Annotated in this window: 59 protein-coding genes (2 of these 59 only partly in view); 23 read left to right on the forward strand and 36 right to left on the reverse strand. The window is 66.9% G+C overall.

From position 1 onward, the window contains the following. The 6 genes from OJF58_RS16445 to OJF58_RS16470 form a co-directional block, all read right to left on the reverse strand. On the reverse strand, positions 1-989 hold the 5' portion of the coding sequence (locus OJF58_RS16445; protein WP_300778799.1) for an amidase. The gene continues 433 nt to the left of window position 1, outside the view; the window shows 989 of its 1422 coding nt (coding positions 1-989); it begins with the start codon at positions 987-989; its stop codon lies off the left edge, out of view. Beyond that, complete coding sequence (locus OJF58_RS16450) at positions 986-2398, reverse strand: amidase (protein WP_300778800.1); 1413 nt, start codon at positions 2396-2398, stop codon at positions 986-988. The genes OJF58_RS16445 and OJF58_RS16450 overlap by 4 nt, the downstream gene beginning before the upstream one ends. Beyond that, on the reverse strand, positions 2395-3792 hold the full coding sequence (locus OJF58_RS16455; RefSeq protein WP_300778801.1) for a tetratricopeptide repeat protein: 1398 nt from the start codon (positions 3790-3792) through the stop codon (positions 2395-2397). Before OJF58_RS16455 ends, OJF58_RS16450 begins: the two co-directional genes overlap by 4 nt. Before the next feature lie 111 nt (positions 3793-3903). Beyond that, positions 3904-4272 carry a hypothetical protein gene (locus OJF58_RS16460; RefSeq protein WP_300778802.1) on the reverse strand — a complete coding sequence of 123 codons (369 nt, stop codon included), beginning with the start codon at positions 4270-4272 and terminating at the stop codon, positions 3904-3906. Between the two features lie 129 nt (positions 4273-4401). After that, on the reverse strand, positions 4402-4779 hold the full coding sequence (locus OJF58_RS16465) for a hypothetical protein (protein WP_300778803.1): 378 nt from the start codon (positions 4777-4779) through the stop codon (positions 4402-4404). A 32-nt stretch (positions 4780-4811) separates the two neighbouring features. Continuing rightward, on the reverse strand, positions 4812-5693 hold the full coding sequence (locus OJF58_RS16470) for a DUF4743 domain-containing protein (protein WP_300778804.1): 882 nt from the start codon (positions 5691-5693) through the stop codon (positions 4812-4814). 28 nt (positions 5694-5721) lie between these two features. Between OJF58_RS16470 and OJF58_RS16475 the strand changes: the two genes are divergently transcribed. Continuing rightward, the gene (locus tag OJF58_RS16475) at positions 5722-6093 is read left to right on the forward strand and encodes a hypothetical protein (RefSeq protein ID WP_300778805.1); all 372 of its coding nucleotides are present in this window, start codon (positions 5722-5724) and stop codon (positions 6091-6093) included. A 238-nt stretch (positions 6094-6331) separates the two neighbouring features. Here the strand turns inward: OJF58_RS16475 and lysM are convergent, their stop codons facing one another. Both lysM and OJF58_RS16485 read right to left on the reverse strand, forming a co-directional pair. Further along, positions 6332-6769, reverse strand: coding sequence for a peptidoglycan-binding protein LysM (gene lysM / locus OJF58_RS16480; RefSeq protein WP_300778806.1), 438 nt, complete (start codon positions 6767-6769; stop codon positions 6332-6334). A gap of 79 nt (positions 6770-6848) precedes the next feature. After that, on the reverse strand, positions 6849-8843 hold the full coding sequence (locus OJF58_RS16485; protein ID WP_300778807.1) for a protein meaA: 1995 nt from the start codon (positions 8841-8843) through the stop codon (positions 6849-6851). Positions 8844-8925: 82 nt separating this feature from the next. On the opposite strand from OJF58_RS16485, the gene OJF58_RS16490 reads away from it, so the two are divergent. Genes OJF58_RS16490 through OJF58_RS16500 form a run of 3 tightly spaced genes read left to right on the forward strand, consistent with a single transcriptional unit; the run spans position 8926 to position 11620 of the window. Next, positions 8926-10122 carry a DUF898 family protein gene (locus tag OJF58_RS16490; protein WP_300778808.1) on the forward strand — a complete coding sequence of 399 codons (1197 nt, stop codon included), beginning with the start codon at positions 8926-8928 and terminating at the stop codon, positions 10120-10122. Beyond that, positions 10122-11201, forward strand: a complete 1080-nt coding sequence (locus OJF58_RS16495) for a M48 family metallopeptidase (RefSeq protein WP_300778809.1) — start codon at positions 10122-10124, stop codon at positions 11199-11201. The genes OJF58_RS16490 and OJF58_RS16495 overlap by 1 nt, the downstream gene beginning before the upstream one ends. 44 nt (positions 11202-11245) lie before the next feature. Continuing rightward, positions 11246-11620, forward strand: a complete 375-nt coding sequence (locus OJF58_RS16500; protein ID WP_300778810.1) for a hypothetical protein — start codon at positions 11246-11248, stop codon at positions 11618-11620. Positions 11621-11630: 10 nt separating this feature from the next. On the opposite strand, the gene OJF58_RS16505 is transcribed toward OJF58_RS16500, so the two are convergent. After that, entirely contained in the window at positions 11631-12446 is an 816-nt protein-coding gene (locus OJF58_RS16505; RefSeq protein ID WP_300778811.1) for a cytochrome c, read from the reverse strand. Between the two features lie 118 nt (positions 12447-12564). Continuing rightward, positions 12565-13683, reverse strand: a complete 1119-nt coding sequence (locus tag OJF58_RS16510) for a mandelate racemase/muconate lactonizing enzyme family protein (RefSeq protein WP_300778812.1) — start codon at positions 13681-13683, stop codon at positions 12565-12567. A gap of 42 nt (positions 13684-13725) precedes the next feature. Between OJF58_RS16510 and cimA the strand changes: the two genes are divergently transcribed. From cimA to OJF58_RS16565, 11 genes are all read left to right on the forward strand, one after another. Further along, positions 13726-15339: a citramalate synthase gene (cimA, locus tag OJF58_RS16515; RefSeq protein WP_300778813.1), complete on the forward strand. Its 1614-nt coding sequence runs from the start codon at positions 13726-13728 to the stop codon at positions 15337-15339. A 199-nt stretch (positions 15340-15538) separates the two neighbouring features. Beyond that, the gene (locus tag OJF58_RS16520) at positions 15539-16546 is read left to right on the forward strand and encodes an HlyD family secretion protein (protein WP_300778814.1); all 1008 of its coding nucleotides are present in this window, start codon (positions 15539-15541) and stop codon (positions 16544-16546) included. A gap of 40 nt (positions 16547-16586) precedes the next feature. After that, on the forward strand, positions 16587-18179 hold the full coding sequence (locus tag OJF58_RS16525; protein ID WP_300778815.1) for a DHA2 family efflux MFS transporter permease subunit: 1593 nt from the start codon (positions 16587-16589) through the stop codon (positions 18177-18179). Positions 18180-18212: 33 nt separating this feature from the next. Next, entirely contained in the window at positions 18213-18977 is a 765-nt protein-coding gene (locus OJF58_RS16530) for an RNA methyltransferase (RefSeq protein ID WP_300778816.1), read from the forward strand. A 2-nt stretch (positions 18978-18979) separates the two neighbouring features. Then, positions 18980-19402: an OsmC family protein gene (locus OJF58_RS16535; RefSeq protein WP_300778817.1), complete on the forward strand. Its 423-nt coding sequence runs from the start codon at positions 18980-18982 to the stop codon at positions 19400-19402. Between the two features lie 9 nt (positions 19403-19411). Beyond that, entirely contained in the window at positions 19412-19843 is a 432-nt protein-coding gene (locus tag OJF58_RS16540) for a secondary thiamine-phosphate synthase enzyme YjbQ (protein ID WP_300778818.1), read from the forward strand. A 254-nt stretch (positions 19844-20097) separates the two neighbouring features. After that, positions 20098-20712 carry a 30S ribosomal protein S4 gene (gene rpsD, locus OJF58_RS16545; RefSeq protein WP_300778819.1) on the forward strand — a complete coding sequence of 205 codons (615 nt, stop codon included), beginning with the start codon at positions 20098-20100 and terminating at the stop codon, positions 20710-20712. A gap of 92 nt (positions 20713-20804) precedes the next feature. Continuing rightward, positions 20805-21980: an amidase gene (locus tag OJF58_RS16550; RefSeq protein ID WP_300778820.1), complete on the forward strand. Its 1176-nt coding sequence runs from the start codon at positions 20805-20807 to the stop codon at positions 21978-21980. 13 nt (positions 21981-21993) lie between these two features. Then, positions 21994-22398: an AtzH-like domain-containing protein gene (locus OJF58_RS16555; protein ID WP_300778821.1), complete on the forward strand. Its 405-nt coding sequence runs from the start codon at positions 21994-21996 to the stop codon at positions 22396-22398. Positions 22399-22421: 23 nt separating this feature from the next. Further along, entirely contained in the window at positions 22422-23468 is a 1047-nt protein-coding gene (locus OJF58_RS16560) for an amidohydrolase family protein (RefSeq protein WP_300778822.1), read from the forward strand. Positions 23469-23522: 54 nt separating this feature from the next. Continuing rightward, positions 23523-25091, forward strand: a complete 1569-nt coding sequence (locus OJF58_RS16565; RefSeq protein ID WP_300778823.1) for an ABC transporter substrate-binding protein — start codon at positions 23523-23525, stop codon at positions 25089-25091. Between the two features lie 10 nt (positions 25092-25101). On the opposite strand, the gene OJF58_RS16570 is transcribed toward OJF58_RS16565, so the two are convergent. After that, on the reverse strand, positions 25102-25479 hold the full coding sequence (locus OJF58_RS16570; RefSeq protein ID WP_300778824.1) for a helix-turn-helix domain-containing protein: 378 nt from the start codon (positions 25477-25479) through the stop codon (positions 25102-25104). A gap of 147 nt (positions 25480-25626) precedes the next feature. On the opposite strand from OJF58_RS16570, the gene OJF58_RS16575 reads away from it, so the two are divergent. Further along, positions 25627-26211, forward strand: a complete 585-nt coding sequence (locus tag OJF58_RS16575; protein ID WP_300778825.1) for an NAD(P)H-dependent oxidoreductase — start codon at positions 25627-25629, stop codon at positions 26209-26211. Positions 26212-26256: 45 nt separating this feature from the next. On the opposite strand, the gene OJF58_RS16580 is transcribed toward OJF58_RS16575, so the two are convergent. Next, the gene (locus OJF58_RS16580; RefSeq protein WP_366526776.1) at positions 26257-27807 is read right to left on the reverse strand and encodes an ABC transporter substrate-binding protein; all 1551 of its coding nucleotides are present in this window, start codon (positions 27805-27807) and stop codon (positions 26257-26259) included. 87 nt (positions 27808-27894) lie between these two features. Between OJF58_RS16580 and OJF58_RS16585 the strand changes: the two genes are divergently transcribed. Further along, complete coding sequence (locus OJF58_RS16585) at positions 27895-28653, forward strand: class III extradiol ring-cleavage dioxygenase (protein ID WP_300778827.1); 759 nt, start codon at positions 27895-27897, stop codon at positions 28651-28653. A gap of 8 nt (positions 28654-28661) precedes the next feature. Here the strand turns inward: OJF58_RS16585 and grxD are convergent, their stop codons facing one another. From grxD to purC, 6 genes are all read right to left on the reverse strand, one after another. After that, complete coding sequence (gene grxD / locus OJF58_RS16590) at positions 28662-29003, reverse strand: Grx4 family monothiol glutaredoxin (RefSeq protein WP_300778828.1); 342 nt, start codon at positions 29001-29003, stop codon at positions 28662-28664. A gap of 70 nt (positions 29004-29073) precedes the next feature. Continuing rightward, positions 29074-29310: a BolA family protein gene (locus OJF58_RS16595; protein ID WP_300778829.1), complete on the reverse strand. Its 237-nt coding sequence runs from the start codon at positions 29308-29310 to the stop codon at positions 29074-29076. A gap of 17 nt (positions 29311-29327) precedes the next feature. Next, complete coding sequence (gene purL / locus OJF58_RS16600; RefSeq protein WP_300778830.1) at positions 29328-31568, reverse strand: phosphoribosylformylglycinamidine synthase subunit PurL; 2241 nt, start codon at positions 31566-31568, stop codon at positions 29328-29330. Between the two features lie 10 nt (positions 31569-31578). Continuing rightward, positions 31579-32268 carry a phosphoribosylformylglycinamidine synthase subunit PurQ gene (gene purQ, locus OJF58_RS16605; RefSeq protein ID WP_300778831.1) on the reverse strand — a complete coding sequence of 230 codons (690 nt, stop codon included), beginning with the start codon at positions 32266-32268 and terminating at the stop codon, positions 31579-31581. Between the two features lie 148 nt (positions 32269-32416). Further along, positions 32417-32659 (reverse strand): phosphoribosylformylglycinamidine synthase subunit PurS, encoded by a 243-nt coding sequence (gene purS, locus OJF58_RS16610; RefSeq protein WP_300778832.1) that lies wholly within the window; start codon positions 32657-32659, stop codon positions 32417-32419. A 9-nt stretch (positions 32660-32668) separates the two neighbouring features. Further along, positions 32669-33433 (reverse strand): phosphoribosylaminoimidazolesuccinocarboxamide synthase, encoded by a 765-nt coding sequence (gene purC / locus OJF58_RS16615; RefSeq protein WP_300778833.1) that lies wholly within the window; start codon positions 33431-33433, stop codon positions 32669-32671. A 138-nt stretch (positions 33434-33571) separates the two neighbouring features. Here purC and OJF58_RS16620 point away from each other — a divergent pair, with 138 nt between their 5' ends. Beyond that, positions 33572-34687, forward strand: a complete 1116-nt coding sequence (locus OJF58_RS16620; RefSeq protein WP_300778834.1) for a ferritin-like domain-containing protein — start codon at positions 33572-33574, stop codon at positions 34685-34687. A gap of 197 nt (positions 34688-34884) precedes the next feature. Here OJF58_RS16620 and OJF58_RS16625 read toward each other — a convergent pair whose 3' ends face one another. Genes OJF58_RS16625 through OJF58_RS16640 form a run of 4 tightly spaced genes read right to left on the reverse strand, consistent with a single transcriptional unit; the run spans position 34885 to position 38049 of the window. Next, positions 34885-35589 carry a class I SAM-dependent methyltransferase gene (locus tag OJF58_RS16625; protein ID WP_300778835.1) on the reverse strand — a complete coding sequence of 235 codons (705 nt, stop codon included), beginning with the start codon at positions 35587-35589 and terminating at the stop codon, positions 34885-34887. A 13-nt stretch (positions 35590-35602) separates the two neighbouring features. Then, entirely contained in the window at positions 35603-36640 is a 1038-nt protein-coding gene (locus tag OJF58_RS16630; protein ID WP_300778836.1) for a glycosyltransferase family 2 protein, read from the reverse strand. A gap of 24 nt (positions 36641-36664) precedes the next feature. Beyond that, positions 36665-37204, reverse strand: coding sequence for a hypothetical protein (locus OJF58_RS16635; protein WP_300778837.1), 540 nt, complete (start codon positions 37202-37204; stop codon positions 36665-36667). Continuing rightward, positions 37201-38049 (reverse strand): MaoC family dehydratase N-terminal domain-containing protein, encoded by an 849-nt coding sequence (locus OJF58_RS16640; protein ID WP_300778838.1) that lies wholly within the window; start codon positions 38047-38049, stop codon positions 37201-37203. The genes OJF58_RS16635 and OJF58_RS16640 overlap by 4 nt, the downstream gene beginning before the upstream one ends. A gap of 111 nt (positions 38050-38160) precedes the next feature. Between OJF58_RS16640 and OJF58_RS16645 the strand changes: the two genes are divergently transcribed. Continuing rightward, on the forward strand, positions 38161-38487 hold the full coding sequence (locus tag OJF58_RS16645) for a DUF1476 domain-containing protein (protein WP_300778839.1): 327 nt from the start codon (positions 38161-38163) through the stop codon (positions 38485-38487). A gap of 88 nt (positions 38488-38575) precedes the next feature. Here OJF58_RS16645 and purB read toward each other — a convergent pair whose 3' ends face one another. Then, complete coding sequence (gene purB / locus OJF58_RS16650) at positions 38576-39901, reverse strand: adenylosuccinate lyase (protein ID WP_300778840.1); 1326 nt, start codon at positions 39899-39901, stop codon at positions 38576-38578. A 54-nt stretch (positions 39902-39955) separates the two neighbouring features. Here purB and OJF58_RS16655 point away from each other — a divergent pair, with 54 nt between their 5' ends. Next, on the forward strand, positions 39956-40795 hold the full coding sequence (locus OJF58_RS16655) for an HAD-IIB family hydrolase (RefSeq protein WP_300778841.1): 840 nt from the start codon (positions 39956-39958) through the stop codon (positions 40793-40795). On the opposite strand, the gene OJF58_RS16660 is transcribed toward OJF58_RS16655, so the two are convergent. Next, a complete protein-coding gene (locus tag OJF58_RS16660) occupies positions 40755-41378 on the reverse strand; it encodes a hypothetical protein (RefSeq protein ID WP_300778842.1) in 624 nt (207 codons plus the stop codon). The two genes, OJF58_RS16655 and OJF58_RS16660, sit on opposite strands and share 41 nt — an antisense overlap. Positions 41379-41476: 98 nt before the next feature. Between OJF58_RS16660 and OJF58_RS16665 the strand changes: the two genes are divergently transcribed. After that, complete coding sequence (locus OJF58_RS16665; protein ID WP_300778843.1) at positions 41477-42349, forward strand: fumarylacetoacetate hydrolase family protein; 873 nt, start codon at positions 41477-41479, stop codon at positions 42347-42349. 254 nt (positions 42350-42603) lie between these two features. Here the strand turns inward: OJF58_RS16665 and OJF58_RS16670 are convergent, their stop codons facing one another. Both OJF58_RS16670 and OJF58_RS16675 read right to left on the reverse strand, forming a co-directional pair. Then, positions 42604-43245 carry a TetR/AcrR family transcriptional regulator gene (locus OJF58_RS16670; protein ID WP_300778844.1) on the reverse strand — a complete coding sequence of 214 codons (642 nt, stop codon included), beginning with the start codon at positions 43243-43245 and terminating at the stop codon, positions 42604-42606. A 2-nt stretch (positions 43246-43247) separates the two neighbouring features. After that, the gene (locus tag OJF58_RS16675) at positions 43248-44309 is read right to left on the reverse strand and encodes an alpha/beta hydrolase (protein ID WP_300778845.1); all 1062 of its coding nucleotides are present in this window, start codon (positions 44307-44309) and stop codon (positions 43248-43250) included. 92 nt (positions 44310-44401) lie between these two features. On the opposite strand from OJF58_RS16675, the gene OJF58_RS16680 reads away from it, so the two are divergent. Then, complete coding sequence (locus OJF58_RS16680; protein WP_300778846.1) at positions 44402-45685, forward strand: adenylate/guanylate cyclase domain-containing protein; 1284 nt, start codon at positions 44402-44404, stop codon at positions 45683-45685. A 17-nt stretch (positions 45686-45702) separates the two neighbouring features. Here OJF58_RS16680 and OJF58_RS16685 read toward each other — a convergent pair whose 3' ends face one another. The 6 genes from OJF58_RS16685 to OJF58_RS16710 are packed head-to-tail and all read right to left on the reverse strand — an operon-like array spanning position 45703 to position 49342. Then, on the reverse strand, positions 45703-46155 hold the full coding sequence (locus tag OJF58_RS16685; RefSeq protein ID WP_300778847.1) for a VOC family protein: 453 nt from the start codon (positions 46153-46155) through the stop codon (positions 45703-45705). 43 nt (positions 46156-46198) lie between these two features. Beyond that, entirely contained in the window at positions 46199-46936 is a 738-nt protein-coding gene (locus tag OJF58_RS16690; protein WP_300778848.1) for a thioredoxin family protein, read from the reverse strand. 12 nt (positions 46937-46948) lie between these two features. After that, entirely contained in the window at positions 46949-47803 is an 855-nt protein-coding gene (locus tag OJF58_RS16695; protein ID WP_300778849.1) for a transglutaminase-like domain-containing protein, read from the reverse strand. Further along, positions 47800-48231 (reverse strand): SRPBCC domain-containing protein, encoded by a 432-nt coding sequence (locus tag OJF58_RS16700; RefSeq protein WP_300778850.1) that lies wholly within the window; start codon positions 48229-48231, stop codon positions 47800-47802. Before OJF58_RS16700 ends, OJF58_RS16695 begins: the two co-directional genes overlap by 4 nt. After that, a complete protein-coding gene (locus OJF58_RS16705; protein ID WP_300778851.1) occupies positions 48141-48560 on the reverse strand; it encodes a metalloregulator ArsR/SmtB family transcription factor in 420 nt (139 codons plus the stop codon). Before OJF58_RS16705 ends, OJF58_RS16700 begins: the two co-directional genes overlap by 91 nt. Before the next feature lie 44 nt (positions 48561-48604). After that, positions 48605-49342: a DUF72 domain-containing protein gene (locus tag OJF58_RS16710; protein WP_300778852.1), complete on the reverse strand. Its 738-nt coding sequence runs from the start codon at positions 49340-49342 to the stop codon at positions 48605-48607. A gap of 81 nt (positions 49343-49423) precedes the next feature. Between OJF58_RS16710 and OJF58_RS16715 the strand changes: the two genes are divergently transcribed. Continuing rightward, positions 49424-50365 (forward strand): alpha/beta hydrolase, encoded by a 942-nt coding sequence (locus OJF58_RS16715; protein WP_300778853.1) that lies wholly within the window; start codon positions 49424-49426, stop codon positions 50363-50365. Here OJF58_RS16715 and OJF58_RS16720 read toward each other — a convergent pair. The 4 genes from OJF58_RS16720 to OJF58_RS16735 form a co-directional block, all read right to left on the reverse strand. Beyond that, entirely contained in the window at positions 50289-51515 is a 1227-nt protein-coding gene (locus tag OJF58_RS16720) for an MFS transporter (protein WP_300778854.1), read from the reverse strand. The two genes, OJF58_RS16715 and OJF58_RS16720, sit on opposite strands and share 77 nt — an antisense overlap. Beyond that, positions 51515-51823, reverse strand: coding sequence for a PRC-barrel domain-containing protein (locus OJF58_RS16725; protein WP_366526777.1), 309 nt, complete (start codon positions 51821-51823; stop codon positions 51515-51517). The genes OJF58_RS16720 and OJF58_RS16725 overlap by 1 nt, the downstream gene beginning before the upstream one ends. A 415-nt stretch (positions 51824-52238) precedes the next feature. Then, entirely contained in the window at positions 52239-54443 is a 2205-nt protein-coding gene (locus tag OJF58_RS16730) for an amylo-alpha-1,6-glucosidase (protein ID WP_300778855.1), read from the reverse strand. Positions 54444-54574: 131 nt separating this feature from the next. Beyond that, positions 54575-54894 carry the 3' portion of a glycoside hydrolase family 15 protein gene (locus tag OJF58_RS16735; RefSeq protein ID WP_300778856.1) on the reverse strand. It continues 1531 nt past the right edge of the window, so the window shows 320 of its 1851 coding nt (coding positions 1532-1851); its start codon lies beyond the right edge, outside the window; its stop codon occupies positions 54575-54577.

Raw genomic sequence — 54894 nt, forward strand, 5'->3', positions numbered from 1 at the left:
TTCGTCACCAGCACCGCGACGTTGGATTGCCAGTGCGCATTCAGGATGCGGCGCGGATCGAGGCCGGTCAGATCCGGCGATTCTTCCACGACCTTGGCGCCCAGTGTCTTGAACACCCTGGCCGCCGCCTCGACCGCGACCGCGACGTCGCGGTCGATCTTCTCCTTCTCGACGAAGCCGAGATTGGGCGAGTAGGCGATGCGCAGGCCCTTCACGCCCTTGTCGAGGCCCTTGAGGTAGTCCTCCTCGTCGTCGGGTCGCGCATAGGGGTCCCGTGCATCGTAGCGGGCGATGACGTTCATCATCATGGCGGCGTCCTTCACGGTGCGCGTCATGGGGCCGACATGGGAGAGCGTGCCTTGTGACGAGGCGGGCCACAGCGGCACGCGGCCCTGGGTGGGCTTCAGCCCGAAAAGGCCGCTGAAGGAGCAGGGGATGCGGACGGAGCCCGCGCCGTCGGTACCGATCGCGAGGTTGCCCATGCCGACAGCTTCGGCTGCCGCGGCGCCGCCCGACGAGCCGCCGCTGGTGCGGCCGATCTTCCACGGATTGTGCGTGGCGCCGAACAGCGCCGAATCGGTGACGCCCTTCCAGCCGTACTCGGGCGAAGTCGTCTTGCCGAGGATCACCGTGCCCGCCTCGCGCAGGCGCTGCGCGACCGGCGCGTCGACCGTCCAGGGGCCGTCGGGATCGGTGGCGAGGCTGCCCATGCGGGTGGGCATGCCCTTGGTCAGCACCATGTCCTTGATGGTGATCGGCACGCCGTCGATGTCCGAAAGCCGCTTGCCGCCCTTCTTCCAGCGCTTCTCGGCGGCGCGCGCGGCGCGCAGCGCGGCGTCGGGATCGAGGTGCTGGAACGCGTTGAGCTGCGGATTGAACGCTTCGATGCGGGCGATGGCGGCCTTGGTCGCCTCGACGGGCGAGGCCTTGCGCGCCTTGTAGAGCTTCGCGAGCTGATGGGCCGGCATCAAGGCAAGATCGGCGGTCATTTCATGGTCTCCGGAAGACGGGGGAATTCGAGCGGATCCGCTTCGGCGTAGCGGGCGGCCGCGCGCAGGACCAGCGCATCCTGGTAGTGGGCGGCGACGATCTGCAGGCCGACCGGCAGGCCGTCGCGGCTCAGGCCGCACGGCACGCTGATCGCCGGATGGCGCGACAGGTTGAACTGGAAGGTGTAGGGCGACCACAGGAGGTTCGGCTTGCCGTCCGGTCCCGCCGGTGCGTCCAGCCCGGTCTCGAACGGCTGCACCGCAAGCGTGGGCGTCAGCAGGAGGTCGTACCTGGTGAAAAAAGCGTTCCAGGCGAGCGTTATCTCGCGCCGTACAACCTGCGCGTTGATCAGGTCCTGCAGCGTGAACTTGAGGCCGTTCCGGGCGCCCGCCAGCAGGCTTTCGTCGAACTCGCCGTGCCGCTCCTTGGGATAGAGCTGCAGCAGGCGCTGCAACGCGCCCAGCCAGTGCACGACGAAGGCGCGGCCCGCCTCGCGATAGTTGGTGGGCGGCGCCACTTCCTCGACCATGCAGCCCATCTTCTCGAAGCGCCCGGCCGCCTTGGTCACCAGCGCCGCCACCTCGATATCGAGTGGATGCTCGCCCATCCGCAGGAGGAAGCCGATCCGAAGCTTCTTGAGCTTGCCCTTCAAGGCCCTGACGTAGTCGACGCCGTCCGCCGGCAGGCTCCAACCGTCGAGCGGATCGGGCCTGGCGATGACGTTCATCATCAGCGCGGCATCGAGCGCGGTGCGGCACATCGGACCGGTGTTGGAGAGCTCGCCGGTGAGCGACGGCGGCCAGGCGGCGACACGGCCGAACGTCGCCTTCAGGCCGACCAGCCCGGTGAAGCTCGACGGCAGGCGAACGGACCCGCCGCCGTCGGTGCCAATGGCGATCGGCCCCAGCCCGGCGGCGACGGCCGCTCCCGCCCCGCCCGACGACCCGCCGGGTGTGCGCCCCATGTTCCAGGGATTGCAGGTGATGCCATGCAGCGGCGAGTCGGTCACGCCCTTGTGGCCATATTCGGAGCTGGTGCTTTGCGCGAAGACGATCACGCCGGCCTCGCGCAGCCGTGCCACCGCCGGCGCATCGGCGTCGGCGGGCGTCGCGTCGGTGAGCCGGCTGCCCATCCGCACCGGCCAGCCCTTCACGCGCACCAGCTCCTTGATCGACACCGGCACGCCATCCAGCGGCGACAGCGGCTTGCCCTTCTTCCAGCGCCGCTCCGCGGCGTTCGCTGCGGCAAGAGCCGCTTCCGAATCGACGAGACAGAGAGCATTGAGACGTGGATTGACCGTCTCCACGCGCTTCAGGACGGCCTTCATGGCGTCGACGGGCGAGGCCTTGCCCTTGCCGTAGAGCTTGCCGAGCTCGGCGGCGCTCGCTTGGGTGAGATCGGTCGTCACACGGCAGCTCCTTTGACGTTGCGGTATCGCCGGGCAAGCTCCTCGGCCTGGTACTCGGCGGCCATCGCCTGCTCGGTGCGACCGAGCTTGCGATAGAGATCGGCGAGGCCGCGCTTGGTTGCGGCCACGCCGGGCCGTTCGCGCTCGTCGGCCTGCAGGATCGTGAGCGCGGCATCGTTCCAGCCCGAGCGCACCAGCGCGTCGAGGTGGATCGCGCCGAACAGCGAGCGCTGGGCGATGCTGCCGCCGATCGTCGCCAGGTGCGGTATCGCCTGCCCGAGCAGGCGTGCCGCCTCTGCGTGATCGCCCCTGGCATGGGCGGCAAGGCCGTGCGCGGCCGGCACGGCGCAGTCGGCCCAGGCCTCGCGCTCAAAGGGCTTTGCGCTCTCGGCGCGGTCCTCGAGGCTCGCCAGCATTTCGGTCACCGCGCTCCGTTCGCCGGCGCGGGCGAGCCCATAGAGATATTGCAGATCGAGAAAGGGCACGAAGTGGTCGTGCAGGCGATCCTTGAGGTAGGTGGCAATATCCGCCCAGCGCGCGCCGACATCGACTCCGCGCAATTCCAGGCGGGCCAGCAGCGAGATGGCGTTGATCTGGTCCTCGCAGAACTCCTTCCACACGCCCCAGACGCGCCGGTCGAACAGCGCCAGCGCCTCATCGGTGCGATCGAGATCGATCAGGAACAGCGCCAGGTGCCACCAGTTGTGGGTGTACATGAAGGAGTTGCAGTCTTCCCACGTGTCGGCCATCGAGCCCATGAAGGCCACGCCCTCCACCAGACGCCCGCGCGCCTCGAGGCAGTGGGCGAGCGCGTGGTGGGCCCACGGGTCCTTGCGCTCCATCTCGATCGCGCGCCGGGCGTGCGCTTCGGCCTCGTCGAGGCGATGGCATTCCTCCAGACCGAAGGCGCACATGCCCCAGGCGAAATGGTTCTCGCGGTTGGCGGCGAGCAGCCGCTCGCCGATCCGCAGCAGCGCCTTGGCGTCGCCCTGGTTGAAGGCATGCAACTGGCCGAGCTTGCCCGCCAGCAAATCGCGCGGCCATTCGGCCACGATCCTGTCGTGGATCTCGAGGCTCCTGTCGGTATCGCCGGCCAGCCAGGCCGCGGTCGCGGCGATCCATGCCTTTTCCCGCACGCTCGCATCCTTTTCGAGCGCCCTGGCGTGCCGCAGGTAGCGGGCGCCCAGCGTGCGGCCTTCGACGGAATTCATCGACAGCACAAGGTTGGCCGCCATCACGGGCAACAGGGCACAGCGCTCCTCGCGCTCGGCGGCGGCCATGAAATCCTGGAAGCGCTTGCCGAAGACCAGCCACTCCTCGCGCAGGAAATCCAGAGCCGCGATGGCGCTTTCGTCGGCGCTGCCGATCTCCAAACCCTGACCGTCCCGTGCCACGCTGTCTCCCTCCGCTGCGACTTTTGCATGACTGGGCAGCGAGGGCAAAACGTGAGGAGGCGCACGCCATTCCGCGCGCCGGACCGCAGATTTGGCAGATTGCCGAGCGGCTCAGCTCTTCGGCGTGCCGCCGAGGAAGCAATAGATGATGCCGCTCGGCGAGGCGCAGATATGGCTGTTGCCGTCGGGGGCGAGCTGCTTCAGCACGGCACGCGGCGGCACCTGGACCCAGTGGCCGTCGATCATGGCCCGCCAGGTTCCATCTTCGGTGATGTAGGCGCGCGTCGGCCGGCAGTCGCCGAAGCGGCCGTCGGCAGTGCCGTTGCAGCAGGAGTAGCCGGTGCCCGGCTGCTTCAGGTCCTTGTACCAGTCATGGTTTTCGACATGTCCCTGGCCGTGGAAGCCTTCTTGCGATCGCGCAGCCGCAGGAACAAAAAGGAGGGCGACGGAGAGGGCAACAGACCGAGTGCGAAAGGGCATAGCGCAGCCCCCTTTGCGCAGCACCAGTCGAGCCGGTCACGTATTCCAAGCGACGCGCCATTGCGCTCGACTGAATCCGTTGCCGCGATGTTAGCCCAAGTAGGATGTGGATGTCGTCACCCCTCGTCGTCAGCTCTTGGGCTCACCGCCGATGAAGCAGTAGATCATCCCGCTCTTTCCGGCACAGACATGTGAGTTGCCGTCGGGCGCCAGCATCTTGAGCACGACGCTCGGCGGCACGGGCTGCCAGTGGCCGTCGACCAGCGCCCGCCATGTGCCGTCGCTCGTCTTGTAGGCGCGGGTCGGCCGACAATCGCCGTGCGTACTGTCGCCGTTGCAGCAGGAGTAGCCTGTTCCCGGCTGCTTGAGGTTCTTGTACCAGTCGTGATTCTCGGCGTGACCGTGGCCCCAATGGCCGTCGATCGGGGTGCCGTCCGGCATATCCTGGGCCGTCGCCGGCAAGGCAAACGCCATGCAGAGCGCGAAAGAAAGGGAAAGGACGCGCATGAGGCTCGACCTCCTCAGGCGCGTAAACGTGCCTATCCGGTCGGAAGTTGCAGGAGGCTGGGATTGGTCGGGCGCAGCCCCCCGACAATGGCGAAGAAGTCCGGGTCGTCGGCGGCGAGCAAGCCGTGCCGGACGAAGAAGTCGATCAGCACCAAATTGCAATTGAATTTGAAGCAGTTGGTGTCGCGCACTGTTTCGAGGACGCGCTGCACCGGCCAAAGCTCGAAAGACTCGACCTCGCCGTCATGTGCGGTCGGTGTGAAATCCTCCGGCAGCTCGAGGTCGAAGCAGGTCATGATATCGGGCTTGAGCTGGGCGCCCGATTGGCTCCAGTACGAGATGTAGCCGACGGCCTTCGCCTGGCGGGCGAGTTCGGGCGGGATGGCGGCCTCCTCGCCGCATTCCTTGACGAGGTTGTCGAGCAGGCCGACTCCGGCCGGCTGCCCGCCCGCCACGGTGTTGTCGAGCTCGCCCGGGAAGGTCGGCTTGTCGCGCGACCGTCGCGGCACCCAGACGTGCAGGCCGTCCTGCTTGCGCACATAGCCGGTCATGTGCGGTCCATAGGCGCGCACGCCGAACCACGGCACCGCCGCCCGCTCCATGGTCATGAGGGCGGGCCGGGAGAACTCCCAGGTGACCGGATACGGCTCCTCGCGCCACAGGCCCTTGAAATGACCTTGCGCCCGCAGCTCCAGCAGGAAGGCATGCATTGCCGCCGTGCGCTTCGTCGGTGCATCGAGCGCGCCGGCGAAATACCAGCCCTGGCGGCGATGGGTGAAGAGATCGGGCCTGGCCGCCAGCACGGGCGCGAAATCGCGATGGATGAAGCCCGCGCGCTCGGTGCCGATGAACCACGGCTCGAACTGGCGCAGGTCGGCATTGTTGCAGCGCGCGATATGGTCGAGAAAGGACATGACGGACGACTAGCACAAAGGGGAGTGGATGACCGAAGGCGAACTGCAGGTCTTGCTTGAAGCGGCCATCCCCGCGCGCGAGCGCTATGGCCTGTTCGTCGAGGACTGCCAGGACCAGGATGTGCGGTTGCGCTTCTCACCGGCGGAGGGCGAGGGCTGGTCGGCGCCGGCGTTGCTGGCGTTGGTCGACGCATCGCTGCGGGCGGCGTCAGGGGTCGGCGCCGCCGTGACGCATCTCAATGTGACCGTCCTCCGTCCGGCGCTTCAGAGCGACGTGCTGGCGTTGTCGCGCGTGATCCGCCGTGACCGCGGGATCGCCCATGCCGAGGCCTGGCTCTTCAGCCACGCCGCCGTCGAGCCGATGCTGCACGCGACGGCGACCCTTTCGGTCCGCGCATGAGCGCAACCGAAGTTGCGCGCTCCTCCGAGCGCTCAACGGAGCGCGCCACTAACAGGAGACAAGATCAGGCATCGAACCAGTTTCCTGTCATCCCGAGCGCAGCGAGGGATCTTTGGCTGGCGCCGATCAAGGATCCCCTGCTTCGCTCGGGATGACACCGATCTTGCTGTCGCGCAGTTCATTCCCGAGGGCCGGCGCGGCCAGCGGGCAACTCCAGTGGCGCCGGGACGGCGGATGCCTACAGTGGCGGGATGCGGATTTTCTGTCCGGGGAAGATCAGGTTGGCGTCCTTGATCACCTCGCGGTTGGCCTCGAAGATCCTGGGGTATTTGTTGGCGTCCTTGTAGAAGTGCTGTGCGATGGCCGACAGCGTATCGCCGGACTTGATGATGTAGTACTGCGTCTGGTCCTCGGCGGGCGGCGCCTTCATCCCTTCGACGCTGACATTGGCGACGCCCTTCGTATTGCCGGCGATGAGGATCGCTTTCTGCAGGGCTTCGGTGCTCGCGGCCTGGCCGCCCAGCTTCACGTCGCCGGAGGACGGATCGTAATCGACCGTCAATCCCTCGATTCCCTTCAGGGAAGCCTCGATCTCGGCCTTGATCTTGTCGTTCGCTTCCGAGTCGCTGCTGAAGATCTTGCGGCCGATGTCGCGCACGAAATCGAACAGGCCCATGACTGCCTCCACCGTTGTCGATACGGTGATGCTAGGTGCCGCGCGGCACCGGCGCAACCGACGCGCGATGAGCGTTTTGCTACGCCGCTTCCTTCCAGGCGGAGTCGACGACCGCCGTGATGTCCCGCATGATCTGCGTGAGATCGAAGTCCTTGGGCGTATAGACGCGCGCCACGCCCGCCTCGATCAGGGTCCGGGCGTCGCCGGGCGGGATGATGCCGCCCACCACGACGGGCACGTCGCCGATGCCCGCGTCACGCATGCCTTGCAGGACGTCGTTCGCCAGCGAGACATGCCCACCCGACAGGATCGAGAGCCCGACCACGTGCACGCTCTCCTCGAGCGCGGCATTGACGATGCGCTCCGGCGTGAGCCGGATGCCCTCGTAAACCACCTCCATGCCGCAGTCGCGGGCCCGCACGGCGATCTGCTCCGCGCCGTTGGAATGGCCGTCGAGGCCGGGCTTGCCGACCAGGATCTTGATGCGCCGGCCGAGGCGGCGCGACACCGCGTCGACCTCGCGGCGGGCGGCCTCGAGCCGTGCGTCCCCCACGCCGGCGGCGCGCCCGACGCCGGTGGGGGCGCGATATTCGCCGAATACCTCGCGCAGCGCCTGCGTCCATTCGCCGGTCGTGACGCCGGCCTGCGCACAGGTGATCGACGGCGGCATGATATTGCGGTCTTCCCTCGCTGCCGCTGCCAGCTTGGCGAGTGCACTTTTCACGGCGGTGCCGTCGCGCGCGGCGCGCCAGGCCTTCAGCCGCCCGATCTGGTCTCGCTCGACCGAGGCATCGACGGTGAGGATGGCGCCTGTACCGGTCGAAAGCGGCGAGGGCTCGCCCTCGGTGAAGGCATTGACGCCCACCACCGTCTGCTCGCCCGCCTCGATGGCCGACAGGCGCCGAAGGTTCGATTCCACCAGCCGCTGCTTCATGTAGGCCGCTTCGACCGCCGCCACCGCGCCGCCCATTTCCTCGATGCGCCTCATCTCGGCGAGCGCCTCCTGCTTCAGCGCCTCGACCTTGCGCGCGATCTCGACGCTGCCGTCGAAGATGTCGCCGTATTCCAGAAGATCGGTTTCATGGGCCACGATCTGCTGCAGCCGGAGCGACCATTGCTGGTCCCACGGCCGCGGCAGGCCGAGCGCCTCGTTCCAGGCGGGGAGCTGGACCGAGCGCGCGCGCGCGTTCTTGCTCATCACGACCGCCAGCATCTCGAGCAGGATGCGATAGACGTTGTTCTCCGGCTGCTGCTCGGTGAGCCCGAGCGAGTTCACCTGCACGCCGTAGCGGAACAGCCGCTGCTTGGCATCCTCGACGCCGTAGCGGGTTTGGGTGACCTCGTCCCACAGCTCGGCGAAGGCCCGCATCTTGCACATCTCCGTGATGAAGCGGATGCCGGCGTTCACGAAGAAGGAGATGCGGCCCACGACCTGCGGGAAATCGGCCTGCGGCACCTGGCCGCGCGCCCTCACCGCGTCGAGCACGGCGATCGCATTGGCGAGCGCGAAGGCCAGCTCCTGCACCGGCGTGGCGCCCGCCTCCTGCAGGTGATAGCTGCAGACATTCATGGGGTTCCACTTGGGAACCTCGCGATAGGTGAAGCCGATCGTGTCGGCGGTCAGCCGGAGCGACGGCTCGGGCGGGAAGATGTAGGTGCCGCGCGACAGATACTCCTTGATGATGTCGTTCTGCGTCGTGCCCTGCAGCTTGGCGCGTGCCACGCCCTGCGCCTCGGCGGTGGCGATGTAGAGCGAGAGCAGCCACGCCGCCGGCGCGTTGATGGTCATCGAGGTGTTCATGCGGTCGAGCGGAATGCCGTCGAACAGCGTGCACATGTCGCCGAGATGGCTGATCGGCACGCCGACCTTGCCGACCTCGCCCTTGGCCAGCGGATGGTCGGAGTCGTAGCCTGTCTGGGTCGGCAGATCGAAGGCGACGGAAAGGCCGGTCTGGCCGCGCGCGAGGTTGGTGCGATAGAGCTCGTTGGACTTCGCCGCCGTCGAATGGCCGGCGTAGGTGCGGATCAGCCATGGTCTATCCCGGACGGGCTTGTCGCGCATCGCGGCGGTCATGGTATAAGCTCCGATCCTCCCAATTGATGTTGCGCTGCAGCATAAAGCCTTTTGCGATGCAGCCAAGAGGTAAAAATCCGCCGTGAACGACTCCTTTGGCGGCGCGGCCGATCTGCCCCCGCCCTTCGAGCCGCAGCCTGCGGCACCACCGCCGGCGCCAGCCCTCGTGCCCGCCCGGCCCGTCTATGACGGCAAGCTCGGGGAGCTTTACGGCATTTATTTGCGTCACCTGCTCCTGATGGTGCTGACGCTGGGCTGGTCGCGCTTCTGGGGCCGCACCCGGATCCGCCGCTATCTCTGGAACCATATGTCCGTGCTGGGCGACCGCTTCGAATATCGCGGTCGCGGGATCGAGCTGATGTTGGGCTTCCTGGTGGTGCTCGCGATCCTGGCCGTGCTGGGCGGCGGGGCATGGCTGGTCTGGCACTTCGTGCTGCACGACCGCTCGATCCCCGGCTTCGACCTCGTGAACGTCGTGCTGCTGGCGATCGCCCTGATCGGTGTGCCGCTCGCCTATGTCGGCCACTATTCGGGGCTGCGCTACAAGCTCTCGCGCACACGCTGGCGCGGCATACGCTGCGCCATGGAGGGCTCGGCATGGGCCTATGGCGCGCGCGCGACGTTCCTCAACTTCGCCAACGCCGTGACGGCGCGCCTGCTGACGCCCGTCGTGTCGGTCAACCTGGCGCGCCCGCGCATCGTGCATGCACGGCTGGGAACGCAGGGCTTCGACTTTGCCGGCAGCGCCGGCGACATCTACGGCCGCTACGTCGGCTACTACTTCCTGAACATCCTGGCCTGGGTCGTGGCGTTTGCGGTGGCGGCCTTCGCGCTCGGCGGCTTCATCGAGCAGCTCGGCCTCGAGAAGAAGGACATCGAGACCTTCGCCGATCTCGGTCGCCTGCGCACTCTGCTCGTGATCGTGGGCGTGGCCGTTGGCGCCTATCTGCTGTTCGGCCTGATGATCCTGCCGCTGCGCTGCTGGTGGCGGGCCTATCTCTATCGCTATCTCGTGAGCCATACCCGGGCGGGCAATGTCCTCTTCACCACGGGCATCAGCACGCGCCAGATGTGGGGCTATCTGGTGCTCAACTACCTGATCGTGCTGCTCACCTTCGGCCTCGGCTGGCCGTGGGTGATGCATCGCACGCTGCGCCTGGTCGCCAACGAGCTGTGGCTCTACGGCGCGCCCGACGGCGGCGCGATCGGCCAGCCGCCCGACAGGGGACCGCGCTTCGGCGAGGGACTGCTCGACATGTTCGACGTGAGCGGCATCTGATGGCGCCGTCGCCCTCCGAGATCCGCGGCCGCTACTACGACGGCAAGACCGCCGAAGTGCGCGAGGTCACGGTCGTGGCGACGCCGGGCGAGGTGGTCCTGCGCGACGCGGTGGATGCCGCCCCGGTGGCGCGCTGGCCGATCGTCGAGCTCGGCGTGCTGGGCGACAGCGAGCACGAGGCGGTGCCGCTGCTGGTGCGCCGCAACGGGGAGGCACGGCTCGCGATCGAGGATGCCGGGCAGCGCCGCGCGCTCGGCGCCGCAGTGCCGGAGATCGCCCGTCTCGGGGCGCACCGGCCCGCCGCGGCGGGGCGCATCCTGCAGTTCGGCGCGGGCCTCGTCGCGGCGATCGCGCTCTTCTGGGCCGGACTGCAGGCTGGCAGCGATGCGCTCGCGCCCTTGGTGCCGCAGTCGCTGCAGGCGCGGCTGGGGGAGCGCGTCTATGCCGAACTCGTGGGCAAGCGGCCGCTGTGCGAGGGCGAGCCCGGGCTGGCGGCGGTCAACCGGTTCGCCGGCCGGCTCGCCGCCCAGGCCGGCTACGATCGGCCGGTCAGCGTGCGCGTCGTGAAGGGCGGGCCGGTCAATGCCTTCACCCTGCCGGGCGGCATCGTGATCCTCTATTCGGACCTGATCGATCGGGCGGCGGACGGCAACGAGCTGGGCGGCGTGATCGCGCACGAGATCGGCCATGCCGTGCACTATCACCCGATCAAGGGCCTGGCGCGGCAGTACGGGACCGAGCAGATCCTGAAGGCGATCACCGGCGGCTATTCGGATATCGGCACGCTGGGCTCCGGTGGCTCCCTGCTGCTGGCCTTGCGCAACGGCCGCCAGTTCGAGCGCGAAGCCGATGCGACCGGCGTGGCGCTCCTCGAGGGGCTCGGCCTGCGCGCCGACGGCATGTCGCGCTTCTTCGAGGCGCTGCTGAAGACCGAGCCGCACGACCTCGCCGGCGTTGCCGGTATCTGGTCGGACCATCCGCCCACCGTCGAGCGCGTCGCGGTGACGCGCCGCGCCCCGACCGGCGCGCCTGACTTCACGGACGCCGACTGGCAGGCTATCCGCAGGGTGTGCCACTGAACATCTTGCCGGGACGACGATGGTCGGCAAGCGGAGGAGGACCCATGCCCATCACCTGGACCATTTCGCATGCGGAGCGGCTGGTGACGGTGAAGGCCGACGGGCCTGTCACGCTCCAGAACGCGGAGGAATATCTCGACGCGATCGTCGTCAACGACGCCATGCCCTATCGCAAGCTCGTCGACTGCACCGCCATGCAGCCGATCGCCAGCGATGAGGAGATGATGCAGCTCGGCGGGCGCATGCGGGCCTATGTGGCGACGCTGGAGGGCGGCCCGCTGGCCTTCGTTGCAACCACGCCGGACGTGCTCGACTATGTCAGGCGCTATATCAATCTCGTGATGGGGGCGACGCGCCCGGTCAAGATCTTCAAGACAGCGGACGAGGCGCGCCGGTGGCTGGACGCCCAGAACGGCTGATCGGTTCGCGCTACCGCCGTTGCCTCGCTTTGTAGGACAGCCAGGCGACGATCGCATCGATGTCGGCGTCTGACAGGGAGTCGGCTGAGAAGGCCGGCATCTTCTGGTCGGGCCAATGGCGCACCGAAGCGGGATCGCGCAGGAGCTTCCTCAGCGCCTGCGGCTGGAAGTAGTCGACCGGGTTCATGGGCGTGCCGAGATCGGGGCCCTGCGTGCCTTCGCCCTCGCCGTGGAAGCGATGGCAGGCCATGCAGACGGCGACGAAGCGATCGAGGCCGCGGCGGACAGGGGAGGTGGCGGCCACGCTCGCGTCGACGGCGAGGCCCGGCCAGCGCTTGTAGGGACTGTCCGTCACGGTGAGAGCGGCGAGCTTGTAGGCCCAGTATTCGCTGCTGATCTCCGCCGTGCGGCCGGTCCGCCAGACAATGTAGAAGGGACCCGCGCTTTCCTTGTTCTTGGCCTGCGGCAAGGACGGCCAGCGCGCCGCCGGATCCTCGATGGCGACGAACGCCCCGGTGTCGGCCGACTCGAGCTCGAGCAGCCGCGCCGGGATGGCGATCGAGAAATCGTCGGTCGCCCGCGCCTGCACGTAGTCGTCCACGCCTGTCTTCGTGCGCTTCAGGAGCTTAGCCGCCGGGATCGCGCGGTAGGTCATGGTGCGGTGGTAGACGATGTCGTCGACCGTCACATCGCGCGTCGCCGGATCGGCCAGCAGTTCCTTTGTGGTGTAGGCGTGCGACGACTGCCGGTCGGCGACAGTGAGCGTCTGGGCGTGCGCGACGAGTGCGAGCGACAGACCAACGACGAATGCGATTGCCGTCCGCACCAATGAGCGCAACTGGAGTTGCGCGCTCCGATGAGCGCTCAAGGGAGCGCGCCACTCCAGTGGCGCAATCTTCCTGTTCCGCTCATGAAGGCCGGCCTCGGTAAAAAAATCTCCGCCATCACCCCTTCATCCGCTGGCCGCTGGTACGGTGGTCCTTCAGCACCTCGGGGCGGAAGGCGAGGCCGTGGCCGGGCCGTTCGGGCGGCGTCATGGTGCCGTCCTTGTCGGGCAGGATCGGCTCGATCCAGAGATCGTCGTTCCAGTCCATGTACTCGAGGTAGCTGGAGTTGGGGATCGAGGCCAGCAGATGCACCATCTGCTCATGGAAGAGGTGCGGCGCGATGCGGATGCCCCACGGCTCGGCGGCGGCGGCGATCTTGCGCAGCTCGGTGTAGCCGCCGCGCATCGGGTCGGGCTGCAGGATCGGCACGCACGGCGTCTCGAAGAAGGGCCGCAGGTCCTGGCGCGTGAAGTGGCTCTCGCCACCCACGACGCGGGTCCTGAGCGCGGCCGCGATGCGGCGGTAGCCGGCGAAATCCTCGGCGATCACCGGCTCCTCGAGCCAGTAGGGATCGAACTCGTCGATCCGATGGCCGGCCTGGATGGCCGTGTCGGCGTCCCAGCCCATGTTGACGTCGATCATGATCTCGACGCCGTCGCCCATGGCCTCGCGCATCGCCTTCACGTTCGCGACGTCCTCGCGCCACGGCCGGATATGCGCCACCTGCATCTTGATGGCCTTGAGGCCCATGGCGGTGAATTCCCTGGCGCGAGCGATCATGCCGTCGCGGCCGAGCCCCCGGAAGCAGCCTGAACCGTAGGCCGGCACCCTGGAGCGCGCGGCGCCCCACAGCCTGAACAGCGGCAGGCCGGCGCGCTTGCCGACGAGATCCCACAGCGCCATGTCGACGGCGCTCTGGGCGAACACCGTGACGCCCATGCGGCCGAGCCAGAAATTGCTCCGGTAGAGCTGGGTCCAGATCGCCTCGATCTCGGTGGCGTCGCGGCCGATGACATGGGGCGCCACCAGCTCCTTCATCGCCGCATCGATCGTGTGCAGCCCGCCGCGCAGGGGCTGCAGGTAGCTCATGCCGACGAGACCGCCCTGGGTCTCGATTTCGAGGACGTAGATCTCGCGAAACGGGTCGGAAAGAATGCCGGCCGCCGGCGGCTTGCCTCGCCACGGCACCTGCAGGAGCGTCGAGCGCAGTTCGACAATCGTCGTGGCTGAAGTCATAAGGCTGTCCCCGCTTGTTGGCCCCACTATGATGCCGCCGCCATGACCACGTCCAATCGCCTCTATCTGTTCGACACCACGCTGCGGGACGGCGCCCAGACCCAGGGTGTCGATTTCACGGTCGCCGACAAGATGGCCATTGCGCGCGAGCTCGATCGGCTCGGCATCGACTATATCGAGGGCGGCTGGCCGGGCGCGAATCCGACCGACGACCGCTTCTTCGCCGAGCCACCCGCGTTCGAGAACGCGACCTTCGTGGCCTTCGGCATGACGCGCCGCGCCGGCCGGTCGGCCGCCAACGATCCCGGCCTCAATGCCATCCTGGGCACGAGGGCGCGCACCGTTTGCATGGTCGGCAAGACCTGGGACTTTCATGTCGATGTGGCGTTGGAACTCGACCGCGCAGAATACGTCGAGATGATCGCCGACTCCGTCGCCCATGCGAAGGCGCGCATGGACGAGGTGATGTTCGATGCCGAGCATTTCTTCGACGGCTACAAGGCCAATCCCGCTTACGCTCTGTCCTGCCTGTCCGCGGCCGAGAAGGCCGGCGCGCGCTGGCTGGTGCTGTGCGACACCAACGGCGGAACCCTGCCGCACGAGATCGAGCGCATCGTGGGCGAGGTTTGCCAAGAATTTCCCGGCGAGAAGATCGGCATCCACACCCACAACGACACCGAGAACGCCGTCGCCAACACGCTGGCCGCCGTGCGTGCCGGCGCGCGCCAGGTGCAGGGCACGATCAACGGGCTGGGCGAGCGCTGCGGCAACGCCAACATGATCTCCCTGATCGCCAACCTTGTCGTCAAGATGGGCTACGAGACCGGCCTGAAGGAGGGTGCGCTGCAGCGGCTCACCCATCTCTCGCGGCTGCTCGACGATCGGCTGAACGCGGCACCCAACCGCAGCGCGGCTTACGTCGGCACGCGCGCCTTCGCCCACAAGGGCGGCCTGCACGTCTCGGCGGTGGAGAAGGATCCCAGGACCTACGAGCATGTCGATCCCGAGACGGTGGGCAACCAGCGCATCATCGTGGTGAGCGACCAGGCCGGCCGTTCCAACATCATGGCGCGCTTCCGCCAGATGGGGCTCGAGGTCGATCCGAAGGATCCCGGCGTGGCGCGGCTCCTGGAGATCGTGAAGGAGCGCGAGGCCGAGGGCTATGCCTATGACGGCGCCGACGCCTCGTTCGAGCTCTTGGCGCGGCACGAGCTGCATACCGTGCCCGACTACTTCTCGCTGCACAGCTTCCGCGTGCTGGCCGAGCGCCGGGTCAATGCCCGCGGCCAGCTCATCGCGCTCTCGGAGGCGACCGTGAAGCTCGACGTGGCGGGCCACCGCGCGATGGAGGTGGGCGAGGGCAACGGGCCGGTGAACGCGCTCGATGCCGCGCTGCGGAAGGCGCTGATCCCGGTCTATCCCGAGCTGGCCGACATGCGGCTGGTCGACTTCAAGGTGCGCATCCTCGACTCGGCCGGGGGAACGGCGGCGACGACCCGGGTGATGATCGAAAGTGCGGACGCCAAGGGCCGGCGCTGGTCGACGATCGGCGTCTCGCCCAACATCGTCGACGCCTCCTACAATGCCTTGTACGACGCCATCACCTACAAGCTATTCCGCGACGGCGCCCGGCCGGCGGGGACTGGCGACCGCTAGGTCTGGTACGGCCGGCAGTACCGATGGTGCAAGCTGGCAGCCATGTCGCGGTCCCGGTTGACGGTATTGGCGGCGCGGCAGACCATGTGCCCGAATGGACGGAGAGGGACTCCCGCTACCGGCATCGCCGCCCAAGATCGCTGTCGCGCCGCCACCGCGGATGCCGCGATCACGCCGGCGCGGATGGGCACGCGTTCTCATGTGGTCGGTGCCGTTCCTGGCGATTGCCGGCGCCCTCGCCATCTGGCTGTCGTCCGGTCGCTACGTCGAGACCGACAATGCCTATGTGAAAGGCGACCGCGTCTTCCTCGCCACCGAGCTGAGCGGCCGCATCGTCGAGGTGGCGGTGCACGAGAACCAGCACGTCTCGCGCGGCCAGCTCCTCTACCGGCTCGACGATACGCCCTACCGCATCCAGCTCAGCAAGATCGAGGCCGAGATCGAGACCCAACGCGCCGAGATTCGCGGATTGAAGGCGCAGTGGCGCACCAAGCGCGAGGAGATCAAGGCGGCGCTCAGCCAGGGCGTCTATGCCCAGGCCGACTACGAGCGCCAGAAGGATCTCGCCGAGCGCAAGTTCGCCTCGGCCGCCAAGTTCGAGGAAGCACGCATGTCGCTCGATGTGGCGCGCCAGCGCATCGCGGCGGCCGAGCAGGAGCTCACGCGCATCGAGGCCGCCCTGGCGGGCGATCCCAAGATCGACGTCGACCACCACCCCAAGGTGAAGCAGCTTCTTGCCGCCCGCAACGAGGCGCTGCTCGACTTGCGCCGCACGATGATCCTCGCCCCGATGGACGGCATCGTGCAGAAGGTGCTGGTGCCGGGCAGCTACGCGATCATGGGCGTGCCGTCGATCGCGGTGATGGCCGACAGCGATCTCTGGATCGAGGCCAACTTCAAGGAAACGGAGCTGACGCGCGTCCGTGTCGGCCAGCCGGTGACCATCCGGGTCGATACCTATCCCGACATGCAATGCACGGGCAAGGTCACGTCGTTTTCCCAGGCCACGGGGGCCGAGTTCGCGGTGCTGCCGCCGCAGAACGCCTCGGGCAACTGGGTGAAGGTCGTGCAGCGCATCCCGGTGCGCACCTCCGTCGTCTGCAAGGAGGGCGATCCGCCGCTGCGCATCGGCATGAGCACGATCGTCGAGATCGACACCGGCCATCACCGCACGCTGGGCGATCTGCTGTCGATCTTCGGGCTGTGATGTCGTCCTCCGGCTCGCACGCCGCCAGCCCGCACGCGACATGAGCGTCGACCGCGACACCCTCCGTCACCGGCGCTGGCTCACCGTCGTGGTGATGATGGCGACCATCATGCAGGCGCTCGACGGCACGATCGCCAATGTCGCCCTGCCGAGCATCCAGGGCTCGCTGTCGGCGACCCAGGAGCAGGTCGCCTGGGTGATCACATCCTACATCGTCTCGGCCGCGATCGCGACGCCGCTGGCCGGCTTCTGCGCCGTGCGGTTCGGGGTGCGGCGCATCCTCGTGAGCTCGGTGATCGGCTTCACCATCGCCTCGATGCTGTGCGGCGCGGCGCAGACGCTGGAGCAGCTCGTGATGTTCAGGGCCCTGCAGGGCGTGTGCGGCGCCTCGCTGGTGCCGCTCAGCCAGACGCTGATGATGGAGGCCTATCCGCGCGAGGAGCAGGGCAAGGCGATGGCGATGTGGGGCGTCGGCACGATGCTGGGTCCCATCACCGGACCGACGCTCGGCGGCTGGCTGACGGATCAGTACACCTGGCGCTGGGTGTTCTACATTAACCTGCCGGTCGGCATCATGTGCGCCATGGGCCTGATGATCCTGATCAGGAACAAGGCGAGCGACCATCCGCGGCCGTTCGACCTGCTCGGCTTCACGCTGCTCTCGATCGCGATCGGCTCGTTCCAGCTCATGCTCGACCGCGGCCAGCAGTTCGACTGGTTCAGCTCGCGCGAAATCGTCGTCGAGGCGGTGGTGGCCGGCGTCGCGGTCACGATGTTCGTGATCCACATGCTGTCGGACGATCATCCGTTCCTGCCGCGCGACCTCTTCCTCGACCGCAACCTGATGCTGGGCATCGTCTTCACGGCCGTCACCGGCCTCCTGATGATCGTGACGGCGACCCTCCTGCCGCCCTTCCTGCAGCAGCTCAAGGGCTATCCCGTCTTCACGACCGGCATCGTGATGGCCCCGCGCGGCATCGGCACGATGCTTTCGATGTTCGTGGTGTCGCGTCTGATCGGCCGGATGGATGCACGCTGGCTGATCGCCCTGGGGCTCGGCCTGAACGGTCTCGCATTGTACGACATGGCGCTGTTCACGCTTGATGTCAGCGAGGCGAGGGTGGTGTGGAACGGTTTCCTGCAGGGGATCGGGCTCGGCCTGGTGTTCCCGCCGCTGACGACGCTCGCCTTCGCCACCGTCCCCGCCCGGATCCGCACCGAAGGCGCCGCCATCAACGCCCTGATGCGCAATCTGGGCGCTTCGGTCGGCGTCGCCGCCCTGGTGGCGCTGCTTGCCCGCAACACCCAGGTCAATCGCTCCGAGCTCGCCGAGCACCTGACGCCGTTCAGCCCGCTGTGGCGGCTCGGCGTCACACCGATGGAGAACGGCATGCCGGTCGACCGCTCGAGGCTGATCGAGCACTGGATGCCGTTCGGCGGGACCTGGCCCTTCGGGCCGATCGACGATCCCACGAAGATGATCGCCATGTGGGGCGAGGAGTTGAACCGGCAGGCCGCGACCGTCGCCTACCTCAACGACTTCCGCGTGCTCGCCATATCGGCGGTGATCTGCATTCCGCTGCTGGTCTTCATGCGCCGCCAGGCGATGCTCGCCCGGCCATCGCGCCGCTGAGCCTGTCCGGCCTCTCCGTGATATAGGCTCGGCATGGGACGGGCATCGAAGGGGCGACCGACGGCGGAGGCAGCCCCGGTCATCGTCATGGTGCGGCCGCAGCTCGGCGAGAATATCGGCATGGCCGCGCGCGCCATGCTGAATTGCGGGCTGTCGGCGCTGCGGCTGGTGAGCCCGCGCGACGGCTGGCCCAACGAGCGCGCATGGCGCGCCGCCTCGGGCGCCGACATCGTGCTGGACAAGGCGGGTGTGTTCGAGGCAGTGGGCGAGGCGGTGGCCGATCTCGAGCATGTCGTGGCGACCACCGCGCGCAACCGCGAGCTGGTGCAGCGCATCGTGACGGCGCGCCAGGCTGCTATCGACATGCGCGACTGGATCGCGCGGGGCCGGAAGGTCGGCATCCTGTTTGGGCCCGAGCGCACCGGACTCGAGAACGAGGACATGGTCCATGCCGACACCGCGCTCACCATCCCGCTCAATCCGCAATTCTCCTCGCTCAATGTCGCGCAGGCGGTGCTGCTCGTGGCCTATGAATGGATGACCGCCGGCGATCCGACGCCGGCCGAGCGCATGGCCGATCACGCCGCGCGGCCGGCGACCAAGGAAGAGCTGGAGAACCTCTTCGCCCATCTGGAACGCGCGCTCGACGAATCGGGCTTCCTGCGCCACAAGGCGATGCGGCCCTCGATGGTGCTCAATCTGCGCGCGCTCCTGCAGCGGGCGGCGATGACCGAGCAGGAGGCGCGCACGTTCCACGGCGTCATCAAGTTTCTCAGCAAGCACCAGCACGAGGAGTAGGGATGTCCACCACCGCGAAGGTCTCCTGGGTCGAGGGCGCCCTGTTCGTCGCCGAGGGCGGCAGCGGCCACACCATCACCATGGACGGCGCGCCCGACATCGGCGGCCGCAACCTCGCCTCGCGGCCGATGGAAGTGGTGCTGATGGGCATGGGCGGCTGCACCGCCATAGACGTGGTGGCGATGCTGAAGAAGCAGCGCCAGGACATCGAGGGCGTCGAGGTTTCGCTGGTCGCCGAGCGCGCGGAGGACCATCCCAAGGTCTTCACCTCGGTGAAGCTCGTCTACACGGTACGTGGCCGCAAGCTGAACCGCGCCCTCGTGGAACGCGCGGTGAGCCTGTCCGACGAGAAGTACTGCTCGGCCACCGCCATGGTGAAGAAATCGGCCACCGTCACGCACGAGGTCGTGCTGGTGGAGGTCTGACAGATCGCCATGGAACAGGCATTGGGCTCTCTAACGGTTCAGGCGCAGCGGCAGGGACTCGTCGAGATCACCGACGAGATCGCCGCGTGGCTCACCGAGCAGAAGGTGAGCGACGGCCTGCTCACGGTGTTCATTCGGCACACCTCGGCCTCCCTCCTGATCCAGGAGAACGTGGACCTCGAGGTGCAAAGGGACCTCGAGAGCTTCCTGATGAAGTTGGTTCCCGAGTCCGTTACGGACTACCGGCACGATGCCGAGGGGCCCGACGACATGCCGGCCCACATCAAGGGCGCGCTGACCCAAACCCATCTCGCCATTCCGGTCAGTCGAGGGCGCCTGATGCTCGGCCGATATCAAGGCATCTTCCTGTTCGAGCACCGCCGCCGTCCCCGGCCCCGCGAGATCGCCCTTCATCTGATTGGACAGAAGTCCTCGTCCTGAGGCCGCCGGCCGCGGTATCCTATTACCGCATACCGGGGTGCACTCAGGCAGGGGTGGAGCGAAAAATGAGAAAAATAGCCTGAAATATAGGGGTCATTCCGGTCGCTTGACTGCACGCACTTCGCCGGTATGTTCCGCGCTTCTCCGGAGAACGTGGTGGCGGGCCTTTCGCGCCTTCCTCCCGCCCCGAGCCATCTCGGACCCAGGCCTATCCGGACAACAGCGTCGATGACGCGCAACGATGGAGCGATCGCGTGAGCAAGCGCGAGAATTCGAAGTACAAGATCGATCGCCGCCTCAGGGTCAACCTGTGGGGCCGGCCGAAGAGCCCGATCAACAAGCGCGAATACGGCCCCGGCCAGCACGGCCAGGCGCGCACCAAGCCGACCGACTACCGCCTGCAGCTCATGGCCAAGCAGCGGCTCAAGGGCTACTACGGCTCGGTCTCGGAGCGCCAGCTCCGCCGCTATTACATGGAGGCCGTGCGCCGCAAGGGCGACACCGGCGAGAATCTGGTCGAGCTGCTGGAGCGCCGGCTGGACGCCGTCATCTATCGCATGAAGTTCGCCATCACGCCGTTCGCCTCGCGCCAGCTCGTGAGCCACGGCCACGTCAAGGTGAACGGCCGGCGCGTCAACATCGCCTCCTACCTGGTGCGCGACAACGACGTGATCGAGCTCACCCCCAAGGCCAAGGAGATGGTGCGCGTGCTGGAGGCGGTCCAGAGCGCCGAGCGTGACGTGCCGGAATACGTCACCGTCGACCACACCGAGATGAAGGGCACGTTCGTGCGCGGCCCCAAGCTCGCCGACGTGCCCTATCCGGTGCAGATGGAGCCGTCGCTGGTGGTCGAGTACTACAGCCGCTGATCCTCCTTACCCGCACAACGAAAGCGAAAGCCCGCCCTCTGTGGCGGGCTTTTTTTCGTCGGCATACTGTCTCGTCATCAGGGGAGAGAAGCATGACCGACGATATCGGCGCCTTCGTGCCGGGCCCGCGTGTGCACATCGAAGGCCGTGCCGGCGGCCCGCTATCGGGCCTCACCTTCGCCGCCAAGGATCTGTTCGACGTGGCGGGTGTGCCGACCGGCGGCGGCAATCACGACTGGCCGACCGGCCGTGCCGTGCCCTCACGGCATGCCTGGGCAGTGCAGACGCTGCTCGATGCCGGTGCGACGCTGATCGGCAAGACGGTCACCGACGAGGTGTCGCTCGGCATCCTGGGCGAGAATCCGTTCGACGGCACGCCGGTCAATGTCCGCGCGCCCGGTCGCGTTCCCGGCGGCTCGTCCTCCGGCTCGGCCGCGGCGGTCGCCGCCGGCATTTGCGATACCGCGCTCGGCACCGATACCGGCGGCTCGGTGCGCGTGCCGGCGAGCTTCTGCGGCCTCTACGGCATCCGCCCGACTCACGGTCGCATCGACATCACCGGCATGCTGCCGCAGGCGCCGACCTCGGACACGACCGGCTGGTTCGCGCGCGACGCCGAGACCTTCGCCAGGGTCTCCGCCGTGATGTTGGGCGAGGCGATCCCGACCGTTCTGCCGACGCGGCTCGTGGTTGCCGTCGACGCCTTCGGCTTTGCCGACGCTGGGGTGGCGGCGGCCCTGCAGCCGATGGTGAAGCGCCTCGCTGGGCTGATCGGCCACAGCCGCGAGGAGGTCATGGCACCGCAGGGCCTGTCGGTCTGGGCGCGGGCCCAGCGTGCCCTGCAGCCGGTCGAGGCCTATGCGACGTTCAAGGACTGGCTCGACACGCGCAACCCGCGCATGGCCTTCTCGGTGGCGCGCGGCCTGCTGGCGGGGGCGTCGGTTCCGGTCAGCGAACAGAACTGGGCCAACCTCATGCGCCAGGAGGCGCGGGCCCGCATGGCCTACCTCTTGCCGCCCGGCACCATCCTTTGCCTGCCGACCACGCCTTTTCCCGCGCCGCCGACCGGCCAGCCGCTCGCCGTGCTCGATCCGCTGCGCGACCGCATCACCTGCCTCTGTGCCCATGGCGGACTGGCGGGCCATCCTCAGGTCAGCCTTCCGGGCGCGACGGTTGACGGCCTGCCGGTCGGCCTGTCCATCATCGGCGCGCCCGGCAGCGACGCCGGCCTGGTCGCCGTGGCCCGCGCCCTCGACGCGGCGAAGTAGGAGACGAGAATTTATGCAGGACCTGACGCCGAATATCTCCGAGGTCGTGGCCGAGGTGAAAGCGCTGTTCGAGCGCTACGAGCAGGCGCTGATCGACAAGAACGTGGACGTTCTCGACGCGACCTTCTGGAACAGCCCTTACACGGTCCGGCTCGCCAACAACGAGCACGGCTACGGCTTCGACCGCATCCACGCCCATCGCGTCGCGCGGCCGCCGGGTCCGGGCACCAAGGAGAAGCGCCATCGGCTCGACATCCTGACCCTGGGCCGCGACATCGCCGTGGTGAACCTGGTCTACAAGGTGCGCGGCAAGGAGATGACCGGCCGTCAAAGCCAGACCTGGGTGCGCTTTCCCGACATCGGCTGGAAGATCGTCGCTGCGCATGTCTCGGCGATCGGCGAGCAGCCGGTGCTTTAGGACAAGCAAATTCGGAGGAAACAATGACCAACACGCCGCCGCGTCTCGGCAACTCGCTCGCGCCGCCCAATCCGGGATGGCTCGCCAAGGTGAGCGAGCCCGCGCTCGAGCCCGAGCTGCCTATCGTCGATCCGCACCATCATCTGTGGGAGCGCGGCGACATGGTCTACATGTACCGCGATCTGCTGGAGGACCTTCGGGCCGGCCACAACATCGTCGCGACGGTCTTCATCGACTGCCGTTCGATGTACCGCAAGGAGGGGCCGACGGAGATGCGGCCGGTCGGCGAGACCGAGTTCGTGAACGGCGTGGCGGCGATGTTCGCGAGCGGCGCCTATGGTCCATCGCGCGCCTGCGCCGGCATCGTGAGCTATGCCGACCTGCGCCTCGGCGCCAGGGCGCGGGAGGTGCTGGAAGCCCAGATCGCCGCCGGCAACGGCCGCTTCCGTGGCATCCGCTACGCCACCGGCTGGGACAGGCACGAGGAGATCAGGCGCACGCACACCAATCCGCCCGAAGGGCTGATGGCCGACAGGACCTGGCGCGAAGGTTTCGCCCAGCTCGGCAAGCTCGGGCTGACCTTCGACGCCTGGCTCTACCATCCGCAACTGCGCGAGCTCGCCGAGCTTGCGGGGGCGTTTCCCGACGTGCCCGTCATTCTCGACCATGTCGGCGGGCCGTTGGGCTACGGGCCCTACGCCTCGCGCCACGAGGAGGAGTTCGCGGCCTGGAAAGCATCGATGGCCGAGCTTGCGCGGCGTCCGAACGTCGCGGTGAAGGTGGGTGGCCTCGGCATGCCCATGGGGTGGTTCGACTTCTACGACCGGCCCTCGCCGCCGACCTCCCAGATGCTCGCCGATGCCTTCCGGCCGTGGGTCGAGACCTGCATCGAGCTGTTCGGCGCCGAGCGCTGCATGTTCGAGAGCAACTTCCCGGTCGACAAGGTGACGTCGAGCTATGCCGTCCTGTGGAACGCCTTCAAGCGGCTGGCCGCGAAGGCGTCGGCGGCGGAGAAGACGGCGCTGTTCTCCGGCACCGCGGCGCGCGTCTACAAGCTCGCCCTCGCGTGACAGCGAGCGGCCGCCGGCACTAAGCTCCGTCCCTCGCGTTTCGGGGGACAAATCATGCGTCGTCTTCTTGCCGCGTCGGTCATCGCCCTGGCCGTCGCCCTCGCCTCGGTCGCCGCCTCGGCCGAGACGGTCCTGAAAGTCGTCATGCATTCCGATGTGAAGACGCTCGATCCGATCCAGAGCGCCGCCTACATCACCCGCAACTTCGGCTACATGATCTACGACACGCTGTTTGCGGTGGACGGCAAGTTCGAGGTGAAGCCGCAGATGGTCGATACCTGGAAGACCAGCGACGACGGCCTTGTCTGGACCTTCAGGTTGCGCGACGGCCTCGAATGGCACGACGGCACGCCGGTCACGGCCGAGGACTGCATCGCTTCGCTCAAGCGCTGGTCGGCACGCGATGCGATGGGGCAGAAGCTCGCGGCACGGGTGGCGGAATACAAGGCGATCGATCCGAAGACCTTCGAGATTGTCCTCAAGGAGAAGTTCGGGCCCTTGCTCGACGCCATCGGCAAGCCCTCGACCACGGTTCCGTTCATGATGCCCAAGCGCGTGGCCGAGACCGACCCGTTCCAGCAGATCGACAGCTCGATCGGCTCGGGACCTTTCATCTTCAAGCGGGACGAATGGAAGCCCGGCGCGAAGCTGGTCTTCGTCAAGAACACCAAATACAAGCCGCGCGCCGAGCCGATGTCGGGCCTGGCCGGCGGCAAGGTGGTCGATGTCGACCGCGTCGAATGGGTGTGGATTCCGGACGCCGAGACCCGCGTCAACGCGCTGCTCAACGGCGAGATCGACATGATCGAGAGCCTCGATCACGACTATCTGACGACGCTCGAGAAGACCAAGGGCATCCAGATCCTGCGGAGCAGCGTCACCAACCAGTACGCCTTCCGCATGAACTGGCTCATCCCGCCCTTCAACGATGTCAGGGTCCGCCGGGCGGCGGCTTTTGCGCTGAGCCAGGAAGAGTTCCTGCAGGCCAATGTCGGCGACAAGCGCTACTACCGGATCTGCAAGGCGATGTTCACCTGCGACTCGCCGCTCGCCTCGACCGCGGGCATGGATGGGCTGATCGAAGGCAATGTCGCCAAGGCCAAGGAGCTGCTGGCCGAGGCGCACTACGACGGAACGCCGGTCGTCATGCCGCAGCCGACCGATCTCGGGGCGATCAAGCAGCTCGCGCCGGTCGCCAAGGCGCAGCTCGAGCGGGCCGGCTTCAAGGTCGATGTCCAGCCAATGGACTGGCAAAGCATGGTGGCGCGCGTGCGGAAGAAGGGGCCGCCCAGCGAGGGCGGCTGGAATGCGCTGGCGACGAGCTGGGCGCAGATCGACATCCTGAACCCGCTCACGACGGCGTTCCTCATCGCCACGTGCGACAAGGCGTTGGCCGGCTGGCCGTGCGACGCCAAGCTCGAGAAGCTGCGCGACAAGTACGTCGAGGCCAACACGCTCGAAGAGAAGCGGGCGGTGGCCGACGCGGTGCAGACCTATGCGATGCAGGTCGTGACGCACATACCGTTGGGCGAGTGGTTCAGCGTCGGCGCCGCGCGCGACGACGTCCATTTCCCCAAGCCGCTGCCGCCGGTCACGGTGTTCTGGGGCGTGAGCAAGAAATAGTGCCGCCGATCTACTCCGCGGCCTTCAGGGTGCGTGCCGCCGCGTCCTCCGCCTGCCAGCGGATCGCGACCTCGGCCAGCTTGCCCAGCACCTCGTCGAGCTCGTGGCCGCGCCTGGTCAGGGAATAGGTGACCTTGGGCGGGATGGTCGGCTCGTAGTCGCGCCGCACCAGCCCCGCGCCTTCGAGCGTGCGCAGGCGCTCGGTGAGCATCTTGGCCGAGATGCCCGACACGCGGCGCTTCAGCTCGCCGAAGCGCTGCGGCCCGAAGGTGCGCAGATTGTAGACGATGTAGGTCGTCCACGGTCCCATCAGCATGCGCAGGATGAAGTCCATGGGGCAGGAGGCGCCGCCTTCCTTGCCGTGTTCCGAAGGTGAACTTGAGCTCATCGCAACAATCCTGAAGGTTACGATTCGGTACCTACTGGCAAAGATATAGTGCTCGCCCCAACTATTTCCAGTCACTCGGAGTAATCAGATGAACTGGAGACACGAAAGAAAGCTTTCTCCAGTCATATCAAAGGATTGGAGATTGCCATGAGCAAGGTCGCCATCGTCTATCATTCCGGGTACGGCCACACCAAGGCGTTGGCCGAAGCCGTCGCCGCGGGCGCTGCGGAAGCCGCCGGCACGGAGGTGAGCCTCGTTCCCGTCATCGAGGCGGAGGCCCGCGCCGCCGAGCTCGACGCCGCCGACGCCATCATCTTCGGCTCGCCGACCTACATGGGCGGCGTCAGCGCGGAGTTCGCGAAGTTCAAGGACTGGACGTCGAAGCGATGGGCGAGCCGCGCCTGGCAGGACAAGCTCGCCGCCGGCTTCACCGGCTCGGCCGCCTGGAATGGCGACAAGCACAATACCCTCTACCAGTTCATCACACTGGCGGCCCAGCACGGCATGGTCTGGGTCGGGCTCGGCCTGCCGCCGGGCAACAACCACTCCAAGGGCTCGGGCGAGGATCTCAACCGCACCGGGGCATCGGTCGGCGCCATGGCGCAGGCCAATGCGGATCAGGGCGTCGAGGGAATCGGCGCCAGCGACTTCAGGACGATGAGCGCACTGGGGCGGCGCGTCGCCCAGGCGGCGCAGCGCTGGCACGCCGCGCCGCTCGCGCACGCGGCCTGACAGGGTCGTGCGCCGAGGAGGCCAGGCCTCCTCGGCGCTCCTTGCTCATTGCTTCTTGCTGATGTTCCAGACCACCGGCACCGGCCCTGGCAGCCAGCCCTGGAGGCGATCCTTGCGGTAGGCGCCGAAGGCCTTGTACTGGCCGACCGGCGCGTAATACGCCTGTTCGATGACGCGATCGGAGATGGCGTCGCCCAGGGCCTTCTGCTTGGCCGGATCGGTCTCGTGCATGAACTCGTCCCTGAGCTTCTGCATTTCCGGATCGCACGGCCAGCCGAACCACGCCTTCTCGCAGGCGCCCGAGGCGAAGGAGTTGGTGCCGGGATTGTCGGCATCGAGGCTGATGGTGGTGGTGAAGAAGATGTTCCACCCGCCCTCGCCGGGCGGGCCCTTCTTGGCGCGACGTGTCACCACGGTCTGCCAGTCCATCGATCGCAGATCGACCTTGAAGCCGGCCTTCTCGAGCTGCTGCTTGGCGACCGGCTGCACGTTGTTGGACGATTGCAGGTCTGTCTGGTGCAGCATCACGACCGGCGTGCCGTCATAGCCGGACTCCTTCAGAAGCTCGCGCGCCTTGTCGAGGTTCGGCTTGATCAGCAGATCGCCGTATTCCTTGCCGAACTTGGTGCCGCAGATGAAGGGGGCGTCGCAGACCTTGTAGATCTCCGGATCGCCGACCTGGGCGCGCAGCATGTCCTCTTGGGCGACGGCATACATCGCCGCCTGCCGCGCCTTCACGTTGTTGAACGGCGGCTGGAGCTGGTTGAAGCGCATGATGATCTGGCTGCCCTGCACGTTCCAGGGATAGAGCGCGATGTTCTTGTCCGCCTTGAGGACCGGGAAGAGGTCGGTCGGCGGCGCTTCGATGAGATCGATCTCGCCCGCGAGCAGGGCGTTCACCGCCGTGCTGGGATCGGAGATGGCGAGCCATTCCACGCGGTCGACCTTGGCGACCTTGCCGCCGGCCAGCATCGAGGGCGGCTCGGCGCGCGGCTTGTATTTCGGGTTCTTGACGAACACGACCTTCTCGCCGGGCTTCCACTCGTCCTGCTTGAAGATGAAGGGGCCGGAGCCGGTGAAATCGGTGATCTGCTTGAAGGGATCGGTCTCGGCCACGCGCTTGGGCATGATGAAGGGAACATTCGACGAGACCTTGCCGAGCGCATCGAGCACGAACGCGAAGGGACGCTTGAGGACGATGGCGAAGCTCTTGTCGTCGATCGCCTTGAGCTCGGCCGTGTCCTTCATCAGGAGCTGGCCGTAGGAGTCCCGGGCGCCCCAGCGCTTGAGCGACGCGATGCAGTCGGCCGACGTGACCGGCGTGCCGTCGCTCCAGACCAGCCCGTCGCGCAGCACGATCGTATAGGTCAGCTTGTCGTCGGAGACGGTGTAGTGATCCGCCATCTGGGGCTGGATCTGCAGGTTGGCGTCCTTGGCGAACAGGACATCGTATATCATATAGCCGAAGTTGCGGCTGATGTAGGCGGTGGTCCAGATTGGGTCGAGCACCTTGAGATCGGCATGCGGCACCATGCGAAGCGTCGTCTGGGCAATCGCCGGGGCGCCGAGCGCCGTCCAGATCGCCAAGGCGAACACCGCCAACCTGCATAAAGCAGTCATAGTCTCTCTACCCCCTTTGCTTTGTTGAGCTTCAGATGTTGTGCGAGGATTGAAGCAATGTCGATGCCTACTGTCTTTGTGTCGCACGGCTCGCCCATGCTGATCCTGGAGGATCTGCCGGCCCGATCCTTCCTCGCGACTCTCGGCAGCCTCGTACCGAGGCCGAGCGCGATCATCGCGGTCTCGGCGCACTGGAACACCGAGCGACCGGCGGTCTCGACCGCGGCGCGGCCCGAAACCATCCACGACTTCTACGGCTTTCCCGAAGCGCTCTACCGGCTGCGCTACGACGCCTCCGGCGCCCCCGAGCTTGCTGGCCGCGTCGCCGATGTCGTCGGAGCGGAACGCGATCCGACCTATGGGCTCGATCATGGCGCCTGGGTCCCGGCGATGCTGGGCTGGCCCAAGGGCGATATCCCCATCTTCCAGCTTTCGGTGCAGCCCTATCGATCGCCGGCCGATCATATCGCGCTTGGCCGCAGGCTCGCGCCGCTGCGCGAGGAGGGGGTTCTGGTGCTGGGCAGCGGCAGCGCCACGCACAATCTCAGACGGTTGAAGCGGGGCGAGCACGCCGCCGAGCCCGAGCCCTGGGCGCGGCAATTCGACGATTGGCTGTCAGAGGCGGCGCAGAATGGCGACGAAGCGGCGCTCGCCAACTATCGGGCCGAGGCCCCGTATGCACGCGAAGCCCATCCCACGGACGAGCATTTCCTGCCGCTGCATGTCGCCTTTGGCGCCGCCGGCGCGGGAGCGCGTGGCAAGGCGCTCCATCGCAGCTTCACCAGCGGCAATCTTTCGATGGCGTCCTACGCTTTCGCGTAGGGCGCTTCTCAGGCCACGCTGGCCGAAACGACGCCCTTTTCCTTGAGCAACTGCTCCAGCTCGCCGGTCTCGAACATCTCGCGGACGATGTCGCAACCGCCGACGAACTCCCCCTTCACATAGAGCTGGGGAATGGTCGGCCACTGGCTGAAATCCTTGATGCCCTGGCGCAGCTCCTGATCGATCAGGATGTTGACGCCATGGAACTTTACGCCGAGCTGGCTCAGCACATCGACCACCGCCGCGGAGAAGCCGCACTGCGGGAACACCGGCGTGCCCTTCATGAACAGCAGGACGTCATGCTTGGCGATCTCGTCACGGATGCGGTCGAACACCTGGGGTTCGCTCATGTCGGTCTCCTGAAACACCCCGACAAAGAATGCGGGAATGACTGCGAATTCGCGATCGAATATAGGGCTCTCAGGGCCGCTGCGCCATGGTGGTCAACTTGAGCGCGTGAAGCGCGCCGCCCATGCGGCCGCCCAAGGCCCCATAGACCATCTGGTGCTGTTGCACCTTGGACTTGCCGGCGAAAGCGGCCGAAATGACCGTGGCGGCGTAGTGGTCGCCGTCGCCCATGAGGTCCTGGATCTCGACCTCGGCGTCCGGGATGCCCTGCTTGATGAGGCGGATGATCTCGTCGGCGGCCATCGGCATTGCCTGATATCCCTGCGTTATTCAGCGGCGTTCATATAGGTCGGCAGCCACGATTCGTGAGCGGCCTTGAGGGCGGCAAGCTCGAGCGACACGAGCCCCTTCACGACGAGCGACGCCCCGCCTGAGTAGCCCAGCAGAACGGCCGGCACGCCGGCGGCCTTGGCCGCCTCGAGCACGTCGTCGGCCATACCGGTGGCGACGACATAGCGCGCTTGATCCTCGCCATAGAAAAACGCGTGCGAGGGAACGTCGGTCGGCGGCAGGGCGATCTCCATCCCGGTGCCGCCCGAGAGGCACATCTCGGCGAGGGCCACCAGGAGGCCGCCATCGCTGAGATCGTGGCAGGCGGCGACCCGGCGCGCGTCGATCTGGTCGCGCACGAAATCGCCGTTGCGGCGCTCGGCCGCCAGGTCGACAGGCGGCGGCGCGCCTTCTTCGCGGCCGCAGGCTTCGCGCAGATAGAGCGACTGGCCGAGCCAGCCCCTGGTCTCGCCGATCAGGATGATCGCCAGGCCGCCCTGCGTCAGGCGCGAGCCGACGGCCTTGGCGATGTCGTGGATCACGCCGACTGCGCCGATCGTCGGCGTGGGCAGGATCGGCCGGCCCTCGGTCTCGTTGTAGAGCGAGACATTGCCCGACACGACCGGGAAATCGAGCGCCTTGCAGGCCTCGGCCATGCCCATGACGGCGCCTGCGAACTGGCCCATGATTTCCGGCTTCTGCGGATTGCCGAAATTCATGTTGTCGGTCACGGCGAGCGGCCGGGCGCCGGTCGCGGTGATGTTGCGCCAGGCTTCGGCCACCGCCTGCCGGCCACCGGTCTCGGGATGAGCCTGCACGTAGCGCGGCGTGCAGTCTGAGGTCATGGCGAGCCCCTTGTGTCCGCCGTTCACGCGCACCAGGGCGGCATCGCCGTCCTGCGGGCGAATGGCGGTGTTGCCCATGATGAGGTGATCGTACTGGTGCCAGATCCAGGCCTTGCTGGCGAGATCCGGGCAGCTCATGAGCGCGATCAGGGTGGCGTTCCAGTCCTTGGGCGCCGGCACCTGCGCGGCGTCGAGCACGGCGGGCAGCGGCGTCAGCGTCCAGGGCCGCTCGTAGACCGGCGCCTCGGTGACCAGCGGCGGGATCGGGATATTGCCCACGACATCGCCGTGCCAGGTCAGCACCATGCGCTCGGTGTCGGTCAGCCGGCCGATCACGGCAAAGTCGAGCTCCCACTTCTCGAAGATCCCGCGGGCGAGCTCCTCGCGGCCGGGCTTGAGCACGATCAGCATGCGCTCCTGGCTTTCCGACAGCATGAGCTCGTAGGGATTCATGCCCTGCTCGCGCATCGGCACCTTGTCGAGCTCGACGACCACGCCCAGGCCGCCCTTGGCCGCCATCTCGAAGGACGAGGAGGTGAGACCGGCCGCGCCCATATCCTGAATGGCGACGATCGCGTCCGTCGCCATCAGCTCGAGGCAGGCCTCGAGCAGCAGCTTCTCGACGAACGGGTCGCCCACCTGCACGGTCGGCCGTTTCTCCTCGCTGTCCTCGTTGAACTCGGTCGAGGCCATGGTGGCGCCATGGATGCCGTCACGGCCGGTCCTGGAGCCGACATAGACCAGCGGATTGCCGACGCCGGCGGCCGCCGCATAGAAAATGCGATCCGCCGGCGCGATGCCCACGGTCATCGCGTTCACCAGGATGTTGCCGTTGTACGAGGCGTGGAAGTTCGTCTCTCCGCCCACGGTCGGGATGCCCATGCAGTTGCCGTAGCCGCCGATGCCCGCAACGACGCCGGACACAAGATGCCTGGTCTTGGGATGGCTCGGATCGCCGAAGCGCAGGGCGTTCAGGTTGGCGACCGGCCGCGCGCCCATCGTGAACACGTCGCGCAGGATGCCGCCCACGCCCGTCGCCGCACCTTGGTAGGGCTCGATGTAGGAGGGGTGGTTGTGGCTCTCCATCTTGAAGACGGCGGCCTGGCCGTCGCCGATGTCGATCACGCCGGCATTCTCGCCCGGGCCCTGGATCACCCACGGCGCCCGGGTCGGCAGCTTCTTCAGCCACACCTTCGAGGACTTGTAGGAGCAGTGTTCGCTCCACATGGCCGAGAAGATGCCGAGCTCCACCATGGTCGGCGTCCGGCCCATGATCTTCAGCAGACGCTCGTACTCGTCCGGCGCCAGCCCGTGCTCGGCCACGACCTGCGGCGTGATCTCGGGTTCGTTGGGAAGCCTGACGGGCGGGTTCTTCTCGGCGGCGATCGTCACGGCGACTTACTCACGACAGGGCCTCGACGATGCCTTCGAACAGGGCCCTGCCGTCGGTGCCGCCGAACATCGGCTCGACCGCGTTCTCGGGATGCGGCATCAGGCCGAGCACCGTCTTGGCCTCGTTGAAGACGCCGGCGATGTTGCGGATCGACCCGTTGGGGTTGCCCGTGCCGTCGACCGCGCCGTCGGGAGCGCAGTAGCGGAAGGCCACCTGGCCGCGGTCCTCGACCCGCTTCAGCGTCTCGGCATCGGCGAAATAGTTGCCCTCGGCGTGGGCCACGGGGACCTTGATCACCTGGCCCGCCTGATAGCGGTTGGTGAACAGGCTCTGGCTGGTCTCGACCTTGAGATGGACGTCGGCGCAGACGAACTTCAGGTTCTCGTTGCGCATCAGCACGCCCGGCAGCAGGCCGGCCTCGGCGGCGATCTGGAAGCCGTTGCAGATCGCCAGCACCGGCACGCCCTGCGCCGCCCGCTTCTTCACCTCGGCCATGACCGGCGACTGGGCCGCCATCGCGCCGCAGCGCAGATAGTCGCCGTAGGAGAAGCCACCGGGGATGACGATCAGGTCGGTCTTCTCGAAGTCGCCGTCGCCATGCCACACCCTGTCGGGCCGGCGGCCCGTGACCAGCTCGATCGCCTGCGCCACGTCGCCTTCGCGATTGGAGCCGGGGAAGACAAGAACGGACGCCTTCATGCTCATCTGTCCTTGTGTCCGAATACCTCACCCTGAGGAGCGCTCCAAAGGAGCGCGTCTCGATGGGTGAGAACGAGCACCTTGTCTGTTGCACACCCTTCGAGACGCGCACTGCGTGCGCTCCTCAGGGTGAGGTCTGCTTGTTTCATCAGCCCACCAGCTCGATCGAATAATTCTCGATCACCGTGTTGGCCAGGAGCTTGCGGCACATCTCGTCGAGTCGCGCCCTGGCCTTCGCCTTGTCGGTCTCGGCGAGCTCGAGCTCGATGTACTTGCCCTGGCGGACATCGCCGACCTCGGGGAAGCCCAGGCGGTTGAGCGAATGGCCGATTGCCTTGCCTTGCGGGTCGAGCACGCCGTTCTTCAGGGTCACATGAACTCTGGCTTTCATCTCGCCTCTTTACTGCAGCGTCGTCGGACCGCGCACATCGCCCGGCCCCTGATCGATCAGGATGCCAAGGCGCCGCGCTACCTCCTGATAGGCTTCCTCGACCTTGCCGAGATCGCGGCGGAAGCGGTCCTTGTCGAGCTTCTCGTTGGTCCTGAGGTCCCACAGCCGGCAGGAATCGGGGCTGATTTCGTCGGCAAGCACGATACGGACCATGTCCTCCTCATATAGGCGGCCGAACTCGATCTTGAAGTCGATCAACTTGATGCCGCAGCCCAGGAAGAGGCCGAACAGGAAGTCGTTGACCCTGAGCGTCAGCGCCACGATGTCGTCCAGATCCTGCGGCGTCGCCCAGCCGAAGGCGGTGATGTGCTCCTCGGTCACCATCGGGTCGCCGAGCGTATCGTTCTTGAGAAAGAACTCCATGATCGAGCGGGGAAGCTGGGTGCCCTCCTCGAGCCCGAAGCGCTGGGCGAACGAGCCGGCTGCGACGTTCCGTACCACCACTTCCAGGGGGATGATCTCGACCTGGCGGATGAGCTGCTCGCGCATATTCAGCCGGCGGATGAAGTGCGTCGGCACCCCGATCTCGCCCAGCTTGGTCATCAGGAACTCGGAAATGCGGTTGTTGATCACCCCCTTGCCGGTGATCGTGCCCTTCTTCTGGTTGTTGAAGGCGGTGGCGTCGTCCTTGAAATATTGGACGATCGTCCCGGGCTCGGGCCCCTCGAACAAGGTCTTGGCCTTGCCCTCGTAGATGCGACGGCGGCGGGACATTCTTCACTCCTGTGCGGACGGCCGGGACCGCCCACCATTGGGCCGGAATATGGCGGAAACCCCATGCGCCGGGACTGGGGAAAAATCCATTGAAAAAGGTGACGCGCTCGTCATATTTTCTCCCATCGGAGGCCCCAAATGGCCCAACAGATCACTTACGACAAGGCCTACGACGCCGTCGCGCCGGGCGACTTTCCGGCCATGCTCGAAGTATCGCGATACGGGCGGCGGAGCGACGCCTTCGATGGCATCATTTCGGCGACCCACGATCATTTCTGGGATCCGCTGGACAAGAGCTACATCGATTTCGATCAGCCGTTCGACATGGCGACGACGCCGATCATGCCGCTCGACAACATCATCGAGCTCAAGAGCGCGGTCGCGGACCGTCTGGACGACGATCAGAAGATCCAGCTCGCCAACGACGTGACGCACTGGTCGGTCTCGAACCTGCTGCATGGCGAGCAGGGAGCGCTGTCGCTGTCGGCGAGCCTGTGTCACGTGCTGCTCGATCCCGGCGCCCAGGAATATGCCGCCAACCAAGCGCGCGAGGAGGCGCGCCATGTCGCCGGCTTCAGCCGCTATATCGCCAAGCGCTGGGGCGAGCCGCTGCCCGTTGGCAGGACCATCGCCACCGTGCTGGCCGAGCTCGTGAGCAGCGGGGAGGTCTACAAGAAGATCGTCGGCATGCAGATGCTGATCGAGGGGCTGGCGATGGGCTCGTTCGCGACGCTCAACGCCAGGACCAACGACCCGGTGCTGCGGCGGCTGGTGCAGCTCGTGATGAGCGACGAGGCGTTCCACCATCGCTTCGGCCGCCTGTGGGCGGCCAAGACCATCCGGCATTTGAGCGGTGAGGAGCACCGCAAGGTCGAGGACTGGTCGGCGCAGCTCTTCCAGATGCTGCTCTTCAACCTGATCAACGCCGAGCAGAAGCAGGTCATCTACGCCAAGTACGGGCTCGACTGGCAGTGGGTGCGCGATGCGGTCAAGGAGACCTTCAGCGACGACGACCGCCGCGCCCAGCTGAAGGACAGCACCAACATCTTCCGCGTCCTGATCAAGACGCTCCTGCATGCCGGGATCATTACGGAACGCACGGCGCCGCTTTATGCGGTGTGGGTCGACATGAAGGAGCTGGAGGCCGAAGGTGAGGGCATTCCGGGCGATGTCGTGGCCGAGGAGATGCTGGTCGTGCTGCGCGAGATCAACGCCCGGCGCCGGCGCATCAGCAGCAAGGACGTCGCCTCATAGGAGCTGGCCGCCGGGGTTCGTCACCGGCCGTTCCGGCCCTCTGGAATGAAAGTGCGCTGCCCGCCGCAAAGTGGGTGTCATCCCGAGCGCAAGCGAGGGATCCTTGATCGGCGCCGGCCAAAGATCCCTCGCTGCGCTCGGGATGACACAGAAGTGGCTGGAGCGCATGGTTTCCTGTCAGTGGCGGACTCTCTTGGTTATGGTTTCCGCGCAAGGACGAACGCGGAAAGCCCGGCCAGGCGATTGAGCGGAAACAGCGGCAGCTCCGCCGCGCAGATGGCGGCGAGGGCAGCATTGGTGAGAGGGCCGTGCTGCTTGAGGCTGCTTTTCGGCACGGCCTCGCCGCGCGCGGCCAGTCGGACCGCGGCCGCCAAGGGAAAGACGAAGCCGAAATAGTAGGCGCCGCGCACCAGCTCGAGGCCTGCCTTGCGCATCGTCGTTTCGATCTCGCCGAGGCGATAGCGACGCTGGTGCTCGAGGAAGACGTCGTGGCCACTCCACAGGAAGCGAAAGGCCGGCACGGTGGCGAGGAAGTGGGCGCCGCTCGGCACCTTTGCCGCATAGTGGCGCACGAGCCCGCTATCGTCCTCGACATGCTCCAGCACGTCCATCATCAGCACCAGATCACAGTCCGTCGCGCCGCAGTCGCGGCGATAGCGCATGGGCTTGCCCGCCACCTTCTCGTCGTGCTCGCGGGCATAGCCGATATCGACGCAAAGCGCGCTTTCGGCATCGCCCTCGGCCAGCAGGTGGCGCGAGAAGAAGCCCGATCCCGCGCCGACATCGAGCAGTCGGCGCGGCGCCAGCCCGTCGACCATGCGCTTCAGCGCCGCCGCCTTCGAACGATAGTACCAGTGCCGGCCGATGTCGGCGCCGAGGATATCCTCCTCCTTGAGGTCCATCGGGCCCGCTTGGTCACGCCTGCGGCGGGCGGACGGCGCCGTCTTCGTACACGCCTTCCACCACGTAGATCGGCCGCGCCTTCACTTCGAGGAACAGCCGGCCGAGATACTCGCCGATGATGCCGACCGACACGAGCTGGATCGCGCCCATCAGCAGCACGACGATGATCAGCGAGGCGTAGCCCGGCGTGTCGATGCCGAAGATCAGCACGCGGCTGACGATGAAGAGGGCGTAGAGGACGGCGACTGCGGCGATCGCGAGACCGACATAGAACGATGCCCGAAGCGGCACGGTCGAGAAGCTCACCACGCCGTCGAGGGCGAAATTCCACAGTCGCCAGAGATCGAACTTGCTCGAACCCGCGGCACGCTGCGCCCGTTCGTAGGGCACGCCGGTGGCATTGAAGCCGACCCAGGCGAACAGGCCCTTCATGAAGCGGTTGCGCTCGGGAAGCTGGCGCAGCACTTCCGCCGCGCGCCGGTCGACGAGCCGGAAATCGCCCACATTGGTGGGAATGCGCACGGGCGACATGGAGTTGAAGGCCCGATAGAACCACGCCGCCGACAGACGCTTGGCGGCGGTGTCCCAGGGCCGAGTCGTGCGCACGCCGTAGACGATGTCGTAGCCCTCGCGCCAGCGGGCGATGAATGGCTCGATCAGCTCCGGCGGATCCTGAAGGTCGATGTCCATGGGAACGAGCACGTCGCCCTTGGCGTGATCGATGCCGGCGGTAAGGGCCGCTTCCTTGCCGAAATTGCGCGACAGGTTGACGATGCGAAGCCGTCGGTCCCGGCCGCTGCAGTCGAGCAGGTGGGTGAGCGTGTTGTCCCGCGAGCCGTCGTTCACGAAGACGATCTCGAAGCGCAGCCGGTCGCGCTCGAGAAGGGGCACCACGGCGTCGAGGAAGACGTCGATCGATTCTTCTTCATTGAACACCGGCACGACCAGCGACAGCAGCGGATCGCCGGTCCGCCGCGCTTTCTGCGCGGCGAGCTGCCGTTCGAGCGCATCGCCCCGGACGGGGGGCGAAGGAAGGGGCGAGTCAGGCACTCGCGGAGATTACACTATTGCCCGTCAGGCCACGACCTCGACGGCTCCGTTGAGGTCCATGATACCGAGTTCGGGGACCAGGTGCGGCTGCCGCTTCCGCAGCTCCGACCGGAACTCGTGCAGTGCCTTGGTGTGCATCTCGGTCTCGAAGGCCTTGTCGGTCTTGATGCGATCGCCATAGGCGACGGCGGCCGCGCCGCAGTCGCGGTGGGTGATGGCGATCACGCGCTTGACCTCGTGCAGCTTGACGGAAATATCGAGGTTGTCCCAGAAGGCCTTGTGCCAGTCGGCGAACACGGGCGCCACCACGCCGATCGGACCGCCGCCGATATTGAACTGACTGTAGAGGTTCTGCCAGCCGCGCGACGCCATGTACGCCCAGGTGTTGGTGGTGAAGCGCGGATCGATGCATTTCAGCAACATCGCTTCGTAGCCCTTGTCGAGCGCCGCCGCGGGACCGGCAGCGGCCACGGCTGCTGCCGCGCCGAGACCCAGTCCCAGCAGGCGACGGCGCCGAAACATCGCCAGGCAGCCGCAATCCGCGTGATGAATATGCTCCTTCATCTAAAATCAGCCTTTCCTTGTTGCGCGAGACCGCCTTTGTCGTTGGCGATCCATGTCGTCACGGAGCCGTCGTCTTCCCTGCGTGCCCCGACGGTCAGCGGAGCACCCGCGAAGATCGGCGACAGCGCACGGAATTCGAAGCTCGCAGGCACCCTGCCGACATTCGATCGGCGCGCCAACTCCATTTGCAGCATACCTAGCAGCGGTCCGTGCACGATCAGGCCGGGATAGCCTTCGGTGCCTGTGACATAAGGTTGGTCATAGTGGATGCGATGGCCGTTGAAGGTGAGCGCGGAATAGCGGAACAGCAGCACCGGATCGGGCGTGAGCGACTTCGACCAGGTCGCGCCGGTCGGGGCCGGCTTGGGCTGGCGAGGCTTCTCCCCCGCTTTGGGTGCTTCGCGATAGACGATGTCATGCTCCTCGACGAACGAATGGCCGCGCGGTCCGGAAACGGAATGGCGCACGGTCACGAACACCATGGTACCGGTCGAGCCAGTTTTGGGCTCGATCGACCTGATCTCCGACCGGCGCGCAGCCCGGTCGCCGATCGTGAGCGGCGTACCGTCGAAAGTGAAGCGGCTGCCCGCCCACATGCGGCGCGGCAGGGGAACGGGGGGCAGGAAGTCGCCGCGCTCGGCGTGGCCGTCGGGGCCGATTCTGGATTGCGGCACCGCTTCGAGGAAGAACAGCCAATGCCAGAGCGGCGGCAGGGGATCGCCCTCGCGTGGCGGCGGATCCTTCTCGTCGAACGTGGCGGCCAGGGCACGAACGGGCCAGCCGGTGATCGCGTCCTCGGCGGTTTGCGTCCTGCCCACCCAATCGCGCAGATTTTCCAACGACATCTCTTCATTTCCTCCGTGGCGCGTGGGACTTTGCCACCGCCAACATGGGGTGGAAAGGGCAGGCGGCGATGGCTATAAACCGCCGCAACTTCGCTTACTGGAGCGGCCGAGATGACGACGTTCGACGATCGCGAGAAAGCCTTCGAGCACAAGTTCGAGCACGACCTCGAGCTGCAGTTCAAGGCCCGGGCGCGCAAGAACAAGCTGCTGGGGCTGTGGGCGGCTGGGCTTATGGGCAAGACCGGCGCCGAGGCCGAAAGCTATGCCCGCGACATCGTCATGGCCGATTTCGAGAAGCCGGGCGACCATGACGTCGTGCACACGCTGATGCACGACCTTGCCGCGGCAGGGAAGCCCACCGAGGAGCACACCATCCGCCGCCAGGGCGACCGGCTGCTCGTCGAGGCGAAGAAGCAGCTCATGACCGAGGTGAAGTGACACCGGCGCCGCCGGTGTCATCCCGAGCGTCGCGAGGGAACGTTCCGGCTCCAGTAAAGATCCCTTGCCTTCGGTTCGGGATGAGACGCTAGCCGAATACGCGCTTGAAGATCGTATCGACGTGCTTGGTGTGGTAGCCCATGTCGAACAGCGCGACCAGCTCGTCGTCCGACAGGAACGTGCGGATATCCCTGTCGGCCCGGCACAGCGCCAGGAAAGAGGCATTGCCGCGCCAGGCTTCCATGGCGTTGCGCTGCACGGCCGCATAGGCCTCCTCGCGGCTCATGCCCTTCTGCGTAAGCGCAAGCATGATACGCTGCGAGAAGACGAGGCCGCCGAGGGCGTCGAGGTTGCCCTTCATGCGCTCGGGATAGACCACGAGCTGGTCGACGACGCCGGTCAGACGAGCGAGCGCGAAATCGAGGGTCACCGTCGCGTCGGGCCCGATGTAGCGCTCGACGGACGAATGCGAGATGTCGCGCTCGTGCCACAGCGTCACGTTCTCGAGCGCCGGCACGACGGCGCTGCGCACCATGCGGGCAAGCCCCGTCAGGTTCTCCGTCAGCACCGGATTGCGCTTGTGCGGCATCGCCGAGCTGCCCTTCTGGCCCTGGGAGAAGAACTCCTCGGCCTCGCGCACCTCGGTGCGCTGCAGGTGACGGATCTCTGTGGCGAGATTCTCGATCGAGGCGGCGCAGACCGCGAGCGCGGCGAAGAACGCGGCGTGGCGATCGCGCGGGATCACCTGGGTCGAAACCGGCTCGACCGTGAGGCCGAGCTTGTGGGCGACATGCTCCTCGACCCGCGGATCGACATTGGCGAAGGTGCCGACCGCGCCCGAAATGGCGCAGGTCGCGACCTCCGTGCGCGCCGCGACAAGGCGGACGCGGCTGCGCTGGAAGGCGGCATGATGGCCGGCAAGCTTGACGCCGAAGGTCGTGGGCTCGGCATGGATGCCGTGGCTGCGCCCGATGGTCGGCGTGTTCTTGTGCTCGAGCGCCCGCTTCCCGAGCGCGGCCAGCAGCTTGTCGAGGTCCTCGATCAGCAGATCCGCTGCTTCCTTGAGCTGGACGGCAAGGCTCGTATCGAGGATGTCGGACGAGGTCATGCCCTGGTGGACGAAGCGCGAGTCCGGGCCGATGAACTCGCCCAACCAGGTGAGGAAGGCGATGACGTCGTGCTTGGTCACCCGCTCGATGGCGTCGATCTTCTCGACATTGCCCGCCGGGTCCGCCTCGAGCGCCGCCATCGCCTTGTGGCCGCCGGCCCAGATCGCCTCGGCGGCCTGCTTGGGGATCACGCCGGCCGCCGCCATGGCATCGCAGGCATGGGCCTCGATCTCGAACCAGATGCGAAAGCGATTGGCGGGCGCCCAGATGGCGGCCATCGGTGGGCGGGAATAGCGCGCGATCATGGCCGGGCTTTTAGCGCCGATAGCTGGCCGATGCCATGTTAGAAGTGGCTCGACATGACCCCGCTCGCTTCCTGTCCGACCGACACGCTGGCCGCCATCCGCGGCGTCCTCACCGACATCGATGAAACCCTTTCGACCCAAGGACAGCTCACGGCCGACGCCTATGCCGCCATGGCGGCGTTGAAGAAGGCGGGGCTGCTGGTCATCCCGGTCACCGGCCGGCCGGCCGGCTGGTGCGATCATATCGCCCGCTTCTGGCCGGTCGACGCCGTGGTCGGCGAGAACGGCGCCTTCTGGATGTGGCACGACGCCAAGGCCGTGAAGCTCAGGACGCGCTTCATCCAGTCCGAGTCGGAGCGGGCGGAGGGACGGCGCCGACTGGCGGCCGTGCGTGCCGAGGTCATGGAGTCGGTGCCGGGTGCGGGGATCGCCTCCGACCAGCCCTATCGCCTCGCCGATCTGGCGATCGATTTCTGCGAGGACGTGCCCGCGCTGTCGCGCACGGAGATCGAGCACATCGTCTCGATCTTCGAGAAGCACGGCGCGCATGCCAAGGTGAGCTCGATCCACGTCAACGGCTGGTTCGGCGACTACGACAAGCTCACCACCACCAAGGCGATGATGGCGGAGCTGTTCGGCATCGACCTCACGCGCGAGGCGGAGCGCTATGTATTTTCGGGCGATTCGCCCAACGATTCGCCGATGTTCGGCTTCTTTCCCAACGCCGTGGGCGTCGCCAACGTGCGCGAATTCGCCGACGCCATGCCCAGCCTGCCGCGCTGGGTGACGACGGCACGTTCGGGCGCGGGCTTCGTCGAGCTGGCACAGGCGCTGATCGCCGCGCGGAACCCGTCTAGGACGGCGGCGCCACCAGCAGCGAGCCGAAGTGGGTGACGCTGTCGGACTGGCTCCAGACCCCGACCGTTCCCGGCACGGGCAGGGTCCGATCGGTTGCCGAGAAGAGCGAAGCATCGTCGAGGAAGGCCTGGAACTTGTCGCCTTTCAGGATAACCCGGAGCTTGTGCCATTGGCCGGTCGCAATGGCCACGTCCTTGGCTGCGATCTGGGCCCTGCGGCCGCCCTGCATGCGATAGAGCCGGACCGCGCCGTCGAGCGCATTGGCCGCGACGACGTAGTAGTCGTTCGCGTTCTGGGCGCGCAGGACGACGCCCGCGCTGCGGGCGGCCGTGCCCGAGACGGGCTTGAATCGCAAGGTGGCGTCGACATCGAGCGCCACGGTCTGGCCCGAGATGCAGAGCGGAAAGTGGAGCTCCGTCCGGTCGCCTGCCGTCTCGACGAGCGCCCAGCCGCCCAGCGCCTGCGGATCAGGGACGGCCTCCCAGGCCGGGGGCCGACCGATGCCGGTCTCGCCCTGGATGCAGGCGACACGGCCATCGGAGGTTGTCAGCGGCGCGACGAGCTGGCCGAAGGCCGGCCGCATCGCCATCAGCACGGCGAGGAAGATCAACAAACGCATGACCCGGACCTGTCAAAAAGTGCGTGCGGCTTGACCGCCTGATCGGGACGGAGGAGTTTACGCCACTGCAATCTGGAAGACCTTTCGAGGGGGGAACAATGCGTCTTTGCACCATCGTGAGCGGCGGCAAGCCCGCGGTCGGCGTGAAACTGGGCGACGGCAAGGTGATCGACCTCAGCAAGCAGATGCCAAGGGGGCCGAAATCGGTGGTCGAGATCCTTGCCGGCGGCAAGAAGCTCCAGCAGGCCGTGCTGAAGGCCTGCGCCAAGCCCAAGGCCGGCGCCACGGTGTCGGAAAAGTCGGCCAGGTACCTCCCGCCGATCCCGGCGCCGGGCAAGATCCTCTGCATCGGCCTCAACTATCGCAAGCACGCGGAGGAGACGGGCAGCCCGATTCCGGCCTATCCGGTGGTGTTCTGCCGCTTCAACAACACCCTCACGCCGCACAACGGCAAGATGCCTGTCCCGAGCCATTCGCCGCAGCTCGACTGGGAGGCCGAGCTCACCGTCGTGATCGGCAAGAAGTGCCGCAATGTGCCGAAGGAGAAGGCGTTGTCGGTGATCGGCGGCTATGCCTGTTTCAACGACGGCTCGGTGCGCGATTGGCAGCGCAAGTCGGGCGGCCAGTTCACGCTCGGCAAGAACTTCGACGGAACGGGCGGCTTCGGCCCGGACATCGTGACGCCGGACGAGCTGCCGCCAGGCGGCGCGCCGCTACGCATCATGACCCGCGTCAACGACAAGGTGATGCAGGACAGCAATACCGACGACCTGATCTTCGACGTGCCGACGCTGGTGCACGAGTTGTCGAAGGTCATGACGCTCGATCCGGGCGACATCATCATCACCGGTACCCCGTCGGGCGTTGCCATGGCGCGCAATCCGCAGCCCTGGCTGAAGGCCGGCGACGTGTGCGAGGTCGAGATCGAGAAGATCGGCGTCCTGCGCAACACCATCGTGCAGGGCGCGTAGCAGATTGCGCCACTGGAGTTCGTCACCGGCCAGGGGCGGATCCTCGTGGATGGACAAGTGCTTTCGGCAAGGCTGTGCCATCCCGAGCGGAGCGAGGGATCCTTTGTCGGCACTGCGAAAGATCCCTCGCTGCGCTCGGGATGACACGGCACTGGTTGGGCGCCTGCTCCGGTTTCTTGTTGGTGGCGCGCTGCCTTGAGTGCTCATCGGAGCGCGCCACCTCCCGTGGCGCTCACGGGCAACGAGACAGGACTTCAGGCGCCGAGCCGTCTCGGCAGGTTGTCGAGGCCGCCCATCATGAGCCGGGTGGCGAATTCGATGGCCTCGACCGGATCGACCGGATCGCGGGCCACCATCGCCACCGAGACCTCGAACACCACGCCGGAGAGCGCGGCGACGAGGTAGCCCATATCGACGTCCGGCAGGATGCCGTTGGCCATGGCCTGGCGCGCGTCGTCGAGGAGCTGGCGCGACAGAACCTGCAGATTGGGCTTCTCCATCAGCATGCGGATCGGTGTCACGTTCTGGCGTCCGAAGGCCAGGATTTCGGGGTCCTCGGCCACGAACTTGATGTAGACCGAGATGTGACCGCGAAGGAATTCCTCCGCAGTGCGCGCCTTGGCGCGGCCTTCGCGGTGGCGCTTCAGGAGCTCCCCGGCCATCTCGGCGACGACGGCCTCGAAGATCTCCTCCTTGTCCTTGAAGTAGTTGTAGAAGGTGCCGGAAGCGAGGTCGGTGCGCCGCACGATATCGCGCACGCCCGCCGCGCCGAAACCCATCTCGGCGAACACCGAACGGGCGGCCTTCAGCAGCGCGGCACGGTTCTCGGCTTTGTTCTGTTCGCGTCGGCCGGATCGCTCGCGCGCGGTCACCGCCGTCGTCGTCTGGTTGTCCATGTTCAATGTCCCAATCGTGCGAGCTCGTGGCGCAGCCCGACGACCATGTCGTCCATTGCTCGCGCCGCCGCCGGCAACGCCCCGCGCATGCAAACAAACCCGTGAATGAGCGAATCGAACTCTCGATGAATGGTCTTCACGCCCGACCCGGCCAGCCGCTCGGCATAAGCCCGTCCCTCGTCGCGCAGCGGATCGAAGCCCGCGGTGAAGATCAGTGCCGGCGGCAAAGCGGACAGATCGGCCGCGCGCAAAGGCGATACCCGGGGATCGGCCGCCTGCGCAAGCCCGTCGAGGTAGTGGTCACGGAACCATTCCATGTCGGCCCGGGCGAGCAGGAAGCCCTCGCTGCAGCTTGCGTGGGAGGGCCGTTGCTCGCTGAGATCGGTCGCCGGGTAGATCAGCCACTGCAGGCATGGCTCCCGGGGCGCGCCGCGACTCTCCTGGGCGACCACAGCGGCGATCGTGCCGCCCGCGGAGTCGCCGGCAACGACAATGCGCGCCGGATCGACGCCCAGCGCATCTCCCTCGCTGACGAGCCAGCGGAAGGCGGCGACGCCGTCTTCGATCGCGGCGGGGAATTTGTGTTCGGGCGCGAGGCGATAGTCGACTGCCACGACGGCACAGCCTGTGCGTGCGCACCAATAGCGGCAAGGGAGGTCGTAGCCTTCGAGGCTGCCGATCACGAACCCGCCGCCATGGAAATACAGGATGGCCGGCAGCGAGCGCGTCACGGATCCGGCGGGCCGGTAGAGCCGCACGCGGAGCCTGCCTGCGGGGCCGGCGATGGTGCGGTCGAGGATCGCACCCACCGGCAGCGGCCGGCCGCCCATCACCGTCATGAACATGTCGAATTCGCTGCGCGACTGCGACACCCCGAGCATGTGCAGCGGCTTCTGGCCGCTGCGTGCCAGCAGCCGGAGAAACCATTGCGTACGGCTGTCGAGCGTGCGGCCGTCCACCCTGACCGGCGGACCGGCGGCGATATGGACCCAGGAAATCGGCATGCGCAGCGCCATGCTGGCGATCCGGCCCTGCAATGCGCGTGCGATCTCCCTCGGGTGCATTGCCGTGTCCTTAGCACGAGTTCCAGGGAGCGGGCAGGGGGCAGGATAGCTGCCTCGACGGCGCGGTCCGCAATGGCTAGCGTGCGCCTGTGATGGCTGAAGCGGCAACCGGCGCCTACGCCCAGGCACTCAGGCGCGAGATCCTGCGCAGCGAGCGGATGCGCATGCGGGCCTTGGTCATCCTGCTGGCGGTTATGCTGGCGTCGATCCTGTGCGCCCTTGCTCTCTTGCCTCACTTCACGCACCAGCTCTTCCCGGAGGGCATCTCCGCCTGGGTGCCGACCGCGGGCTTTGGCTCGTTCATCCTGTTCGAGGTCGCAGCGCTTGGCCTGTTGCGCTGGCGCATCGCGGCGGACAAGGACTTCCCGCGGCCGGCGCGCTTTGCGAACGCCCTGGTCGAGACCAGCCTGCCGGGCGTGGTGATCGTCGTCCTTTCCCACCACATGGAGCCGCGTCTCGTCTTCGGCTTCTGGCCGCCGCTCCTCTACTTCGTCTTCATCGTGCTGTCGACGCTGCGCCTCGACTTCTGGCTGTCGCTGTGGACCGGCATCGTCGCCGCTGTCGAGCAGTTGGCGCTCGCCTACTGGCTGTTGCCGCTGAGCCTGACCGCAGTCAATGCTGAGGAGACGGTCTACTATCATATGAGCCGCAGCATCATGCTGCTGCTGGCGGGCATTGTGGCCGGCATCGTGGCCCAGAGCCTGCGCCGGCAGTTCGAGAATTCGGTGATAGCGGGCGCCGCGCGCGACCGGGTGACCAATCTCTTTGGCCAGCATGTCTCGCCGGCCGTGGTCGAGCGGCTGCTCGCGACGCAGGCCGAGCCGCCGAGCGAGATCCGCCCGGTCTGCGTGCTGTTCCTCGACATCCGCGGCTTTACCGCCATGAGCCATACCCGCTCGGCCGGCGAGACGGTCGACCTGTTGAACGATTTCTTCGCCGCGATGGTCGAGATCGTCGACCGTCACGGCGGCATCGTGAACAAGTTCCTGGGCGACGGTTTCCTCGCCCTGTTCGGCGCGCCACTGACCGACCCCAAGGCCGCCGACCATGCGCTGGCGGCCGGCCGCGACATGCTGGCGGCCGTCGACGACTGGAACCGTGCGCGGCCGGCGCAGGCCCTGCGCGTCGGCATCGGCATCCATGCTGGCGATGCGGTCACCGGCACCGTGGGCTCGGCGCAGCGCAAGGAGTACACCGTGATCGGCGATACGGTGAATCTCGCCGCGCGCCTCGAGCAGCTCACGAAGGAGACAGGCGCCCGCCTGCTCGTTTCCGATGCGCTCGCCAATCAGGCGCGCTCGAGCGGCGGCGTCGCTCTGGGGCCCATGGCGATTCGCGGCTACGGTGAGCCGGTGAACGTCTGGAAGCTGGCGTGAGGTGTCGTCAGGGCCGCTTACCTTGCGGTCGCGAGGCCCTTTTCCTTCCGGGCGCCGGCGCGGTTGGTCATGGGATCGAAGCCTTCGAGCTCGGCGACATCGTCCTCGTTCCAGAAGTTGAGCTCGATCATCACGCCGTCCGGATCGTGCACGAAGACCTGCTGCAGCGGCCGCTGCGGCACCTTGCGGACCTCGAACGGCACCTTGTCCTTCTTGATGGTGTCGAGCGTACCGCGGATGTCGGAGCAGTTGATCGCGACATGGTCGATGGCACCGCCACCATGGTCGGTACGACCTGTCTCGGACACGAGGTGAAGGATCGCCTTGTCGCCGGCATAGAGCCACGCGCCCGGGAACGGGAACGGCGGCCGGTCGCCGTTGCGCAGCCCCACATAGCGCTCATAGAAGCGCACCGTGGCATCGAGATTCTTGCAATAGACATTCCAATGGTCGAGCGAGAGTGCGGGCATGGGTTCCTCCTCTTGCAGGGGCGCGAGCTTACACCCATCCCCGCTAGCCGTGGCAGCAGGAATTTCCCGGCTGCCGGCCGTACTTGTCGTGGTGGCGGACCCAGTCGGTCAGGTTGCCGCCCGGCGGCTCGTTGCGCCCCTTGGGCGTGAGATCGAGGAAGCTGTAGGTGCTGCCAAGCTGGTCGGTGCCGCGGGCGAACACGGAGTAGGTGTGAAACACCTGGCCGGCCTCGTCCTTGCAGAAGACGCTGAATCCCGGCATCTCGTCGCTCATGTAACGGCCGAGCTCGAAGTTGTAGAAGGCCTGATTGCGGGCGCGGTCCTCCTCGGTGAAGGAGACGTGGTAGTCGAAGTTGAAGTCGCTGTCGAACGACGACACCCACTTGAAATGCCAACCCATGCGCTTCTGGAACGCCTGGATCTTGGCGAGCGGTGCGCGCGAGACGGCGACCAGCATGACGTCGTGGTTGATGAGATGCACGAGCTGGCTGTCGAGCTGGTCGGCGCCGAACGAGCAGCCGACGCAGCCTTCCTCCCAGTCCGGCCCCAGCATGAAGTGCTTGATGATGAGCTGGCTGCGGCCCTCGAACAGATCGGCCAGCGTCTCGCGGCCGTCCGGCCCTTCGAACTCGTAGCGCTTCTCGACCTTGACCCAGGGCAGCGCCCGGCGTTTCGCTGCCAGCGCATCGTAGGCCTTGAGCAGGGCCTTCTCCTCGGCGAGCAGGGCGCGGCGGGCGGCAAGCCATTCGTCGGCAGAGACGATCTGATGGGCAGGTTCCATGACCCTCTCCTTTCAGGCGGCTTCGGGGCAATTGAGAACATGATTGAACACGGTCGCGGGCACCGCGAGCCGAGGATCGCGATAGGCCGCACGCAGCACGTCGAAATGTGCGTCGGGCTCGCGTGTGAGCGCCGCGATGCGGTCGATCAGCTCGAGGTCGATTTTGCTGTCGTCCATGACCATGGCGCCCCAGCCGTCCCAGGGCAGCATCTCGCGGTTGTTGAGGGCGGCCAGATCGCGGATGACGTTGCCCGCGATGAACCAGAGGCCGTGCATGTCGAGGATGCCGAAGGCTCGCGGATCGGCACCTCCCTGACGGCAAAGCGCCCAGGCCTCGCCGGCGACAAGGAACTGGTCGCGCGGGACATCGAGCGGATCGAAGGCGAGCCTGAAGAGATCGCGCTGGCGCGGATCCATCTGCGCGTCGACCATGGTCCAGCGGCCTTTCTTTTCATTCCAGTATTCCGTGACCCAGTGGTCGAGGAACTTGCCGGCCTCGAAGTAGGCGCCGAAACCGCATCGGGCGCGGGCCGGCAGGCCCTGGCCGCGCAGCATGGAAACCTGGAGCAGGGTGAAGTGACGGCAAACGCCCACCTGCCGTTCCTTGGCCGGGCGCGGCCGGGTCAAAGGCTGCGGGTCGTGCGCGACGATGCTTGCCAGCATGCCGGCGACTGGCCGGATATGGGCTTCGGCGTGCTGCTCGGCGCTCAGCGAGACCCCGTAAGCCGGGGCGACATGCTGGTGCATGAGGAGCCCCTGAACGACCTTGGCCGTGCCTTCGGGCCCCGGCGGCAGGTCCGCGAACAAATGGGCGTGCCCGTCGGGGTCGCTGAAGTCGATGGGCCGGCGGTAGAAGTCCAGCGTCATGCCAACAGCCTTTCGAGGTTGTCGAGGGCGTAGGTCCAACCGACGCGGTGATCGTCGCGCACCTTCTCGTCGATGAACTGCTCGTGCGTCAGCGTGAGCAGGCTGCCGTCGTTCGCGGGAGCGATGTCGATCGTGACCAGCGATTCCCGTTCCGGCGTGCTCTGCCACGTCCAGGTGAAGACCAGCTTCCGGTCGGGCACGAGCTCGCGATAGAGGCCGCTGACGCTGTGATGCTCGCCATTCTGGCCCCAGAACTGGACGCGGAAGCGCCCGCCGACGCGCAGATCGGTTTCGGCGATCGGCTTGTTCTGGTGCGGCGTCACGCCCCACCAGCGGATCATTTGCTCCGGCTGCGTCCACGCCTCGTAGACTTTTTGCGGCGAGGCCTTGAGCTGGCGCTTGAGGGTGAGGCTGGGCTTGGTTGCCATTGATCTTGCTCCAGGAAAGCGGCGAGACGATCGAGCTGGTCGGTCCAGTAGCGTTCGTAGCGGGACAGCCATTCCATCGCTTGCTCCATGGGCCCCGGGCTCAACTGACACGCCACGGTGCGGCCGGTCTTCGTCCGCACGATCAGGCCGGCATCCGACAGCACGTCGAGGTGCTTCATGACGGCGGGCAGGGACATGGGGAAGGGACGGGCAAGCTCGCTCACCGTGACGCGCTGCTCCTCGTCGAGCCGGGCGAGCAGCGCGCGGCGCGTCGGATCGGCAAGGGCGGCGAAGGTGCGATCGAGGCCTGCTTCTTGATAGTTAACCATGACGTTAACTATTGGGGTGCGAGGCCGTTCCTGTCAAGGGTCCGTCAAATCCTTTCGATCAGGGCCTGCGCGGCCGCCGGGTTGCGCACCTTGGCGCCGGAGATGATGTAGACGAAGGCATCGCCCCGCTTCGCCCAGTCCCTGGTCCGCCTGGCCCATCGGTCGAGCTCGGCCGGCTTGTAGCCAGTCTTCACCTTCTCCTGCGTGCCCATCAGGCGGGCGTAGGTGAAGTCCGCCGTCGGCTCGTCGATTTCGGGAAAGTTCTTGTCGTGCGCGAAGACGATGGCGACGTTGTACTTGCGGCAGAGATCGTAGAACCGTTGGTCCCTGAAGCTCGGATGACGCACCTCGAGCGCATGGCGCAATGGCAGCTTGCCGACCTCGCGCGGCAGGAGCTTCAGAAAGGCCTCGATGTCTTCCGGATCGAACTTCTTGGTCGCCATGAACTGCCAGTTGATCGGCCCCAGCCGGTCACGCAGCTCGACCAGGCCTTGTCCCACGAAACGGCCGACCGATTCGGCGGCATCGGCGAGCACGCGCCGGTTGGTGCAGAAGCGCGACGCCTTCATGGCGAACACGAAGCCGTCCGGCGTCTCGTCGCGCCACTTGGCCCAGCTCACCGGCTTGAAGCTCGAATAGTAAGTGCCGTTGATCTCGATCGAGGTGAGCTTGCGGCTGGCATATTCCAGCTCGCGTTTGTGGGTCAGACCCTCCGGATAGAAGACGCCGCGCCAGGGTTCGAAGGTCCAGCCGCCGACGCCGATATGGATCTTGCCTGCCATGAGGGACTCCTTTGCCGGCCGGACGATATGACAAAGCCTGCGGCCTTGTCCTACGTTCGATGCCGAAGCCAGGGGAGAGCCATGAGCCAGGGCGGGATCGAGGCCGTTCGGAGGTTGCTCGGCGCCAAGCCGCGACCGGTGGGTTGGCCCGCCAGACGGCAGCGCATCGAGGAGGTCGGGGCGCACTGGCCTGTCGCGGCCGACATCAAGTTGCGGGCTGTGGATCTGGACGGCGTTCCAGGCGAATGGTCGATCGCTCCGGGAAGCGACGAGGCATGCGTCCTCGTGTTCTTCCATGGCGGCGGCTATTGCTCCGGCTCTCTGGTCAGTCATCGCCGCATGGTGACCGAAGCGGGACGCGCGGCCGGCGTGCGGACGCTGGCCGTCGACTATCGCCTGGCGCCCGAGCATCGGTTCCCCGCGGCACTGGAGGACGCGCTCGCGGCCTGGCGCTGGCTGCGCCGGCAGGGCGTCGCGGCACGTCACATCGCCGTCGGTGGCGACAGTGCGGGCGGTGGGCTGTCGGTGTCGCTGATCAACGCCTTGCATGCGGCCGGCGAGGAGGGGCCGGCCTGCGCCTGGCTGGTCTCGCCCTGGACCGATCTCACCATGTCGGGCGCAACCATGACGACCAAGGACGCCGTCGACCCCCTGATCCACAAGGGCTACCTCGCCGAGCTCGCCAATGCCTATGTGCCGCCGGGCATGGATCGGCGCGATCCGCGCCTTTCCCCGCTGTTTGCCGATCTCCGCCGCCTGCCGCCGATCCTCGTTCAGGTCGGCAGCGACGAGACGCTGCTGGCCGATGCGACCCGCTTTGCCGACGCGGCAGGCACGGCCAACATCGCCGTCACCCTCGAGATCTGGCCGCACATGATCCATGCCTGGCCGCTCTGGAACGCGGGTCTGACTGCCGGCCGCGCCGCGCTGGCGAACGCCGGTTCCTTCATGCGCCGCCATCTTGGGCAGCCGCCTGGGGCTCGCGCGGCCTGGTCTCCGGCATCAGCAGGGCCACCAGCGTGAGGCCGCAAAGCGCGATCGCAGCCAGCGAGAAGAAGGCGGTCGAGCTGCTGTAGGTATCGGTGATGTAGCCGGCCAGCGTCGGGCTGAGCGAAGCACCGATCCCCATCATGGTGCCGACCAGTCCCTGGGTCAGGTTGAAACGCCCCGTGCCGCGCGTCAGGTCGGCAATGGTGAGAGGAACCATGACGCTGAAGACGGTGGCGGTGATGCCGTCGAGAAGCTGGACGACCACCAGGAGATAGGGATCGGTCACCGTCGCGAACAGGACGCCGCGGATCGGCAGGGCGGCAAGTCCCGCAAGCAGGATCGGCCGGCGACCCAGCCGCTGCGCCTGGCGGCCGGCCCAGGGCGAGCAGAGCGCGACCACGAGCTGCGGGCCCACCATGCAGGCTGCGATCAGGATGGTGGCGCTTTCGCTCGTCCGCTTCGTGAGCACGCTGCCCATCAGTGGAAGCATGGCGGCGTTGGCGAGGTGGAAAAGAAGGATCGCGCCACCGAAGACGACGAGCGGCCGTGTCAGCAGGCCGCGCAGGCGGATCGGCGGGCGATCCGCCGGTTCCCGCGGGCTGGCACCGTGGGCCTGCTCGGGATCGATCTCCCGCGGCTCGATGTAGCGCAGCGCCGTCCAGGTCGGGAGGAGGAGCGCGGCGGTGACCAGGAAGACCGAGCGCGTCTCGAAAAAATAGCCGACCGCGCCCATCACGGCCGCCGAGAGGCCGGCGCCGATCGAGGCGAAGCGCGCATTGCGCCCGAGCCGCTCGCCGATCCCCCGCTGGCCGACCAGGCCGAGGCTCATCGCGGCGATCGCCGGACCCAGCAGGCAGCTCGCGGCCGCATGGAGACAAGCGGCGGCCAGCACGATCGGGAAGATCGGCCAGCCGGCGTAGGCAATGGCGCTTGCGCTGATCAGCCCGACCGCGACCGCCGCCACCAGACGTTCGGAGCGTGCCGCGTCGAGCAGGGCGCCGCCGGGAATCTGACCGACCAGCGCCACGATCCCCGACACGGAGAGCACGAGCCCGATATCGACCTGGGTCCACTTCTCCGAGGTGAGGTAGACCGCGACGAACGGCCCGAAGCCGGTTTGTACATCGGCGACGAAGAACGCGAACCAGTCGAGGCCGCGCAGGCTGCGCCGCGAGGGCTCCATCAGGGGATGGGCTCGAGGCTTCCCGACGCGCCCAGGATGACGATCGGCTGGCCCTCCTTGTACTCGGGCGCGGCCTTCACCTGGTCGCGCGTCAGGGCAAGCGCGATGCTGTAGCGCTTGCTCGCTCCCGGCACGAAATGAAGCGCCTTCCAGTCCACGGCGATCTTGCGGCTGCCAACTCCGAGGAAGCCGCCGAAGTCGATGATGGCGGCCCGCGGCTTGCCTTCGCCATCGACGATCACGTCGACAACGCGGCCCATGCTCTCGTTGTTGGGGCCGCGCACCTCGTTGCCGAGAATGCCTTGCACCTCCCGGCTGCCAATGACGGTGACCGACGGAGGGCTGGCACTGTCGGCCGGCGGCGAAGGTTGGGCCGGCGGTTCCGCCGATCGCTTGTCCGGCGCCGGAGGTGCAGGAGGCGGTGCTTCCGAGGCGGGTGGCGCAGGGGCGGGAGATGCCGGCGCTGCCGACGAATCCGCCGGCGCATTACCCTGGTCGGTCTTGGGCTCCGACGGAACTGTCTTTGGCTCGTCCGTCGGCGTATCCGGTTCGGCATTCGGCGTCACCGACGGAGCGGGTGCCGGGCTTTGCGCGGAAACGCTTCCCGCCGTGGCGAGGGCCATGACTACGGTCGCAATGGCGACGTGACCTAACTTGCCGCCCATTCACAGCCCTCCACCCGCTTCGAATAACTCCAGGTCGGCGCAACGGTTCTGCGGCCGATCAGCGCGACGACACGATCGAGACCTTGGCCTGGCCGCGTTGGCGCGTGATTTCGACGGAAACGGCGTCGCGATGGCGTCGCACCTTGAGATCGACGCTCGATGCATTCAGCCGCAGGCTGCGTAGCTCGATGCTGTCGAGGAACGACGGCAGGCAGGGATCGTACAGCCGTATCTCCTCGTGCTCGGGATCGAATTGCAGGCCGAGCGTGGCCTCGATCAGGGAGAATGGCGTGGCGCTGGCCCAGGCCTGGGGCGAGCAGGCCACGGGATAGAGGGTCGGCCCGCGATTGGGCTGGCGGCGGAAGCCGCAAAAGAGTTCCGGCAGGCGCCTCAGCTCCATGTAGGCCGCGGCATCGAACAAGCCTTTGAAGAGCGACTGCACCGCCGGCTTGAAGCCGTAGCGCGCAAGGCCCAGGGCGATCAGGGCGTTGTCGTGCGGCCAGATGGAACCGTTGTGGTAGGACATCGGATTGTAGCGGGCTTCGCCCTGCGCGACGGTGCGTATGCCCCAACCCGAGAAGAAGCGCGGGCCGAGCAGGCCTGCCGCCACCGAGGCGGCGCGGTCCGGCTGCACGATGCCGGTGAACAGCAGTTGACCCGCATTCGACGTGCTGACGCGGCAGGGCTGCTTGTTGCCGTCGAGCGCGATGGCATAGGTTCCGAGATCAGGGCACCAGAAGGCCGCCTCGAACTGTTCGGCGAGCCGCCGGGCCTCGGCCTCGAGTCGTTCCGCCTGCTCGGCACGATCCAGACGCCGCGCACAGCGTGCGATCGCGGTCTTGGCCGCGAACACATAGCCCTGAACCTCCGCCAGCGCGATTCGTCCCTCGGCCAGTCGACCATCGGCATGGAAAATCGCGTCGTACGAATCTTTCCAGCCCTGGTTGGCGAGCCCGAGATCGGTCGCCCGGCAATATTCGACGAAGCCGTCGCGATCGGGATCGCCCAGACCGTCGATCCATCCGAGAGCGGCTTCGATGGCCGGCCAAAGCGCTTTGATCGTATCGATGTCGCCCGTGCGCTCGGCATAGAGGCCGGCAAGCAGAACGAAGAGCGGCGTTGCATCGACACTGCCGTAGTAGTGGGCGAAAGGCACCTCGCCCAGGGCGGCCATCTCGCCGCCGCGCATCTCGTGCAGGATCTTTCCCGGCTGGGCGTCCGAGCGCTCGTCTGTCTCGGTGGCCTGGTGAGCGGCGAGCCGGCGCAGGACGCCGCGCGCGACGCTCGGCTCGTGCCACAGCATCTGAAGCGCGGTGATGAGCCCGTCGCGTCCGAAGGTGGTGGAATACCAGGGCGTGCCGGCATAGGGATAACGGCCCTCGGGCGTCTCGGTCATCAGCATGCGCAGATCGGCGGCCGAGCGGCACAGGATCTCGTTGAACAGCGCATTCGACGTCTCGATGGTGGTGGTGTCGAAGGCGGCGGACCGCAACTCGCGCCGCGACTCGAGCAGGCCCTTGAGGAAGGGAGCGGGCCGCTGCCCGGCCGGGCGATCGCAGCCGATGGCGACGTAGATCATCCGCGTCTCGGCCGGTGCAATCTCCAGCCGATAGGCCGCCTCGCCGACCGAGAGCGTGGTGGGCGGGGGATCGAAGGTGAGGGTGGTGTTGCGGACGACGTCGTCCAGGCCACGGTACTCCAGCAGCACGCGGCCGTCGCCCGCCTTGCTGCGGCTGGCGCTGCCTCGGCGCAATCGCCGCATGCCGCGCACCTCGAACAGATCGGCGAAATCGCTGTCGAAGAAGAGCGAGAGCGTCAGGCCGATCCGCCGGTCGCTGTGGTTGCTCACCGTCAGGCGCTGGTAGGCGACGCCGCGCCAAAGGAAGAGCGTGCGCCCGAGATGCACCAGGTCCTTCTCGAGGACGACCTTGCCGTCGAGCAGAAAGTCCGGATTGGTGAGGTCGGCCGAAAAAGAGCTGTTGTCGTCCCGGACGTTCGAGCCCAGCAGCAATGGCTGCAGCCCGTTCATGCGGAGTTGCAGGCGCGACAGGAAGCGCGTGTCCTTGAAGAACAGGCCGTCCGTCGCCCCGGCGGCACCGATGTCGCCCAGGCTGTCGACGATCGCAAAGGCGTCGTCGTGCTTCAGCGTCCAGTGCGGGCCGACCGCGGTTCCTGTCGCGGCGATATAGAACGGCAGCTCGACAGGCGCTTCTTCGACAGGTGTCCTGGAGAGATTGAAGGCGGTCAGGGTCTCGGTCGACATGGCACTATCGATCCGTTTGTTCGAGCGGGGGACAGCCCCACATTACGTCGGCTGGCGCGACGTTCAACGCTGCAGATTGTGGAAGCGCATTTTGCCCCACAAAGGTCTTAGTATGACGGTCGCCGCTGGCTTCAGGATGACGCCTGTGAGCCGGCCATGACCGCGCTGGCCGGAACGTGGCGCTCGTGGGCTTGCGCCCGCTCCTCGGCCGGTCCCTCGGACCGGGCGAGATTGAGCGCGCTGTTGATCAGCCCGACATGGCTGTAGGCCTGCGGGAAGTTGCCGAGCATGCGGCCGGCGCGCGGCTCGAATTCCTCGGCCAGCAATCCGACGTCATTGCAGCGCCCGAGCAGGCGCTCGAAGAGCCGGCGAGCATCGCGATAGCGCCCCTGAAGCAGGTAGTTGTCGACCAGCCAGAAGCTGCAGGCGAGGAACGCCCCTTCGCCTGGCG

Source organism: Enhydrobacter sp. (assembly GCF_030246845.1).
Lineage (GTDB): Bacteria > Pseudomonadota > Alphaproteobacteria > Reyranellales > Reyranellaceae > Reyranella.

Coding starts and splice junctions, on each gene's coding strand:
- OJF58_RS16460 (WP_300778802.1), bottom strand. CDS start 4,272: ATGCCCTTTCGCACTCGGTCTGTTGCCCTCTCCGTCGCCCTCCTTTTT.
- OJF58_RS16465 (WP_300778803.1), bottom strand. CDS start 4,779: ATGCGCGTCCTTTCCCTTTCTTTCGCGCTCTGCATGGCGTTTGCCTTG.
- OJF58_RS16470 (WP_300778804.1), bottom strand. CDS start 5,693: ATGTCCTTTCTCGACCATATCGCGCGCTGCAACAATGCCGACCTGCGC.
- OJF58_RS16475 (WP_300778805.1), top strand. CDS start 5,722: ATGACCGAAGGCGAACTGCAGGTCTTGCTTGAAGCGGCCATCCCCGCG.
- lysM (WP_300778806.1), bottom strand. CDS start 6,769: ATGGGCCTGTTCGATTTCGTGCGCGACATCGGCCGCAAGATCTTCAGC.
- OJF58_RS16485 (WP_300778807.1), bottom strand. CDS start 8,843: ATGACCGCCGCGATGCGCGACAAGCCCGTCCGGGATAGACCATGGCTG.
- OJF58_RS16495 (WP_300778809.1), top strand. CDS start 10,122: ATGGCGCCGTCGCCCTCCGAGATCCGCGGCCGCTACTACGACGGCAAG.
- OJF58_RS16500 (WP_300778810.1), top strand. CDS start 11,246: ATGCCCATCACCTGGACCATTTCGCATGCGGAGCGGCTGGTGACGGTG.
- OJF58_RS16510 (WP_300778812.1), bottom strand. CDS start 13,683: ATGACTTCAGCCACGACGATTGTCGAACTGCGCTCGACGCTCCTGCAG.
- cimA (WP_300778813.1), top strand. CDS start 13,726: ATGACCACGTCCAATCGCCTCTATCTGTTCGACACCACGCTGCGGGAC.
- OJF58_RS16520 (WP_300778814.1), top strand. CDS start 15,539: ATGTGGTCGGTGCCGTTCCTGGCGATTGCCGGCGCCCTCGCCATCTGG.
- OJF58_RS16525 (WP_300778815.1), top strand. CDS start 16,587: ATGAGCGTCGACCGCGACACCCTCCGTCACCGGCGCTGGCTCACCGTC.
- OJF58_RS16530 (WP_300778816.1), top strand. CDS start 18,213: ATGGGACGGGCATCGAAGGGGCGACCGACGGCGGAGGCAGCCCCGGTC.
- OJF58_RS16535 (WP_300778817.1), top strand. CDS start 18,980: ATGTCCACCACCGCGAAGGTCTCCTGGGTCGAGGGCGCCCTGTTCGTC.
- OJF58_RS16540 (WP_300778818.1), top strand. CDS start 19,412: ATGGAACAGGCATTGGGCTCTCTAACGGTTCAGGCGCAGCGGCAGGGA.
- OJF58_RS16550 (WP_300778820.1), top strand. CDS start 20,805: ATGACCGACGATATCGGCGCCTTCGTGCCGGGCCCGCGTGTGCACATC.
- OJF58_RS16555 (WP_300778821.1), top strand. CDS start 21,994: ATGCAGGACCTGACGCCGAATATCTCCGAGGTCGTGGCCGAGGTGAAA.
- OJF58_RS16560 (WP_300778822.1), top strand. CDS start 22,422: ATGACCAACACGCCGCCGCGTCTCGGCAACTCGCTCGCGCCGCCCAAT.
- OJF58_RS16565 (WP_300778823.1), top strand. CDS start 23,523: ATGCGTCGTCTTCTTGCCGCGTCGGTCATCGCCCTGGCCGTCGCCCTC.
- OJF58_RS16570 (WP_300778824.1), bottom strand. CDS start 25,479: ATGAGCTCAAGTTCACCTTCGGAACACGGCAAGGAAGGCGGCGCCTCC.
- OJF58_RS16575 (WP_300778825.1), top strand. CDS start 25,627: ATGAGCAAGGTCGCCATCGTCTATCATTCCGGGTACGGCCACACCAAG.
- OJF58_RS16585 (WP_300778827.1), top strand. CDS start 27,895: ATGCCTACTGTCTTTGTGTCGCACGGCTCGCCCATGCTGATCCTGGAG.
- grxD (WP_300778828.1), bottom strand. CDS start 29,003: ATGAGCGAACCCCAGGTGTTCGACCGCATCCGTGACGAGATCGCCAAG.
- OJF58_RS16595 (WP_300778829.1), bottom strand. CDS start 29,310: ATGCCGATGGCCGCCGACGAGATCATCCGCCTCATCAAGCAGGGCATC.
- purQ (WP_300778831.1), bottom strand. CDS start 32,268: ATGAAGGCGTCCGTTCTTGTCTTCCCCGGCTCCAATCGCGAAGGCGAC.
- purS (WP_300778832.1), bottom strand. CDS start 32,659: ATGAAAGCCAGAGTTCATGTGACCCTGAAGAACGGCGTGCTCGACCCG.
- purC (WP_300778833.1), bottom strand. CDS start 33,433: ATGTCCCGCCGCCGTCGCATCTACGAGGGCAAGGCCAAGACCTTGTTC.
- OJF58_RS16620 (WP_300778834.1), top strand. CDS start 33,572: ATGGCCCAACAGATCACTTACGACAAGGCCTACGACGCCGTCGCGCCG.
- OJF58_RS16625 (WP_300778835.1), bottom strand. CDS start 35,589: ATGGACCTCAAGGAGGAGGATATCCTCGGCGCCGACATCGGCCGGCAC.
- OJF58_RS16635 (WP_300778837.1), bottom strand. CDS start 37,204: ATGAAGGAGCATATTCATCACGCGGATTGCGGCTGCCTGGCGATGTTT.
- OJF58_RS16640 (WP_300778838.1), bottom strand. CDS start 38,049: ATGTCGTTGGAAAATCTGCGCGATTGGGTGGGCAGGACGCAAACCGCC.
- OJF58_RS16645 (WP_300778839.1), top strand. CDS start 38,161: ATGACGACGTTCGACGATCGCGAGAAAGCCTTCGAGCACAAGTTCGAG.
- purB (WP_300778840.1), bottom strand. CDS start 39,901: ATGATCGCGCGCTATTCCCGCCCACCGATGGCCGCCATCTGGGCGCCC.
- OJF58_RS16655 (WP_300778841.1), top strand. CDS start 39,956: ATGACCCCGCTCGCTTCCTGTCCGACCGACACGCTGGCCGCCATCCGC.
- OJF58_RS16660 (WP_300778842.1), bottom strand. CDS start 41,378: ATGCGTTTGTTGATCTTCCTCGCCGTGCTGATGGCGATGCGGCCGGCC.
- OJF58_RS16665 (WP_300778843.1), top strand. CDS start 41,477: ATGCGTCTTTGCACCATCGTGAGCGGCGGCAAGCCCGCGGTCGGCGTG.
- OJF58_RS16670 (WP_300778844.1), bottom strand. CDS start 43,245: ATGGACAACCAGACGACGACGGCGGTGACCGCGCGCGAGCGATCCGGC.
- OJF58_RS16675 (WP_300778845.1), bottom strand. CDS start 44,309: ATGCACCCGAGGGAGATCGCACGCGCATTGCAGGGCCGGATCGCCAGC.
- OJF58_RS16680 (WP_300778846.1), top strand. CDS start 44,402: ATGGCTGAAGCGGCAACCGGCGCCTACGCCCAGGCACTCAGGCGCGAG.
- OJF58_RS16685 (WP_300778847.1), bottom strand. CDS start 46,155: ATGCCCGCACTCTCGCTCGACCATTGGAATGTCTATTGCAAGAATCTC.
- OJF58_RS16690 (WP_300778848.1), bottom strand. CDS start 46,936: ATGGAACCTGCCCATCAGATCGTCTCTGCCGACGAATGGCTTGCCGCC.
- OJF58_RS16695 (WP_300778849.1), bottom strand. CDS start 47,803: ATGACGCTGGACTTCTACCGCCGGCCCATCGACTTCAGCGACCCCGAC.
- OJF58_RS16700 (WP_300778850.1), bottom strand. CDS start 48,231: ATGGCAACCAAGCCCAGCCTCACCCTCAAGCGCCAGCTCAAGGCCTCG.
- OJF58_RS16705 (WP_300778851.1), bottom strand. CDS start 48,560: ATGGTTAACTATCAAGAAGCAGGCCTCGATCGCACCTTCGCCGCCCTT.
- OJF58_RS16710 (WP_300778852.1), bottom strand. CDS start 49,342: ATGGCAGGCAAGATCCATATCGGCGTCGGCGGCTGGACCTTCGAACCC.
- OJF58_RS16715 (WP_300778853.1), top strand. CDS start 49,424: ATGAGCCAGGGCGGGATCGAGGCCGTTCGGAGGTTGCTCGGCGCCAAG.
- OJF58_RS16720 (WP_300778854.1), bottom strand. CDS start 51,515: ATGGAGCCCTCGCGGCGCAGCCTGCGCGGCCTCGACTGGTTCGCGTTC.
- OJF58_RS16730 (WP_300778855.1), bottom strand. CDS start 54,443: ATGTCGACCGAGACCCTGACCGCCTTCAATCTCTCCAGGACACCTGTC.